We start from the raw sequence: 56838 nt of genomic DNA, 5'->3' as shown, positions 1-56838 counted from the left end.
GGGTGGAAGGCACGGCCAACTGGGCGATCAACGCGGACTGGTCGCTGGCTTCCAGCTATACCTACACCCAGTCCAAGCAGGAGAGCGGCCCCATGGCTGGCCAGGCGCTGAACCAGATGCCGCGTCACATGTTCAACGGCACGGTCGATTGGCAGACCACGGCTGACGTCAGCCTCTGGTCCAGGGTCAACTTTCGCAGCAAGACCTCTGACTATCTGAACCGGGCCAGGATGGCGGAGGGCACCCCGTCCTACGCCTTCTTCGACACCGGTCTGGTCTACCAGGCCAATGCAAATCTGAATGTCACCGCAGGCATCTACAACCTGCTCGACAAGACGGTGGATTACGACAGCTACGATACCGTGCTGGATGGTCGTCGTTACACCCTGGGGATGACCTACAACTTCTAGGAAAGGCCCTAACCCCAGGCGATTGCCGCTGGCCATCCCCCTCGCCAGTAGCCGATGGGGTTACCATGCAGAACGAAGAAGGGCGCCACAGGGCGCCCTTCTTCGTAACATGCACCTCACAGCGGCAGGCTGATCCTCGCCTCCAGCCCGCCTTCTGGCCGGTTATGGAGGCTCAGTTCCCCACCGTGCTGATGCACCAGGGTGCGGGCGATGGCGAGCCCCAACCCCACGCTGCCTGATTCGGTGTTACGGGCCTCGTCGAGTCGCACGAAAGGTTTGAACACATCCTCCAGCCGGCTCTCGTCGATCCCGGGCCCCTGATCGCAGACCCGGATCAGCAGTTCGGCCTCACGGCGCTCCAGTGACACCTCGGCGCTGCCGGCATACTTGATGGCATTGCCGATGAGGTTTTGCAGCACCCTGCGCAGGGTATTGGCACGGCAGGCATAGACCTGTTTGCCCTCGGCCAGACAGGTGACCGGCTGGCCGGTGTCGGCATAGTCGTCGCACAGGCTCTCCAGCAGGCTGACCAGATCCAGCTCCCTGGTCGCCTCCTGCTGTCCCTCTTCCCGGGCGAAACTCAGTGTCGCCGCCAGCATCTGCTCCATCTGTTGCAGGGTCTGCTGGATGCGATCCTTGTCCTCTCCCTCCGCCAGAAACTCGGTGCGCAGGCGCAGGCTGGTGATGGGCGTGCGCAGATCATGAGAGATAGCCGCCAGCATGCGGGTTCTGTCTTGCACGAAGCGAGCGAGCCGGGTGTGCATGCGGTTGAAGGCCTGAATGGACTCCCGGATCTCGGTCGGCCCCTCTTCCCGCAACGGCTCTATGTCCTCACCACGCCCCAACCGATCCGCGTTGGCGGCCAGCAGCTTGAGCGGCAGGGTGGCGCGGCGAAACAACCAGATCATCAGGCCTATTACCAGACTCGCCACCAGGATCAGGTTGAGGGTGGTCTGCCAGGACCAGCTGGCCGACTCCTTGTCTACCAGTGAGCTGAACTGCAGCCAGCCGCCATTGGGCAGTTGAATGGAGCCATAGAGTCGCATGTCCTGGGGCGGTGGCATGCCGCTGCGATCCTTCATCATGCGGTTATGGTGGCGCCAGGCCTGACTACGCTGGAACTCCTGCTTCAGCTCGGCGCTGATCTCCACCGCCAGTTGCGGCGGATAGTCGAGCTTGGCCCGCACCAGCTTCTCGAAGCGGGGGCTACGGTTATCCGGCTGCAGCGGCTCGTCGGAGAGGCGCAACAGCAGGGTCTCGCTGCGGCTCGCCTTGAGGATCTCGTGATATAGCGAAGGGGGCGACAGGGTGAGCAGCCGCACCACAGAGATGATGCGCTGCATGGCGTTGCGGCTGTTGACGTAGCCGAGCGCCTCCTCCCGGTCCGAGCGGTAGATCTGGATGCTGAGCAGCTGGATCAGCACCAGTCCCGCCAGGGCGACCAGCACTATCTGGCCGGTCAGTCCCTTGGGCAACAGGCTGCTGCACAATCGCTTGATCATGGCCACCGGCTCACTCCTGAGTCACGTCGGCGGCAAACAGATAACCGCCGCCCCAGATAGTCTTGATGAGTTCGGGGTTCTTGGGGTCACGCTCCAGCTTGCGGCGCAGTCGGCTCACCAAGGTATCGATGGCGCGATCGAAGGCTACCGCCTCCCGACCGCGGGCCAGATCCAGCAACTGATCCCGACTCAGCACCCGCTGCGGCCGTTCGAGGAAGACCCGCAGCAGATCAAATTCGGCGGTGGAGAGGCTCATCCCCACCCCTTCCTCATCCACCAACTCACGGCGATTGATGTCGAGCAACCAGCGATCGAAGCGCAGATCCCGGGTCAATGCCTCGGGCACCGGCTGGGGCTCGGCCTGGGTGCGGCGCATCACCGCCTTGATACGGGCAAGTAACTCACGGGGATTGAACGGCTTGGCAAGATAGTCATCGGCCCCCATCTCCAGCCCTATGATGCGATCCGTCTCCTCACCCATGGCGGTGAGCATGATGATGGGCAGGCGGGACTTGACCCTGAGCTCGCGGCACAGAGTCAGGCCATCCTCTCCCGGCATCATCAGATCCAGCACCAGCAGGTCAAATTCCCGCTCGTCCAATAGCCGCTTCATCTCCTTGCCATCACGGGCGCAGCTGACACGCATGCCGTGCTGTTCCAGAAAACGCTTCAACAGATCGCGGATCTCGCTGTGATCGTCGACCACCAGAATATGGGGACTGCCTTGGTTCATCACTGCCTCTCCTGATTAGAGCTGGCACGAGTATACGAAAATCGACCGGGTGGATTGTGTCAAAATGTGCCAGAGCGGCAGGATGCCACACTCTGCTACAAAATAGGCTCCAACTGGCAAATTTCAGACAATTCTTCGGCGTTTACTAGGGGTCAAGGCGAACAAGTCGACCCTGAACTCAATCCGAAAGGAGTTACACCATGAAACCACTGACCAAAACCTTCCTGACCGCCACCCTGATCCTCGGCCTGCCGCTGGGTGCCTACGCCGCCAGCGAAGCCGTGACCACGGCCCAGCCCGGTGCTCCGATGATGAGCGACTGCGCCATGAAGGATGGCAAGCACCACGGTGGCCGCCACGACAAGATGGCGCGCATGCAGAACATGACCCCGGAGCAGATGCAGGCTCACCTGCAACAGCGTTACGACAAGATTGAAGACCCGGCCAAGAAGGCCGAATTCGTCAAGAACCTGGAGCTGCGTGCCGATGGCATGACCAAACACGCCGAAGCGATGAAGCAGTTCGCCGAAGCCAACAAGTAAGCGGCGTCGGATCGGCAAGAGGGTGGCCAAGGCCACCCTCTCTCGTTGCGGGCACTAGCTTGCACGAACGCTGCAGTGCTGATCATCGACCACAAAAAAGGGGCCAAGAGGCCCCTTTTTCACGCATGTCGGTCAGACTCACGCCTTGGTGTTGTCAACCAGGTTCAGGGTCTTGACGGTCTCGCCTTCGAACTTGATGACGACGCTCTTCTGAGCGGCTTCGGCATCCTTGAACAGGGTCTTGGAAGTCTCCGCCAGCATGGGGGATACCTTGTTCAGGGCGCTCAAGTCATAGATCCAGACTTCCAGGCCGGCTTCGGTCTTGGTGCTGGCCGGGGCGCCCAGCTTGTCTTTGATGGCCTGCTTGTTGGAGCCGCCTTCCTTGATATCCAGCGCCTTCTTGATCGCTTCGTTGGAGGCGCTGTCCATGGCGGTACCGGCCATCTCCTTGGCGCTGCTGGTGAGGCTGCTGGACACGCTGTCGGTCAGGGAATCCATCAGACCGGCGTGGGCAACCAGCGGCAGTGCAGTCAGGGCAATCAGGAGGATCTTCTTCATTAAGATGTATCTCATGGGAATTAAAGAGCGCGCATCAGACCAGCGTGCCGGGTTGGAGTCAAGATGATCCCAAGGTCAAGCCGCATCCGGGGGGGAGGTAAACGTATCGACGTCAGAAAGGTCTCGGCAATGCGGACTGAGCCCTAGCCACAGAGCTGGTTTTTGCCCGCCAGCTTGGCCTGATAAAGAGCCCTGTCCACCCTCACCATCAGCTGGCTCAGCGCCTCGTCGGGGTGATATTCGATCAGGCCAAAACTCATGGTGATGCACTCTTGTTCCTGCACCCTGGCGTGACTCAGCCGCTGGCGCAGCTTCTCGGCCACCACCAGGGCATCCGACAACGAGGTATTGGGCAGGATCAGCATGAATTCATCCCCTCCCCAGCGGGCGATCAGATCGATCTCGCGGATGCTGTCCCGCGCCAGCCGCACTATCTCGATCAGGGTCTGATCGCCGACCCCATGGCCATGGCGATCGTTGATCCGCTTGAAGTCGTCCACATCCATGGCTATGACGGAGAAGGTCTCCTTGAAGCGCTTGGCACGCTCGGACTCCAGCCTGATGACCTGTTCCAGTCGATAGCGACTGGCCGCCCCGGTCAGAGAATCCGTTTCCGCCAAGCGGCGATTCTCTTCGACCTGGCGTTGCAGCTCCTGGTTGAGCCGCTCCAGTTCGGCGGTGCGCTCGGCGACTTGATGTTCCAGCGTACGATTCTGCAGCTCCAGCCGGACGTATAGCTGTTTCTGGGCGTGAATATCGCGATGCGCCCCTATCATGCGGGCCACGGAACCATCGGGATTGCGGGCGATGATCCGGCCACTGTCCTCAATCCAGACGAAGTCCCCCTCCTTGGTGCGGCAACGATACTCGACCTTGTAGTGAGCGGCCTCGCCACTGAGATAGGCATCGAAGCAGGCCATCACCCGCGCCAGATCGTCCGGATGGATCACGTTCTCCCAGGTAAATACCGTGTTCTCAAGAGAGTGAGGCTCATAACCCAGCATCCGGTACCAGCCGGAGTTGCGATAGACGAAGCCGGTGTTGGCGTTCCAGTCCCAGACCCCTTCACTGATCACCTCGAGGATGCCGTGCACCACCCCTTCGCTGACGTCCGTGATCCTGAGCATTTCCGCATCTTGCAGCATAAAAGACTGTCCTTGTCCTCTCTCCCCATCGCCATGGGGGTGCGATGATTGAGTGTAGAAGCCAGCGCCCGCCTAGGCACGCCCGAGAACGCATCTTATCGACCGACACACCTCGGATCCGCCCCTCCGGTTATCGGTCCAATAAAGATCAATATGAGCAAAACGCCATTCAGGGCAGCGGTCAGGTTGGTGTGGCTTTGAAGCCGGGATGATGCAGGCCGCGGTAGTGGCTGGGAGCCAGGCCGTGCTGGCGCTTGAAGGCGGTGGAGAAGTGGTACTCGTTCTTGAAGCCGCACAGCCTCGCCACCTCCTTGACCGATTCACTGCGGCTGGCCAACAACAACGCGGCCCGTTGCAGCCGCAGCCGTTGCAGCAGCGCCATGGGGGCCAGTGAAAAATGCTGCTGGCAGAGCCGATAGAGTTGACGCTCGGAGAGGTGCAGCGCCCCGGCCATGCGGCCGATGTCCCAACACTCGGCCAGCGTCTCTTTGAGCAGCAACTCGAGGCGCAGGGCCAGCCGCTCGCCGCGCTTCTGCCCTTCCCCTTTTTGCAGCAGGCGGCGCAGATAAAAACCGAGTTGCTCCACCAACAGGGCGCTGAGCAGCGGGTCCTGATGGCGCTCCTGCTCCGCATAGAGGTTCTCGAAGGTATGCAGCAGACCCGTCTGCTGGGAGGTGCAACCCAAGCGGGGGCTGCTGGCGAAGACATCCCAGGGGGAATCTTTGTGCAGCAACAGCCACAGCAGATCCCATTCCCCGCCCGTCTCGGGCAACGGCTCTTCTGCTAACCCCGTCTCTGGTAACCGCGTACCTGGCAACCCCTTCTCTGGTAATCGCGTCTCTGGCAACCACTTCTCTGATAAGCGATAGCAGAGCGGCTGACCCGCCGGGATCAGGGCCCACTCCCCGCGCGGGAGCCTTTCCATGCGATCGCCGACTAGCACCTCCCCCTCACCCCCCAGGGTGATCAGAAAGCAGTGCACATCGGTGAAGCGACGCTCGATACGGTAATGGGTGCGCAGTTGAGAATGGCCCGCCAGCCACACCTGCCCCTGCGCCAATGCAGGCAGCAAGCTGTCGCAGCAGATCTGCTCGCGGCAATCGGGAGAGACTTCAATGATCTCGTGATTGGCAGTTTCAGACATCATCAGGACGGGCTCAGCCATGTCAGACATTTCGGCCAGAGCATAGCATGGCGGGCATCAATTCAAGGAACCAGCCATCATGCACATTCATCACGTCGCCATCTGGGCTCAGGACCTGGACGCACTCAAGGCCTTCTACTGCAAGCTATTTGGCGGGGAGGCGAATGAGGGTTACTACAATCCAGCCAAGCAGTTCTCCTCCTACTTTATCCGCTTCGAAGGGGGCGCCAGTCTGGAGCTGATGCACACCCCCATCCTGTTCCCGGCGGATCTGAGCCTGCCGCACCCACTACAGGGGTTGGCCCATCTCGCCTTCGCCCTCGGCAGTGTGGAGGCGGTGGACAAGATGAGCGCCCGCCTCAAGCTGCTCAAGGGAGCTGACGTAAAACACTTGGACGGCCCGCGTTGGACCGGCGACGGCTATTACGAAAGCACCTTCCTGGACCCCGAAGGCAATCGGCTGGAATTGACCATCTAGCCCATGGAGATCGACACCAGTTGGCCAAAGAACAGACTAGCTGCCCAAGTTAACGCTTTCGGCTCATCCGCAGTGTGTGTGTTCATCCCCTCCTGCATTTGCAGACACAGGTTAGGCAAAGTACTCCCTGTATGCACAGCCGAAGTACAGGCAACGGCCTGGGTAGATGGATATAACGGGTTAGTGTTGAGTGGTAACGCCCCGCGAAATAGTGGGGTCTTTTATACTGCCGGGAAATAAGCAATCAATCAGCCCGGATAACGGTCAGCGGAACTGACTGCGCGACCCGCAGATGCCCTTCACGATTGAGATGAAGATGATCCCCGGAATCATATTGCGCGCTAAGCTGCGAAATGCATTCCGGATCCCGAACAAGCAGGTCGCTGTCAATAACCGCATCAAATTCCCCGCTGGTGCGCATCCAGTGATTCAATTCCTGCCGGACAGCTTCTTTTTCAGGCTGATAAAAGCCCTCAATTCCATACTCACCGGTTCCCCGCAACGGTACCAGGGTTACGCCTGTCATGCGGATATGGTAATCCCGAGCCATCGTCAGTAATTGCCGATAGCCGTTGATAAGCACTGTTGCCGACGGCAGCGGATGTTCCGGATCCAATGCCGTACCCGCCAACCCGATATCATTCAGTCCGACCTGCACGATACAGGCGGTGACACCGGGCTGCTCAAGCACATCACGCCCAAAACGTGACAATGCAGAGATACCGACGCCGTCTTTCAATAACCGGGAGCCCGACTGCCCGGCATTCACCACGGCAATATCTTCGGCAATAAAGCGCTCTGCCAAAAAGTCCGTCCAACGGCCATAGATGTCCATGTCCACGCCGTTACCATCAACCATAGAGTCACCAATAACGACCAGAGTGCTGCCCGCAGATTCCGGCTGAACCTGCACGCTTTCAACCAGAAAACGGGAACTGATTTTCTGGCCGTCGCCGGCCTCTTCCCTGATGGCCTGATTACCCGACTCAAGCAACGAAAAATGACGGGCATCCCAATGGAAGGTATTGACCGGTATTTGTTCCGGCAGATAGGTCCGCAGAGTGATCACCGATAGAGACGGAATAGGCAGTGCAATTTCATCACTGCACAGAATCCCCCCCGCAGGAATTGTCGCGCCTATTTGCCCGTTAAAGGTAATAGGCAGTGCGCGGCATAGATCAGACACGGAAATATAGCTCTCGCCCATGACCAGCGGCTGTTCACCATAACGGTTGGAAAAGATCAGCCGCAGCTTTTGACCGCCCCGGCTGATGCGCAATGTCTGCCGGAGTGTCTGATCCCCATGTATTACCGGTATATCCGACGGAAACGGGAACGCCTCCCCCGATGCCGGCTGAGAGGTCGACAACCAGCTGCATATCCACTCGTCGCGCATTGGCAGGATCGAAGGCACTGAATAGGACATCAGAAATTCTCCTGAAATTAATGCGCGGCCGGTGGGGTCGTCAGGGCATCGAACGTGTGCATGGCGATATCTGTCATTGCCATCAGACGCTCCCGGCTGACGCCATCCCGGGCCTGGATGGAAATCCCGTGAAACAGGGTTGCCACATAATCCCCGAGCGCCTGTATATCGGTGTTTTCTGACAGATCGCCAGACTGAACGCCCTGCCGGATACGTTGCATGATGCCGTCAATCCGCTCCCGGCGGTAACCGGCCAGCCATGCCATGATCTCTTCGTTGTCACGGCCATAGTTGGTCAGTGACAGCACCACCATACAGCCGTGCGGCCGATCGTCTCGGGTGTAGTTTTCAACCGCGTTAACCAGCAGTTGCCTGACAGCCTGGCGGGTGTCCGGTTGTGACAGGGCGGCGTCTGCAAAAGCGCCTTCTTCGGCCAGATAATGCGCTATCGCCTCACGGAAAAGATTTTCCTTTGAGCCGAAGGCGGCATAAATACGGGCAGAAGCAATCCCCAGTGCAGCAACCAGATCAGACAGGGATGTCCCTTCATAGCCCCGCTGCCAGAACACCTCTTTTGCTTTGCGCAATGCCTCTTCACGATCGAACTCTCTTGGTCTTCCGGCCATAACACAGTCTCCGTATCGGTCATTTCAGACAGAGGCTATCAGTTGGTTGTCGATTAACAAAGAATTATTTTTTGTTGATTGACAAAGATTGTACAGCCCTCTTAACCTATTCACTGTTGATCGACAAACAATAGGTGCTATCGCAGCTGACACAGGCTCTGTCTATGGTCTGCTGCGGGTATTTTTTATCAATAATTCAGACGGAAAAGGTATGAACACATCACTCATCAGGGTATTGCTGGCGCTGGTCATGCTGTTCCCATTACATGGCACTGCCATCGCGGCAAATGCACAAAACCCGACAGTGGCATCGGCAACAACGCCGGTTAATGAGGCAGATTTTCAGCATCAGTATGTCAATATTGCGGGACAGAAGATGCATTACGTGACGGCGGGAAAGGGGGAGCCTGTGCTACTGATCCCCGGCTGGCCGCAGACTTGGTATGCATGGCGATACGTGATGACCAGACTCGCAGCCGAAGGCTATATGGCGATAGCGGTTGATCCGCCAGGCACCGGTTATTCCGCACGGCCGAACACGGGTTATGATACCGGGGCGGTGGCAACCACATTGCACAGGATGATGAATCAGCTGGGCCATAAGAAATATTCTGTTGTCGGTCACGACATTGGCATGTGGGTTGGTTATGCGCTGGCGAGTGACTATCCCGCAGACATAAAAAAAATAGCATTAACCGAAGCCGTTATTCCAGGCTTGGCGCCGGCACCGTCCATCTTTGTCGATCCGCAGGAGAATATTTTCCTCTGGCACTTTATGTTTAATCAGGTGCAGGATTTGCCGGAAATGCTGACAGCCGGCAAAGAACGGGAATATCTGACTTTTATTTTTGACCACTGGTCTTATCGTCGTGAGCGCGTCGCCGTACAAACCTATATCGATGCTTATTCTTCACCAGGTGGACTACGTGCAGGATTTTCGTATTACCGGGCGATTCCGCAAACCATCGCGCAGAATAAAAAGCGGGCAGAGAAGAAATTGATGATGCCGGTTCTCGCAATCGGTGCAGATCATGCCACCCGTGATGCACCACAGCAGACGATGCAGGGAAGAGCGGTGAATCTGCAGGGCGCAATGCTCAGTGAATGTGGTCACTTTGTAACGGAAGAGTGCCCGGAGCAGCTAATGACAGTATTGCTGCCGTTTTTGAAAAAATAAATACACCGTTCATTTGCAGGTGATATCCAAACAAGCCTCCTGTTCGGGGGCTTTATTCTTTATGGTCAGAATAAGCAGACCTGTTATTTTTTCACACAGGCTCAGCTTGAGAATTATATTAGTAAAGAATAATCTTTCGACGGAAGCATAATCTCTCCCTTCTCCCCTTGCGGGAGAAGGGCTGTCAGTCGGGGTGGGATATATATTGGTAAGTGTTAAACTTCGTTACGCTCAGCCAAAACCTACAAACATAATACATTGTGACTTAGCCTGCGAGTGCTGATGTGTGGAATGTAAATAACTAGTAATCGATAGTCAGCGATGTAGGCTTATACGATACTCGTACAAAATCTCCATAAGCATATACATTATGTCCAAACCCACACTCTTTCATTTCTGGAGAAGTTTTTATCGATAAAGTTCCACTATTCGCATCACTAAACCTCATGGAAATTTCACAATTCCCCTCCTCACTCTTGAGTTTTATTATCCCTACATCATTTTTCACCGCAACTACTTGGGATATATCACCAATGTTAGGTCCATATGCCATTCCTCTTAGTCCGAAGTAAAGGAGGCTCAATGACACATCATAGTTATTACCTTGCTTCTCTACCGAAGCAACATTCCACCCCCCCAACCCAGCATATTGCCAATAGGTACCTACAATATTACCCCCATTAGTTACAGGTATATTTTCTAGAAGGCCATAGTTGAATTTTGATTTTTTATCATTTGGCGCTAATGACAACCATGCACGAGCCTTGAGGGAATCGCCTTCTTTTATATAAGAAAGGGCTACGTTGTTATATGCAGTGACGATCGCAGCTTTATCCGGTTTTTCAAAGGCATGATTGCACCCTTCGCTCAGTGAAACTTGCTCAATAAAATATTTTCTTGCTTTATCATATTCCTTAATTTGATATAGTTTATTGCCATTTTTGATCACCTCTGGCAACTTCGCACACATATCTTGTTCAATATCGGTGTCAGCCACAGCTGCATTAGGTAAACAATTCGCACCGACATAAACAGCTATCCCCATCCACCTAGCGTTCTTCTTCATGTAATTCCTCATTATCACTCCCCCAACCGCTCCGCCAATCCCGAATACCGCTCGGTCTTTTTCCGTACCGCCTGCGCCAGCAGGGCGCGATCGCCGTAGAGAGCGAGGCGGGCCTTGGCGCGGGTGATGCCGGTGTAGACCAGCTCGCGGGTGAGCAAGGGGCTGGGGCTGTCCGGCAGCACCAGCACTGTGTGGGCAAACTCCGAGCCCTGAGACTTGTGGATGGTCATGGCATAGACGGTCTCGTGAGGGGGCAGGCGGCTTGGCAACAGCGCACGCAGGCTGCCGTCCGGCTGCTCGAACCAGACCTTCAAGCGGCCACTCTGGCCAGATTCGTCACTGTGATCCGGCAGGCAGAGCCCCATGTCGCCGTTGTAGAGGCCAACCCCGTGATCGTTGCGCACCACCATCACCGGGCGGCCGGTGTACCAATCGCCGTCACGCTGGATAAGCCCGGCTCGGGACAGGGCGAGTTCGAGCCGCTGATTCAACCCTTCCACCCCGAAGGGGCCGTCGCGCAGGGCGCAGAGGATCTGGAAGCCGTTGAACGCCTTGAACACGGCGGCGGGATCCTGCCCCTCCCGGGCGGCCTTGAGATAGGCACCATAGCCGGCCACCCCCTGGGCTATCAGCCCCTCGTAGGCCTCGCCGGCCCAGGGATGCAGGCTGATGTCGCTAAAGCCTGCGCCCCAGACAGCCTCCACCGCCGCCGCGTCGCCCGCGTTGCAGGCGCGCGCCAGCTGACCGATACCGGAGTGCTTGTCAAAACGCCAACTCTTGCTGAGCAGGCAGAGGCTGTCGCGCACCGGGGCGCCTGTTGGCGTGCCCTGCAGCCGATAGCCGGTCTGGTGGAAGAGCCAACCCGCCTGATCCAGACTGATGCCCTGAGAGATAAAGCTGCAGATATCGCCGAGCACGGCCCCGGCTTCCACCGAGGCGAGCTGATCCTTGTCACCGAGCAGAATGAGACGTGCAGACTTGGGCAGGGCATCCAGCAGGCGCGCCATCATTGGCAAGTCGACCATGGAGGCCTCATCCACCACCAGCAGGTCCAGGTGCAGCGGGTTGCCTGCATGATGGCGGAACTGGCTACGGCCGGGGATCACCCCGAGCAACCGGTGCAGGGTACCCGCCTCGGTCGGGATCGCCTCCACCACCTCGGGGGCCAGATCCAGCGCCTGCAGGGCCGCGCCTATGCTCTCGGTGAGGCGCGCCGCGGCCTTGCCGGTGGGGGCCACCAGCCGGATGGCCGGGGCCTTGCCCTGTTGCAGACCGGTTTCCACCAGGATCGCCAGCAACTTGGCCACCGTGGTGGTCTTGCCGGTGCCGGGGCCGCCGGAGATCACCGCGAAGGGGCGCGCCGCCGCCGTGGCCGCCGCCAGCTTCTGGCCGTTGCAGCAGAGCGCCTCCGGCACCAGGGCATCCAGCGTACTCAGCTCGCTGGCCGCCTGGGCACTGGCTAGCAGGGCTTCGACCCGGGGCCAATCCACCTCATCCGGGCACACCAGATCCAGATACTTTTCGATGAAATGGCGGACCGAGAAGTCGGAGGCGAGTCGCACCTTGAGCAGAGCGGCAAAGATCTGGCCATAATCGCGGGCAAACAGCCGTGACAGGGCCGGGGCAATGTCCGGCCATTCGGCCCGCTCGCTCAAGGCACGCAGATGGCGGGCTACCCCTTGCTCATGATCGTGATAGCGGGTGAGGTAGAGACGCCCCTGCCACAGTCGCAGCGGCCAGCGCGGCGCTTCCCCCTCGCTCCCCTCCTGACCCACCAGAGGACTCTGGGCAAACAACGCGGGCCAGCGGGCAGGATCGTCAAGATCCTGCAGCAGATCCCGACTCTGATCGGGATCCAACCCGAACGGGCGCCAGGGGCCCTGCGCACTGCCTGAATGGGTCAACAAGTCCAGCGGCAGACAGACGTGACCACGACCCAACTCATAACAGGTGAGCGCGGCACCCAGCACCAGCTCGGGCGAGCCACCGAGATCCGCCACCAGCTTGGCAAATTGCAGATCCAGCTGGCGAATGCGGCCCGCCAGCGCCAATTTCTTCAGTCGTTCGATCATTGCTGCGCCCGTCATGCATCCGCCTTGTTCAATTTTTCTAAACGATCATCATCAGGTGTCATACCTTCACTAAACAATTTGTCCAGTCCCAGCACCAGTTCGCGGCTCGGGCTGGTATGAAACACGCCCCCTTGTGGCATGCCGCGCAGGAACAGATAGAAGACGCCGCCAAAGTGCTGCTCGAAGTCGTAGCCCGGCAGCCGCAAAGAGAGCAAGCGATGCAGCGCGAGGGAATAGAGCTGGTATTGCAGATCGTAGCGATGCTCCCGCATGGCCCGCTCCAGCGCTGGCCAGCCGTAATCCGCCGGGCTCATGCCGAGGTGATTGGATTTGTAGTCGAGCAGATACCAGCGTCCCTGCCACTCGAACACCAGATCGATAAAGCCCTTCAGCATCCCCTGCACGGTGGCAAAGCTTAACGGCTTGTTGTCGGCCGAGAGCGGGTCATGACGCTGGCACAGGGCGGTGAGCGCCGGGGCCGTCACTCGTCCCATGGGCAGGAAGAACTCCAGCTCCGCCTGCTTGCGCTCGGCGCTCAGGTCCCGCAATCGCACCGGCTCGCCAAAGCCGGTATCGAGCGGGGTATCCAGCACCGCCTCCACCTGCTGTTGCAATACCGGGGCCCAGCTCTCGTCGAAGCCGTCTTGGGCCAGCAGGGCGGCGATATGGGAACATAGCTCCTCGCCCTGTGCCCGCTGGAAGTCGATGGTCTCGAACAGGCTGTGCAGCAGGGTGCCGGGGCGGGCGCCCTTGGGGAAGCTGAAGATGGAGGGCTCTAACGCCGCGCTCTCGCTCACACTCTGCCCCGCCTCTGCCAGCACGCTGGCCGTGGCCTCCGGCGCCACTTCATCATCGAAGCCGGGGTTGGCCAGCACCCCCTTGCTGTGGCCGTTTCCTTGCGCCGCGAGCCCGGAGTAGGAGCTGATCCACCAGTCCCGCTCCAACCTGCCGCCAAAATGGCGCACCAGGGGCTCCCCCGGTTGCTCTTCTTCCGGTGGCAACGGGGCCGGCCGGGTGAGCGAGGGCTCACCGACTGCGACGCCAGGCAGCGCCTGGGCAAGCTCCTGCAGCGCCGTGGCGAGGGTACTGGCATCCCCCGCCTCCCCTTTTTGCAGCAGATAACCGATGGCGGTGTGGTGCAAGTCGGTCTGCTCCGATTTGCCATTGCCGGATCGCACCGGCGCCAGCCCGAGCCAGGTGGCATAGACACCCCGGGTCAGCGCCACATAGAGCAGCCGCAAGTCTTCGGCGAGCCGCTCCTTGTCGGCCTCAGCCAGCGACGCCTCGCTCTCGGTGAGATCCAGTACGCTGCGGTTGTGCTCGCCGTCCACCTCGTGGAACAGCGGCGTCTCGGCGGCGCGGTGGCTGCAGATGAAGGGCAGGAACACCAGCGGGTACTCCAGCCCCTTGGATTTATGGATGGTGACTATCTGCACCAGCTTGCGCTCGGACTCCAGCCGCAGTACCTGCTCCGCTACCTGGCCGTTGGGGCGGCTCACCGCCTCCCCCAGCCAGCGCAGCAGGGCATACTCGCCATCCAGCTCGCCGCTCGCCTGTTGCAGCAGCTCCGCCAGATGCAGGTAGTTGGTCAGCCGCCGTTCCCCATAGGGGCTCGCCAGCAGGGAGGAGGCGAGATTGCGCCGGTGCAACAGGGCGCGCAGCATGGCCAGCACGCCGCGGCGGTGCCAGGTCTTGCGGTACTCCATAAACTCTTGCACCGTGCTCTCCCAGGCGCGCTCGTCCGAGGCCAGGGTATCGAGCGCCCTGGCATCGAGATCGAACAGGCCGGTGGCCAGCGCCGCCCGCAGGCTGCGCTCCTCACTCGGGTTCTGACAGGCGTGCAGGATCAGCAGGATCTCCCGCGCCTCCACCTGGGCCAGCACGCTCTCGCGATTGGACAGGTAGACGGAGGCGATGGCGAGACGCGCCAGCTCTTGCTGCACCAGCCGCCCCTCGGCGCCGGTGCGCACCAGCACCGCAATATCCCCCGCCTTGACCGGCGGCTCGCCCAGGGTAGCCCGGCCATCCCGGGCCAGACTGAGCAGCCGATGGATCTCTGCCGCCGTAGCGCGGGCCAGCTTGCTCTGGTAGTCACCCTTGTTGAAGGTCGGCTGGCCACTGAGCTGCCAGCAATGCAGCACAGGGGCGGGCTGGCCATCGAGCTGCAATGCCTTGCTCTTGCCCTGCGCCTCGACCGGCAAGAAGGGAATGTCAGCCTCATAGATAAAGGGATCTTCCGCCCGCTCGAACAGGCCGTTGACCGCAGTCACCAGGGCGGCACTTGAGCGGTAGTTGCGGCCAAGGCTGTAGTGGGCGCTCACATTTCGCCGCGCCTGGATGTAGGTGAAGATATCGGCGCCGCGAAAACCGTAGATGGCCTGCTTGGGGTCACCGATCATCAGCAGCGCAGTATCCTGTTTTCCGCCATAGAGACGGTGGAAGATGCGGTATTGCTGGGGATCGGTGTCCTGGAACTCATCGATCATGGCGACCCGGTAGCTGGCGCGAATGCGCTCGCACAATCGATCGCCAAGCTGGGAGCCGAGCGCGCCGTCGAGATCCCGTAGCAGATCGTCAAACGACAGCTGATGAGCCTGGCGCTTGCCGAGCTGCATCCGCTCGCGCACCACTCGCGCAGCCCGCTGCAAGATGAGATCCCGGATGCCGGGGCGGCTCGCCAACAGATCGTCGATATGAGTGAACAGCGGCAGGGTCGGCGGCGTCTTGCCCTTGCTCAGCTTGGCCTCCAGCGTCTCCTGGCCGAAGCGCTCCAGTTCCTTGGGCAGTGCGTAGCCAGTGCTGGGGTCCTGGGCCCAATCGCTTATCTTGCCGAGCCAGCCTTCGTAGTTCTTGCCGGTGTAGAGCTTGATCTGGCCCTCGGTCTGGCGGCGGATCTCGTCCAGCTGGGCCAGCCACTGCCCCTTGATGGCTTCGATACGCGCCATCGCTTCCCGATGGCGCTCGATCAGCGTCTCGCCCCCCAGGGTGGGGCGGATCTCCAGCTCGCTGTTGTCCAGCCAGCCGCTCATATCCCGCAGCAGGGCGGCGGGGCTCGGCCACTGCTGGCGCACGGCGCGAGCCAGCGCCTCGTCCACTGGATAGAATTCGGCGCGCCAGTAGTCACTCACCGCCTGCAGTCGGAGCTGGCTGTCGTCGGTCAAAAATTCGGTTTCGAACAGGGCGCCCGACTCGAAGGCGTTCTGTTTGAGCATCCGCTGGCAGAAGCCGTGAATGGTGAACACCGCCGCCTCGTCCATCTGCCGCTCGGCGGCGAGCAACCGGCTGGCCGCCAGGGCATGATCCTCGACCTCCGCCAGCAGACCCGCGAGCAGGGGATCCTGGCTCTCGCCCCGCAGGAAGGCGAGCCGCGCCTCGTGAATGCGAGCTCGAATGCGGCCGCGCAGTTCGGCGGTGGCCGCCTCGGTGAAGGTCACCACCAGGATCTCGGTCACCGACAGCGGCCGCTCGTGGGCGCTGGGCTGACCGGCATCGACCCCCTCTTCAATCAGCGGGCCGTGGCCCAGCAGCAGGCGCAGATAGAGGCCGGCGATGGTGTAGGTCTTGCCGGTACCGGCGGAGGCCTCGATCAGGCGCTCACCGTGGAGGGGAAAACGCAGGGTATTGAGCGGGTTGGCCATTATGGGAGCGCCTCCAGGCTGTTGTGCAGCGGCGTCAGGTGTTCGCGGGCCAGGGCCCGCAGCTGGGTCAGCACCTCATCGTTGAGCTCGGGGAAGCAGCGGGCGACGTAGACGTCTTCCCCTTCCCCCGTCACCATGTAGCCGCCGTTGAAACGGGCAAGGGCCAGCTTGTCGGCGGCATCCGGCTTGTCGGGATCCTTCTCCATCGCCTTGAGCCATTCCCAGGCGGTGTTCGGGAAGAACGGCAGCGGCCGCTTCATCCCCTGCTGCCAGAGCGCCACCAGCGCCGCCAGTTTGGGGCGCGCCTCGTCGGCGGACAGCACCGGCAGCCGCCAGCTCTGCTTGGCGTCGAACAGCAGGGTGTCGCCGGGGGAATCGCTCAGGCAGAGGCAGAGGTGTTGCACCCAGCCCAGCAACAGATCCTTGCCGTTGAAGCTGCCGGGTTTGATCACCAAAGCCCGGCCCTTCTGGGTATCGATCCAGCCCTGCAGCTGACCCTGGGCCAGGGCGATGTCGATCTCCACCGCCCGTTTTTCATCCTCCCCCTCGCCGGCAATCCAGGGCCGCAGCCGCGCGGCCAGGCCGCCCATCTGCTCGTCCAGATCGTCCAGCAGCAGGTTGCCGAACCAGCCTTGTGGCAGCTGGCCGCTGAGCCGCAACCGCTCGCGCCGCACGTCACTGCTGCCCTCGTCGAGGTGGGCATCCAGCAGCAGGGCTTTGAGCTGATAATGTTGCAGGCCATCCAGTTCGAACGGCTCGCTGTCCTCTATGTTCGCCTCGTTGAGTTCGAACCACACCTTGAGGCGGCGATTGAGGAAGTACCTGGCGGGCTGACGATAGAAGCGCAGCAGCTCGGCCAGCTCCAGCCCCTGCTCCTTGCCCCATTCGGGCGGTAACGGGAGCTCGCCGCTCTGGAAGTTGCTCGCCCCCGGCACGGGATTGAGGGCCGGCAGCCAGTCGGCGGCATAGGTGAACAGCCGCGACCCCGGCTCGGGATAGAAGTAGCTGTGGCTGTAAGGGGTGAGCGGGTGTTCGATGATCAGGTGTTTGAGCAGCCGCTCCCCCGAGGTCTCGTCATCGAGCGCCTCGTCCCCCGCCAGCACGAAGCCCTGGCGCACATAGTCGATGAGCTCCGCCAGCAACACGGAGGGTACCTTCTCGCTGTTGTCTTCGGCGCTGAACCCCTGATAGCTGATATAGAGCCCCTGCTGGGCGCTGAGCAGCGCCTCGAGGAAGAGGTAGCGGTCATCGTCCCGCCGGGATCGATCGCCGCGCCGGGAGGCTACCGCCATCAGATCGAAGCCCATGGGGGCCAGAGTGCGCGGGTAGACGCCGTCGTTCATGCCGAGCAGGCAGACCTGGCGGAAGGGGATGGAGCGCATCGGCATAAGGGTGCAGAAGTTGACTTGACCGGCGAGGAAGCGCTGGCTGGAGCGCGACTCCCCCAGCACGCTGCCGAGGTAATCCCGTAGCAGCTCGGGGCTGATGGGCTGCTCGAAACGCGCCTCGGCCAGCCCCCCTTGCCAGTCCGCAAGGGCAGTGCGGATGAGCTGCAGCAGCCGCTCTTCGTCCTCATCGGCGAGGTAGAAGCGCTCGAGCAGCGCGTTGAGACAGGCGACCCAGTCCCCCAGGCGCTGTGGCTGTTGCAGCCGCGGCAGAAATTCGGCGAGGGAATCCACAAACCAGGCCAGCTTGCCGAGGGCCAGCCCTTGCTGACCCTCGATGTCAGCGTAAGGCAGTATGCCGTCCACCGGCTCCCCGTCTCCCATGGCGAAGCCGAGCAACATGCGACGCAGGCCGAACAGCCAGCTGTTGCCGGACAGCGGCGGCAGCGCGAAGCGGGTGGGATAGGCATCGTCCAGCCCCCAGCGGATGCCGGTCTCCTGCACCCAGCGCCGCAGCTGGTTGAACTCGTCGTCATCGAGCTCGAAGCGGCGTAGTACGGCGGGCACCTCCAGGATGGCGAGCAGCTCCCCCGCACCGAAGCGGGCGTTCGGCAGCCCGAGCAGAGCGAGAAAGCTTTGCAACAACGGGCTCTCCTGGCTGGCGGCCCTGTCCGACACGGCGAAGGGGATGTGCCCGCGCGCCCCCGGCTTCTCCTTGCCGAAGACCGCCTGGATATAGGGGCCGTAGCTGTTCACGTCCGGCATCATCACCACCACGTCTTTCGGGGTGAGGCTGGAGTCTTGCTCGAACAGCGCCAGCAGCCGATCGTGCAGCACCTCCAGCTCGCGCATGGGGCCGTGGCAGGCGTGGATCTGCAGGGATCCATCCGCCGGATTGATGGGGCTCTTGTGATGGCTGCTGTCCAGTTCGAACTGACCCTCCCCTCGGGATCCCAGCTCCAGCACGTCCTTCTGGATGCAATGCAGCAGGCTGGTTTCGTCGATATCGACGAAGGCCTCTATCTGCGGCACCTCCAGCTCCATCAGCTGGTGCAGATAGTCCCGCCCCAGCTTGCCCATGGAGGCGAGCAGCGGGTTGGCCGGGCCCTGCAACGCCTCGATATCGGTGCCGGGCTTGAGTTTGTTGGCCAATCTGGCGAGGGTCTTCCTGTCCAGCAGATCCCCCCAGTAGTAGCGGCAGGGGTTGGTGACGAACAGATGCACCTCCACCTCGTCCCGGCTGCCGAGGGCCAGCAGTGCCTCCACGTAGCGCGGCGGCAGCGCCGAGATGCCGAACACGAACACCCGCCGGGGCAGCTTGCCCGGCAGATCCCGGGTGCGCGCCAGCTCGTGGATAAATTCCTCGTAGAGGTTGGCTCTGTGATAGCCGCTGGGCGCGAGCACCAGGGTGCGGGCCACCAGCTCGCGCCACAGCTCTGGCTGCCAGTCCTGGCCGCTCACCTCCGCCAGCTCCTGGCGGCCGGTGCCGACCAGACCCTCCCCCTCTTCCCAGCGGGCGATCCAGTCCGGCCGGTAGACCAGATACTGGTCGAACAGATCCGCGACCTTCTGGCACAGCTGCCAGAGCCGCACCTGGTCCGGTTCGGACGGCTGATCTTCAGCTCGCCGATCGGCGCCCCCCAGATAGGCGGCCAGGGGTGCGAAGGCAGGTCTGTCCAGCAGGGCCGGCAATATGGTCATCAGCTGCCAGCTCATGGCCCCCTTGTTGTAGGGGCTTATGCAAGGCACATCCGCCAGCACCTGGGTAAACATCTCCCAGATGAAGCTGGCGGGCAGGGGAAAGTCGATGTTGGCGGCGATGCCGAATGCCTTGGCCAGCTCCAGCTTGAGCCACTGGGCCATGCCCGGGCTCTGCACCAGGATCTGCTCCCGCTCGAAGGGGTGGGCGAGCGGCGTCTGCCGGATGCGATCCACCAGCAACTCTTTGAGCAGATCCAGCTGATTGGAGTGGTAGAGAGTAAACATAATCAACTCCCGCAGATTCAAAAGATGGGGTGGCAGAGGGTAAACATGGGCAAGTCCCGCCAATTCAACGATGCAAGGGATGAGGTGAGGGGGCAAACAGCAATGACCGCCGTCACGTCGCACGAAATGGGATTGTCAGGGATCGGGGGGGAAGATGCAAAAGGCGCTTGTCGGCGGGGATCACAGCCTCATCAAGGACGGAGCCTGAGGGCGGCAAAAGGCAGCCAATAAAAAGGCCGGTGCAGTTGCACCGGCCAAAAGGCGTTGGAAAACTTAAACTTGCAGAGACTTACCAGTTCTTGCCGAGACGGGCGTCCAGGCTGAAGGCACCGGCACCGGCCGCCGCCAGGGCCAGGAAGCCACCGGCAATGGAGAGGTTCTTCATGAACATCAGCATCTGCATCTGCTCGGCAGGCTGATAGTGGAAAATAAAGGCGGCCATCAGGGTGAAACCACCCATCAACACGGCGATGCTACGGGTAAACAGGCCCAGCATGATGGCGAGGCCACCCCCCAGCTCCAGCAGGATCACCAGCGGCAGTATGGCGCCGGGCACCCCCATGGCTTCCATGTAACCCTGGGTACCGGCATAGCCGCTGATCTTGCCCCAGCCTGCAATCACGAACATCAGCGCCAGCAATACACGACCCACCAGCAGTGCCACGTCTTTCATCTTTTCCATTTTCAGATTCCTTTGATTACCAGTAACTCGTTAATAGTGTAAGACCGAATTGTTAACTCATTCATTTTGCCGAGATTTATTTATCAGGGCAGATCAAACAGCAGAGCCTCACTCCCTTGGGAGGCCCTGAGCGACCAGCGCTGCTCGTCACGACTGAGCAGGCCATCGCCGGGTCGGGCAGCCAGACCGTTGCCAGTCAGCTCCCCTGAAATCAATTGCAGGTATCCGTGTCGTCCTTGCAATGCCCATTCGAGGGTCTCCCCCTCGGCGAGCAGCAACCGCCATACCTTCGCCTGCTGGCGGATCCTGAAGGATCCCCCCTCACCATCCGGTGACGCCACCAGCGTCAGCCCGGGCTGGTTTTCAATCTTCTTCTGCTGATAGCCCGGTGTCGTGCCGACTTCGTTCGGCTCGATCCAGATCTGCAACAGGGAGAGCGGCTCGGTCTGCGAGGGGTTGTACTCGCTGTGCCGGATGCCGGACCCTGCGCTCATCAGCTGGAAATCCCCCGCCGGGATCTGCTCGGCATGGCCGAGGCTGTCCCTGTGCTCTATGGTGCCTTTCAGCACGCAGGTCAGGATCTCCATGTTGGCGTGAGGGTGGGTGGCAAAACCGCCACCCGGCGACACCAGATCCTGGTTGATGACCCGCAGGACAGAGTGTCCCATCCAGTCCGGGTCATAGTAATGACCGAACGAGAAGCTGTGACGTGCATCCAGCCAGCCAAAGTTGGCCTTGCCTCGCGCTTCTGCGGCTCTCAATTTCATCATGGTGTGCTCCTCAGGTACCAATAGGGTTGATTAACGCTGGCGACCATCACCCAGACCGAACGGGATGCGGTAGCTGCTGTTCTCGTTGCCCAGGCTGACCGTCAGGTTGCCCTGGGTGCGGCTCGGGATCTGTACCAGCTGGGTGCCCGTCAGGTTCGCATGGACGGATGCCAGCACATCACCGGACTCGTCACGCACCTCCAGCATGGGGTTGGCCTTGCCGTCGATGGCGGCGTCCGCCTGCCAGTTGACCACCAGCACGCCAGGGGCGGCGCTGAAGTTGGCGGGAACGGCAGCCTGAGCTACACCGGCGGTCATCAGGCCTGCAACGGCCAGCATCTTGATTACGTTTTTCATGTTTCACTCTCTTGTTTTATATGTCATTGCCAAGGCCGGGTCGGCCCGAATCAATGCATCCATGCAAGAGGTTATTCAAATATAGTGTTGTTCTTTTACTGACATCAGACATCTCATCTTGGGTGTCACAGTCCTGAACTATCGCTTATTTGGCCGCTCGGCCTTCCTGCCGAAGCGTTGGTTGAATATTAAGGTCACTTGCCCTAAGTTGTTAGCGAGATAATCTGGCAAACATGTTCAAAAAAATTGAAGGGTAGATATGGCCAAGGAGACCAACAAGGAACGGGCGCTGACCCTGGAAGCCATCCGGGTGCTGGATGCCATCGACCGTCGTGGCAGCTTCGCGGCGGCCGCCGATGAACTCGGCAAGGTGCCCTCGGCGCTGAGCTACACGGTGCAGAAGCTGGAGGACGAGCTGGACGCCATGCTGTTCGATCGCAGCGGCCATCGCACCAAGTTCACCCCGGCCGGGCGCATGCTGCTGGAGCAGGGCCGGGTGCTGCTGGAGGCCGCCGAGCATCTGGTGGGCGAGACCCGGGCGCTGGCCCGCGGTTGGGAGACCGACATCACGGTGGCCGTCGATGCCCTGGTGCCGGTGCAGGCGCTCTACCCGCTGGTGGAGCGGCTGGCCGAGCTCACCGACACCCGTCTGCGGTTTCGCGCCGAGGTGCTGGCGGGCAGCTGGGAGTGTCTGGAGGATGGCCGCGCCGACCTGCTCATCTCCTCCCTCAACCCCGATCTGACGCTGACCGGTATCAAGCATCAGCTGTTGCAGGAGGAGGTGATGCTCTACGTCGCCCACCCGGATCACCCGCTGCATCAGGAGGCCGAGCCCCTGGCGGACGATACCCTGCGCCGCTACCGCGCCATCGCCATCGCCGACACCGCCCTGCGCAAGCCGGTGCTCACCTACCGCCTGCTGGACAAACAGCCGCGCCTCACCGTCAGCACCATGAGCGAGAAGCGTGATGCCCTGCTGGCGGGCATAGGCGTCGGCACCATGCCCCAGAGCTGGATCGAGGAGGACATCAAGGCGGGACGGCTCAAGGTGATAGGGCCCGAATATCGGCACCAGATCCAGGTCGCGCTGGCCTGGCGACGGGATACTATGGGCAAGGCCAAGAGCTGGCTGGTGCGGGAGATCCCCAAGCTGTTCCCCTGCAAGGGGGAATGAGGCCTTCTACGGAGGGCCGACAGCGAGAAGTATCGAAAGATGCGCCTCTGCCTTGACGGCGGGCTCAGATTTGGAGAAAAGAAAAAGCGGATCTCTCGCGAGTTCCGCTCAATGCCAGGAAAGAAAAAAAACCTTGCGGTTTAAAAACCCTTAAATTGGAAGCAAACAATCGATTTCTCAACCAGTAAGGTCATGAATCCGATTCGAGATGGATTATGTGCGATGCGTTATGCATCACCAGCAAAATGTTACAAGGTTGAAGGATATGCACCACCGGGTATCATTATCTGCCACCTTGCTCCCTGGCTGGTCAGGCCATTTCAGCCATTCTCGGCGGGTTTATTTTCTCTGGTTTTTACAGGTGTCATTTTCTGAGCCCATAAAAGAAAAAGAATTCACGTTCTGACACGACTCAAAATGCAGATAAAGGAATAGTTGCATGACCTACAGCCAGACCCTGGCCAATCACATCCTCGATACCCTGAAGAAGACGCTCACCGACAAGGGGATCCGCTACCAGACCCTGGCCGATGCCATGGGTGTCTCCATCGCCACCATCAAGCGGATGATGAACAAGCCTTCCCTGCCGTTCGATACCCTGCTGGAGATCTGTCACCTGGTGGGACTGTCGTTCGAGGAGTTGCTGGACAAGACTCAGGACGCCCAGAGCCGGCGCGCCGTCTTCACCCAGGAGCAGGATGAGGCGTTTCACAAGGAGCCCGGCCTCTATTCCTTCCTAGCCAACATCTTCTGGCGCGACAAGGCGTTGATCGATCTGAAGCGGGAGTACGGCCTGACCGATGCTTCCTGCTATCTCTATCTGCGCAAGCTGGAGCGGCTCGGCATCTTGCAGCTCGGCATCGACAACAGCTACCACTTCCTCATCAGCGAGCGCATCAGCTTCGAGCAGCACAGCCGTTTCGCCCGCCAGCAGGCGCGCCAGGCCATAGCGGTGCTAGGGGACTATCTGGTGGAGAACATGCACAAGTCCAACAACTACATGGCGCTGTGCCAGCTCCATCTGGACGAGAGCGAGGCCATGGCGCTGATCGATCGCATGAAGGAGTACTGGCATCAGGAGCTCAAGTTGAATCGGCCCGCCATCGGCCAGCGGGAGCACACCAAGACCTACACCATGTCCCTGCAGTTGGCCGACTGCGGCTACCAGAGCTTTGACGATCTGATCCCCAATATCGACAACTGATCCCCTGGCCGGACGCGAGGATCGTCTCTCGCTGTACAGGATCCTTTCCCCCCATCAGGGCAGGATCCCATGCCTCACGCCCGGATCTTTCCCTGACTCTGTGCTGGCGTTCCCGCTCTCGTCCCCAACGGGGGCAAGAGCACCCGGGTGTCCAGGCAGATGCGGATGGCATCCGGCCGCCAATGCTCGACATCGCAATCCACCAGCGCGCCCGTCTCGTCATAGTTCACCCGCACCAGCCGCAGCACGGCACTTCCCTCTGTCAGGTTAAGGGCGCGGGCGATGGCCCCCCGCGCCGCCGAGGGGGTGATCTCGAGACTCGCTCCCCCCTGGCCTATGCCATAACGCTGCTGATAAAGCTCGGTGAGGGAGCTCGCCAGGGGAGCGCTGGCGATGTCGGGGAAGCGGCTCGCCAGCAGATGGTGGCTGACGTGCAACACGGGGCGGCCGTCGATCAGCCGCTGGCGGCGGATCTCGTAGAGGGGGGTGAAGGGAGCCAGCCCCATCCAGCGGCACAGCTCGCTGCTGGCTAGGGCGCCGCCGTGGGCCAGCACCCGGGTCTCGGCTACCCGTTGCTGTTCGCCGATCCACTGGTGGAAGTGGGTGTGGATGGCGGGATCATAGGTGAGCCTTGGCGGCGCCACGAACCAGCCACGGCGCTCGGCTCGGTAGATGATACCGTCCGCTTCGAGGCTCGAAAGCGCCTCCTTGATGGTGATGCGGGTGGTGGCGAAGCGCTCGCTCAGGGCCCGCTCGGCGGGCAGCTGTTGCCCCGCCTCCAGCTGGCCGCTGCCGATGTAGCGGCGCAGGGTTTGGCAAATCTGTTCGCACTTGGAAGGGCCGCGACCATCGGCCACAACCTGCTCGCTCAATCGCGGCTCTCTCACTGTCACATCCCTGTCGATCATTGGGCTGGAGTAGACCAGCCACGGTTGGCCCAGAGTTGTACCCTGGCAGGATGACAACCAAGTGACAGACTCATCAGCCTTCAAGCGGCTACCTCGATAGGCTCCCGCCACCGTCATATGCATGCCCAGAGCCAGCTCAGCCCTCAGAGAGGTAACGGGTCTCATCTGTCATCAAACTGCCATCAAAGCGCCCCGCCACCGTCATATTTCCCCGCTAGCATCCCTCTCGAACCTTAACTGACCTAGTCCAGAGGGATGGGATGATGAAAACCTTGATCGCAAGTGCACTGGCCATGGCGGCCATCAGTCAGCCACTGTTTGCCGCCGACAATATCGCGGATCTGGAAAAAGCCGCCCGTGGCGAAGGCCAGCTCAACAGCATCGGCATGCCCGACAGCTGGGCGAACTGGAAAGACACCTGGCAGCAGATCGGCAGCGTCTATGGCATCAAGCACCAGGACACCGACATGAGCTCGGCCCAGGAGATCGCCAAGTTTGCCGCCGAGAAGGCCAATGCCACCGCCGACATCGGTGACGTGGGCGGTGCCTTCGGCCCGGTCGCGGTCAAGCAGGGGGTCACCCAACCCTACAAACCCTCCACCTGGGCGGACATTCCGAACTGGGCCAAGGACGCGGACGGCCACTGGATGCTGGCCTACACCGGCACCATCGCCTTCCTGATCAACAAGGATTTGGTCAAGGCCGCTCCCACCAGCTGGCAGTCCCTGCTCGGCGGTGACTACAAGGTGACCCTAGGGGATGTGGGCGTCGCCTCCCAGGCCAACAACGGCGTGCTGGCGGCGGCCTATGCCACCGGCGGCAGCGAGAAGAACCTGCAACCGGCGCTGGAGCTGTTCGGCAAGCTGGCCAAGCAGGGCCGCCTGTCGCTCAACGACCCCACCATCGCCAACATCGAGAAGGGTGAGGTGGAAGTGGGGGTACTGTGGGACTTCAACGCCCTGAACTACCGCGATCAGATCGACCCCAACAAGTTCGCTGTGGTGATCCCGAGCGACGGCTCCGTCATCGCCGGTTACACCACCATCATCAACAAGTGGGCCAAGAACCCCAACGCTGCCAAGCTGGCGCGGGAATACATCCTCTCGGATGCGGGTCAAATCAACCTGGCCCGTGGCTACGCCCGCCCCATCCGCAGCAACGTCACCCTGCCCGATGACGTGAAAGCCAAGCTGCTGCCGGCGGAGCAATACGCCAACGCCAAGCCGGTGCAGGATCACGCCGCCTGGGAGCAAAGCTCCAAGGCCCTGCCGCGCCAGTGGCAAGAAACCGTCATGATCAACATGCAGTAAGGACAGCCTGTGCAACACAAGGTGATAGTGGTACTTGTGGATGGCTTGTCTGCCGAGGTAGCCCACACCATGGGCTACCTCGCTGGCATGGTGGAGGCAGAGCGCGGTCTGTTCACAACCCTGACCTGCGCCCTGCCCTCCCTCTCCCGGCCACTCTACGAATGCATACTGACCGGTGTGCCGCCCGTGGCGAGCGGCATCAGCCACAACGGCGTCAGCCGCCTCAGCCAGCACGACTCCATCTTCCACCTCGCCCGCGCCGCCGGTAAACGCACGGCAGCGGCGGCCTATCACTGGGTGAGCGAGCTCTACAACCAGAGCCCCTGGCAACCGCTTCGGGATCGCTTCACTCACGACGAACAACTGCCCATCCAGCATGGCTGCTTCTACTGGGACGATGGCTACCCCGACAGCCACCTGCTGCTGGACGGCGAATGGCTGCGCACCCAGTACGACCCCGACTTCCTGCTGATCCATCCCATGGGCGTAGACGACGCGGGTCACCAGTTTGGTCTCGATTCCCCCCAGTACCGCAACCAGGCGCGGCGCATGGACAGCCTGCTGGCCGACCTGCTGCCCCAGTGGCTCAGCGAAGGTTATCAGGTGCTGATCACCGCGGATCACGGCATGAACGCGGATCGCAGCCACGGCGGCACCCTGCCTGAAGAGCGCAACGTGCCACTCTGGCTGTTCGGCGAGGCCTTCGTGCCCCAATGGCCAACGGGGACGGATGGAGAGCACAAGTTACAACAGACCCAGCTCTGCGCCCTGATGGCGGACCTGCTCGGCGTGCCTCACGACAAGCCGAGCGGCCCTCAGCTGCTCAAGGCCAGCCACCAGCGGGAGGTGCACTGATGATGCCCGCCGCCACTGATACCCTGACAAAGCAAGGCACGTACCAGCGCCGAGCTCGTCGTCACTGGTTGCCCGCCCTGGTGCTGCTGCCTTTCGCCCTGCTGATGATCCTGTTCCAGCTCGCCCCCATGGTGTGGGTGCTGGTGGGCAGCCTGCAGACCCCGGACGGCTGGGGTCTCGGTTATTACCAGGAGATCCTGAGCTCCCCCTTCTACCTGCAATCCTTTGGCAACTCCCTGCGCATCGCCGGCATCGCAAGTCTGGCCGGGCTCGTCATCGGCACCCTGGGAGCGGCGGCCCTGCGCCACAGCGGTGAGGGGGTCAAGCGCGTGCTGCTGGCCTTTGTCACCATGACCAGCAACTTCAGCGGCGTGCCGCTGGCGTTCGCCTTCATCATCATTCTCGGCATCAACGGCGCCATCACTCTCTTGCTTAAATCCTGGGGCTGGATCGATGGCTTCAACCTCTACTCGGGCGCTGGCCTCATCCTCATCTACACCTACTTCCAGATCCCGCTCGCCCTCTTGCTGCTCTATCCAGCCTTCGATGCGCTGCAGGATGACTGGCCCCAGGCCGCCGCTCTGCTCGGCGCCAGCAAGCGGCAATACGTGTGGCATGTGGCGCTGCCGGTGCTCACCCCGGCGCTACTTGGCACCCTGATCATCCTGTTTGCCAATGCGGTGGGGGCCTATGCCTCCGCCTACGCCCTCACCACCGGCAACTTCAACCTGGTGACCATCAGAGTGGCCAGCCTGGTCTCCGGCGATATCTTCCTCGAGCCGAACCTGGCAGCGGCGCTGGCGGTGATCCTGATGGTGCTGCTGGGGGTGGTCACGGCCGCCAACCAGTGGCTGCTCAAGCGCAGTTATGTGAACAAGGGGAATCGGCATGTCTGATATCAAACCGGGCTGGCCAAAGTGGGTGCTTGGCGCCCTGGTGGCGACCCTGCTGCTGCCGCTGCTGGCCACCTTCCTCTACTCCATCTCCACCCGCTGGGGCGCCACCCTGTTGCCGGACGGCTTCACCCTCGACTGGTATCTCAAGCTGTGGGGGGATCCCCGTTTCCTTGCCGCCTTCGGCCGCAGTTTGCTGGTCTGCTTCGCCACCCTGCTATTGGGGACAGTCGTGCTGGTACCGACCGTACTGGTAGTGGCTTATTACTTCCCCAAGCTGGATCCCTGGATGAATCTTCTGATCTTGCTGCCCTTTGCCGTGCCCCCCGTGGTCTCCTCGGTAGGCTTGCTGCAGATCTACGCGGACGGCCCATTGCCGCTCATCGGCACACCCTGGATACTGATCGGTACCTGGTTCACCATAGTGCTGCCCTTCATGTACCGGGCGCTCGCCAACAACCTGCAGGGCATACCGCTGAAAGATCTGATGGACGCCGCTCACCTGCTCGGCGCCAGCAGCTCCCGCGCCTTCGCACTGGTGGTGTTGCCCTGCCTGCGCAAGGGCCTGCTGGCGGCGCTGTTTCTGTCACTCTCCTTCCTGCTCGGGGAGTTCGTGTTCGCCAACATGCTGGTGGGCACCCGCTACGAGACCCTGCAGGTCTATCTCTACAACATGAGATCCACCTCCGGCCACTTCACCAGCGCGCTGGTGATGAGCTACTTCCTGCTGACCCTGCTGCTCACCTGGGCAGCCAATCGCTTTCATCGGTGACCAGCCATGTTTCATTTAGAAGTCAATCAGTTGCACAAATCCTATGGCGAGACCCGGGTGTTCGAGGGGATCGAGTTTGGCATCCGCAAGGGGGAGCTGGTGACCCTGCTCGGCCCCTCCGGCTGTGGCAAGTCCACCCTGCTGCGGGCCCTGGCCGGGCTGACCCCGGTCGACGGCGGTCAGGTGCGAGTGGCCGGTGAAGACATCACCTGGCAGGCCCCCCAGAAGCGCGGCATCGGCATGGTGTTCCAGAGCTACGCCCTGTTCCCTAACATGACGGTGTGGGACAACGTCGCCTTCGGCCTGAAAATGAAACCCCAGCCGGGGCGGGAGCTAACCGGCAGCGTGCAGGAAGCACTGGAACTGGTGGAGCTCGCCGGGCTGGCGAAGCGCTATCCGAGCGAGCTCTCCGGCGGCCAGCGCCAGCGGGTCGCCCTGGCCCGCGCGCTGGTGGTTCGCCCCAGGATCCTGCTGCTGGACGAGCCGCTGTCGGCGCTCGATGCCCGCATCCGCCGCAGCCTCCGCCAGCAGATCCGTGAAATTCAGCAGCGGCTCGAGCTGACCACATTGTTCGTCACCCACGATCAGGAGGAGGCGCTGACCATGTCGGATCGGGTGTTCCTGATGGACAAGGGCCAGATAGTGCAAAGCGGCAGCCCCGAGCAGATCTACACCCAGCCCGCCAGCGCCTTCGTGGCGAGCTTCATCGGCCACTACAACCTGCTGACCCCCGAGCAGGCCCAGTCACTGCTCGGCCCGCACACCCACACCCGGCTGGCGCTGCGCCCCGAAGCCATCAGCCTGCTGCCGGCAAATACCCAGAGCCAGGATCCCAGCCTGTCCGGCATAATTCGCCAGCAGCAGTTGCTCGGCAACGTCATTCGTTATCAGGTGGAGTGCGCCGCCGGGTTGCTGACGGTGGATGTGCTCAACCGCTCGGCCAGGGACTTGCTGGCGGTGGGCACCACAGTCACCCTGGCGGTAGCCCAGGATCAGCTGTGTGAGGTAGCATAAGTCGATGCTTTGCATACCCTTTTCATCTATTTCTCGGCAGGGCGCCGCCTCTCATTGACCCCGTTTTCATAACAAGGAGCCGACATGGCACTGGCACTGTTTGATTTGGACGAGACCCTGATTGCCGGGGATTGTGCCAGCCTCTGGCTGGAATATATGGTGGCCCAGGAGCTGGCGCCGGCGACCATGGTGGCCGAGGAGCAGGCCCTGATGTCGCTCTACCATCAGGGCAAGATGGACATGCACCAGTACATGGCCTTCACCCTGCAGCCCCTGGCGGGCAAGAGCCGATCCTGGCTCGATGGCCAGTGCCAGCACTTCGCCGAGCAGGTGCTGCGGGAGCTTATCTATCCGGAGGGGCTGGCGCGCATCGAGTGGCATCGCAAGCAGGGTGATACGCTAGTGCTGATCTCCGCCTCCGGCGAGCATCTGGTCGCCCCCATGGCCCGCATGCTGGGGATGGATCACTGCGTCGCCATCCTGCTCGATGAGGAGCAAGGCATGCTGACCGGCCAGACCCGGGGTACTTTAAGCTTTCGGGAGGGCAAGGTGGCCCGCATCAACCAGCTGTTTGGCAGTGAGCCTCATGTCTGGCGGGAGAGCCACGGCTACAGCGACTCCCACAACGATCTGCCGCTGCTGCGGGCGGTGGCCCATCCCCATGCGGTCAACCCGGCCCCCGGTCTGCGCCAGGTGGCCGAGGAGCTGCACTGGCCGATACTGCACTGGCAGCTCGCCGTCTGATAACAGAAGAGACCCTCAGGTCTCTTCTGTTTTTAGCGGGATCTCCTGCGTGGAGCCAGTCTCCGACCCGGGATGCCCGAGGTAGAGGCGGTTCTTGCCATCACGCTTGGCGCGATACACTTCGGCATCGACGATCTGCAGCAGGCCCTTGGCATCCAGACCCGGCGCACTCGCCACCAGCCCGCCACTGAAGGTCAGGCTGAGGCCGGGTTCGCGCCAGTCAAGCAGGGTCACCCCGATCCGGAACTGCTCGAGCAGCATCAGGCAGAAAGGGATGTCGGACTTGACCAGCAGCACCGTCAGCTCCTCGCCGCCGTAGCGGCAGACCCAGCCGTGATCCCCCAGCAGCTGGTTGCCGAGCGCCGACACCCGCTTGAGCACAACATCACCGGTGTGGTGGCCGTAGGTATCGTTGACCCGCTTGAAGTTGTCGAGATCCAGCATCGCCAGGCAGAACGGCTGCTGTTCCAGCAGCAGATGCTGCAGCCGCTCATCGAAGAAGCGCCGATTATAGAGGCCGGTCAGCTTGTCCATGTTGGCCTGCTGGCGCACCTCATGATAATCCTTGCTCACCTCGGCCAGCTCGGCGTAGACCCGCCTGAGCTCGCGCATGCCGCCCCGTGGCACATCGTCTGGCTGCAGCCGGCTGGCGCGGATCACGGCGGAGATCTCGTCGAGCATGCGCCTGAAGTTGCGGGCCCAGACCAGTGCCAGCAGCACATAGAGCACACTGGCCAGCACCACCACCCCCAGCACGTTGAGAGAGGCGCTCGCCACCACGGCCTGCACGCTGGCCGCCGGCTGCACGCTGATCAGCACCCAGTTCCAGTGGGGCAACCGGCGATAGGCCACAAATTGCTGGGTCTCGGGATCGAGGAAGATGCCCTCGGCCTTGCCAAAACGTGAGAGCCAGTGGGGGCTGGGCATGGCTTTGAGCAGCCAGGCGGGATCGGGATAGGCCAGCACCTTGCCGGACTGGTTGATGATCATCTGGTAGCCCGCATCCGGCTGCTTGTTCAGCTGGGCCGAAAAGGGCGCCAGCACCACGTCGATGGCCAGCACGGCCTGCACCTTGCCCTGCTGATCGGTCAGAGCCCGTGCCAGGGAGATCATCAGCTGGTCGTGCAGCTCGCCGTAGCCCTGATAGGGATCCGTCCACACCAGCTTGCCCGCCTGCTGGCTGGCCAGCTGATACCAGGGCCGCGTTCTGGGATCGTAATCGGCGGGCACCTCGGGCCTGGGGTAGATGAGGAAGTCGCCCCTGGCGGTGCCGACATAGGCGGAGTCGAGATCGGCCATGACCCCCTTGTAGAGCGCCCACTCCTGCAGATAACGTTCCTTGTGCCGCAGGCCGGCGGCGCTGAAATCCTCGACCAGAGCTTGGTCGTAGATCAGGTTGAACTGCCGCTCCAACTCGGTGAGATAGGGTTCGATGAAGGTGTGTTGCAACTGCTGGTTGGTGGCGAGCAGCCGCTGCTGCAACTCGTGTTGCAGGCTGCGTTCCATGTGCAGATAGTAGATACTGCCCAGCATCAACACCGGCAGAAACAGCAATACCAATCCCAACCGCATCCGGGCAACCAGGGACCAGTTTTGCGTGGTAACAGCCTGTTTGTCGCGCTTGGCCAATCCAAGCCCCCAGCTACCGTCAGAAGTGATGTAGTGTCAGAATATCAGCCCCGCCTGATGGCGTCCAAAGGGAAGCTTGTGATGAGATCGACGAAAAGGAACTGGCGCAGATGTTGAACCCGGATCTGCTGATGGCGCTGCACTATTGCGCCGTGATCACCCTGACCGGCTGCGTGACCTCGGAATATTTTCTGTTCCGGCGCGGCATGTCCATCGAACAGGTACGCAAGCTGCTGCTGGCAGACAGCCTGGCGGCCGTGGCGCTGCTGCTCATCTTCATCACCGGCGTGTTGCTGCTGCTCACCCACCCGGTCGCGCCACTCGCCCTGCTCGCCAATCCCGGCTATCGCACCAAGCTGCTGCTGTTCTTCGCCATGGCCGTCAGCTTCGGCTACCCCAGCCGGCTGTTCCATCACTGGCGCCGCTCCCTGCGCCAGGGCCGTGCGCCCCTGGTTTCCATCCAGCAGCAGTTCTGGGTGATCTGGATCCTGCGCGGCAACCTGCTGCTGCTCGCCTTGCTGCCCCTGCTGGCGATGATCGCCAACGGCTGATGCCGGGCCTCCGCCTGCGATAGAGACCTGCGTCCCCCCGCTCTGGGGCCGGGATCTCATCGCGCTGCCCGTCGGCGCTGCAAATGGCTGGCGACAAGCCCCCCCGCACACGGGTATCGTGGTGACAGGAGCCGAGGAGTGCTCCCGTTATTGCTGCTTCAGGGATGAATTCGTATGCGTTCGAACATGATGTTATTGATGGCCGCCGCCATCTGGGGACTGGGCTTCGTCGCCCAGCGCCTGGGGATGGATCACATGGGGCCTTTTACCTTCAACGGCCTGCGCTTCCTGCTCGGTGCCCTCTCTCTGCTGCCCCTGCTGTGGTGGCTCAAATCACGCCAGCCCAAGCCGCAATCCGCGCCACCGGCCGCTGAGCGCAGGCTGCTGCTGATTGGCGGCGTGCTCGCCGGCACAGTGCTGTTCAGCGCCGCCTCCCTGCAACAGGTAGGGCTGCTCTACACCACGGCCGCCAAGGCGGGCTTCATCACCGGCCTCTACATCATACTGGTGCCGGTCATCGGCCTGTTGCTGCGCCACAAGACCGGCGCCAACACCTGGATAGGGGCGCTCATCGCCATGGGCGGGCTCTATTACCTCAGCGTGACCGACGACTTCACCATCGGCTACGGGGATCTGCTGCAGGTGATCGGCGCCCTGTTCTGGGCCATTCACCTGCTGGTGCTTGATCACTACTCCAGCCGGGTCGCCCCCATTCGCCTCGCCGGGGTGCAATTCGTGGTGTGCGGCCTGCTCAGCCTCATCACCGCCTTCGTCATCGAGACCCCGACCCTGAGTGGCGCCGTGGCGGGCTGGCAGGCCCTGCTCTACGCCGGGCTGGTGTCGGTCGGCATCGGCTACACCCTGCAGGTGGTCGGCCAGCGCGGCGCCCATCCGGCCCACGCCGCCATCATCCTCAGCCTGGAGACGGTGTTTGCCGCCATCGGCGGGGTGCTGCTGCTCGGTGAGTCGCTGGACGAGCGGGCCGTGGTCGGCTGCAGCCTGATGCTGGCGGGGATGCTGATCTCCCAAATTCGTCTGAGATGGTGGTGGAAGTCGCGCCGGGACAAGCTGCCCAGCCAGTCCTGACTGCCCCATGGGCCACGCCCTGATACAGCGGTCAGCGTTGCACACGCTTGATGGACCACCCGCCGAGATCTCTTGCGGATGTGAAAAACCGCCGCGAGCCCAGATACAAAGAGGAGCCATCACTGGCTCATCTTTGTTTTATCTCGCATATCCACTGCTTTTCAGTCTGGAAGCAGTCGCTCTGGCTATCAGGCTTTGACGCTGGAGCAGAAGCTCACGTCGTCGCGCACCGGTGCGTTGCTGGAGCTGTGATAGAGCTCGAAGCAGGGGCCGTCGCCGAAGGCCAGCCCGGCTGCCACTATCTCGCCGACATGCTCCTGCCACAGGGGCCCGTACTGGCTTCGGTCCGTGATCACATAACGGGACTGGGCATAGCGGCCGGCGGGGATAAGCTGGGATTCCACCTCCCCCGAGACCGCCGTGCCTGCCGGCACCGTCACCCCGATGTCGGTGCGGCACTGGGCCGGCGCCGTCACCTCCGGGTTGTCGTGGTAGATGAAGATCCACTCCCCCTCCGCCAGCCCGCGCGCCGCCGTCCACTGATAGAGCCGCTGGCAGACGGACTCATAGCCTTGCCCATAGGGGCCGGTGACGCGGATATAGGCCAGGGTACGGCCACTCATCTGTTCGGTTTTCATCCTGAAACTCCTCTCGTTTGACACCCTATCATCATGGCCCTCACTCGCGGTGAAGGCGTGTCCATCCTTGCGATCCTGGTGTCCTGTCTTGCTGTTTGGCAGCCGCTCCGGGTGACGACGCACCTCCCCCGGGGTCATGGCAAACTGCTTGCGAAACGCCTTGGCAAAGGCCTGGGAGCTGGCAAAGCCAGCTGCCAGCGCCACACTGGTGACCGGTGCCTTGCCGTAACGCAGCGCCCCGGCAGCCCGCTCCAGCCGCAGCCGGCGCTGCATCTCGCCGGGGGATTCGCCGGTCACCGCGGTGAACACCCGGTGAAAGTGGTAGCAGGAGAGGCAGGCCAGCGCCGCCACCTCGGTCAGGCTCAGCTCGGGATCCAGCTCCAAGGCCCGGATGGCGGGCCGCAGGCGAGCGTGATAATCGATCATGGCAGGCTCACTCTTATGGCAATCAGATCAGTCCCACTCTCTAGCGCATCGACGCTGTAGAACGGGCGATATGACCCTTGATGGCGGGCGCATCTCTGACAGGCACGACAGTCAGTCATGGCAGGCTTACTCTTATGACAATCTCACTCTCACTCGCGCTCACGGCAGGCGGACCCGCCCCATATGCAGGGCATCGACGAAGCGTCCCTCGCGAAACGCATAGGCGGGGGAGCAGCCCTCCTGCTCGAAGCCATGCTTGCGATAGAGTGCGATGGCGGCCGCGTTGTCGCTATAGACGGTCAGCTCGAGCCGTTGCAGGTTGAGCCAGTTGTCCGCCAGATCCACCGCCGCCCCCAGCAGGGCCGAGCCCACGCCGCGGCCGGCCCAGTCATCGCGCACCCCCATGCCAAAAGAAGCCACATGGCGACGCCGCGGGTTGGCCTCCAGCCAGAGCCTGAGATCCCCCACCAGCAGCTCATCCACTATGGCCACCAGGCCGTAGCCGCTGTGCTCCGCCAGCCGTTGCTGCCACATGGCCAGGGTCGGATGGGGCATCTGCAGGGTACCCGCCTGGGCTTTTGGCATGGCATAGAGATCCCGCAGCCCCTGGGCATCGCCGGCCTCCGTCTGACGGATCCTGATATCGACCATTTCCTCTCCTCCCTGCTGCGTGAACCTTTGTCCAACATAGCGCCCTTTGCACCCGTCGCCAACTCCATTAGCGCCAGCTATCAAACACTTAGACATGACCGATTGGCCCCGCTCGTGCCCCCTGCCGTATCGTGCCTCCATCATCACAAGGAGCAGCACCATGACCGACAAGACCCTGCACAGCGCCAACGGCGCCCCCGTCGTCGATAACAACAACAGCCTGACCGCCGGCCCCCGTGGCCCTGTACTGATGCAAGACATCTGGTTGATGGAAAAACTGGCCCACTTCGACCGCGAGCGCATCCCGGAGCGGGTGGTGCACGCCAAGGGCTCGGGCGCCTACGGCACCTTCACCGTGACCCACGACATCAGCCAGTTCAGCAAGGCGGACTTGTTCAACACCGTCGGCAAGCAGACCCCGGTGTTCCTGCGCTTCTCCACCGTCGCCGGCGAGAAGGGGGCCGCCGATGCGGAGCGCGACGTGCGCGGCTTCGCCCTGAAGTTCTACACCGAACAGGGCAACTGGGATCTGGTGGGCAACAACACCCCGGTGTTCTTCATTCGCGATCCGCTCAAATTCCCGGACTTTATCCACACCCAGAAGCGGGATCCCCGCACCAACCTGCGCAGCGCCACCGCCGCCTGGGACTTCTGGTCCCGCCACCCGGAATCCCTGCACCAGATCACCACCTTGTTCAGCGACCGCGGCATCCCGAAGAGCCTGCGGGAGATGAACGGCTACGGCAGCCACACCTTCAGCTTCATCAACGACGCCAACGAGCGCTTCTGGGTCAAGTTCCACTTCAAGACCGAGCAGGGCCACAGCTTCTACACCGATGAAGAGGCCGCCGCCGCCGTCGGTCAGGACAGGGAGACCAGCCAGGCCGACCTGTTCAACGCCATCGAGCGGGGCGACTTCCCGCGCTGGAAGGTCCATGTGCAGATCATGCCGGAGGCCGAGGCCCATACCTACGAGATCCACCCCTTCGATCTCACCAAGGTGTGGCCCCACAAGGATTACCCGCTGATCCCGGTCGGGGTGCTGGAGCTCAACAAGAACCCGGACAACTACTTCGCCCACGTGGAGCAAGCAGCCTTCACCCCGGCCAACGTGGTGCCCGGCATCGGCTTCTCGCCGGATCGCATGCTGCAAGGGCGGCTGTTCTCCTACGGTGACACCCAGCGCTACCGCCTCGGGGTCAACCACGGTCTGCTGCCGGTCAACGCCCCGCGCTGCCCGTTCAGCGGTGCCCATCGTGACGGTGCCATGCGAGCGGACAGCAACGGCGGCGCCAGCCCGAACTATCAGCCGAACCGCTTCGGCACCCAGACCCCGAGCGAGCAGCACGAGCCGGCGCTGAGCCTGGAAGGCGCCGCCCTGCACTACAACTTCCGCGACTACGATGACGACTACTACAGCCAGCCTGGCAACCTGTTCCGCATCATGGACGAGGGTCAGCGTTCGCGGCTCGCCGCCAACTTGGCGCGATCCCTGGTCAACGTGGAGGACCACGCCATCGTCCAGGCTCAGCTCAAGCACTTCGAGCAGGCCGACCCGGAATACGCCAAACGCATCGAACTGGCACTGGCCGCCCTGCAGCGCTAAGCCGCTGACAGGCAATAAAAAAGGAGGCCAATCGGCCTCCTTTTCGCGTGATAACGCGACACAAAAACGGGGCCCTGAGGCCCCACTTTCCAATTAATCATCAATCCCGAACCCGGCGCCCTCGCGCCCTGCCCGCTCCCGACCTAATAGGCGTTGATACCACCAGCGACCAGGACGACGTTGGATATCAACAAGGAGTGGAAGAGCGACGCGTTCTCCATAAACAAGAAATAAAAACGGGGCCCTGAGGCCCCGTTTTCCAATTAATCATTAATCCCTCGCGCTCTGCCCGCTCCCGTACCTATAGGCGTTTGTACCACCAGCGACCAGGACGACGTTGGATATCAGCAAGGAGTGGAAGAGCGACGCGTTACCAGCCCTGATGCATCCTGCATGACAAATAAAAACGGAGCCTTGGGGGCTCCGTTTATCAATTCTATCAATTCAATATCAATCCCGAACGGAACGCGCTTCGCGCTCTGCCCGCTCCCGTACCAATAGGCGTTTATACCACCAGCTACTACGACGACGTTGCGTATTGGAAGAGCGACGAGCCATTGCTTAGATCCCACCCAAGAGAAGAAAGAGCCGCATTATGCGATAGAGATCACTCTCATGTCTGTAGCTGGATCAACAAAAGGCTCACTGACCCACGCTGATCGTCTCCCGATTTCGGCTCCCTTGGGCGGCAGGCTGATACACCTGAGGCTCACGCCAGGCCAGGGGGCCATTGCTCTCCTGCACATTTTGCGGGCCACACTCCAGCCAGACATCGCCCTGCTGGATGCGGGCACCGAGGGAATACTTCTGATCCTGATACCAGCAGACCCGCTCCGGCAGGGATCCGAGCGGCAGCACCAGATCCGTGCCCACCGAGTGACTGAGCGGGGTCTGGGCCATCACGCTGGCGAGCCCGCTAACGGCAAACAGACAAAGACCAAATTTAATCATGACAAGAGACCTGTGATGCGAGGGGCATGAGAGAAGTAAGCGACCATCAGTGTCGCCAACTTGACCAATAACTGTCGGCTCATCTGGCATTCCGGGGGCAATATGGTAGCCTGCCTGCGCCCGCCGCTTCCAGCTGTGAAAAGGCGGCCCAGTTCAGGTGACGTTGCCGGGGAATGGTAACAGATACCCTTATTAATCAAATAATTACTTGGATATGTTGTCGATGCGTATCATGCCGTTGCTCAAGGCTGCCTGCCTGAGTCTGATGTTGTCCGCCTGCGTTGCCCCCCTGCTGCTGATGAGCCCCACCAGCCAGTTGATGTGGGCCCTGCTCAAGCCTCTGGTCGGTTTCGATCCGAACGAGGCGAACCTGTTCGAGCAGCCGCTCATCAAGGACAGAATGACCGCCATGCTGGGCCCCAATTACGACAGCACCATGCAGCTGCTCAAGACTGCCAACGAGCTGCAGCAGGAGGGGCCGCTGTTCTACGTGGTCTCTCGCTACGCGCCGGTGCCGGACATCGCCAAGCAGGCGGGCATGGTGTGGAACGCCGACACCAACCAGCTCTCCGTCATGCTGCAAAAGAGCGATGGTGCCACTCAGGTGTTCGGTGAGAACCTGACCGCGGCTACTCCGAGCTGGCCGAGCGCCATGGAGAATTGGCAAGCAGGCAATCCGACCGCGACCGCCCTCAGCGGGGTCGGCAAGGCCATGACGGGATCCGGCGGTTCCCTGCTCGGCAACATGATGGGTGCCATGCAGCAGAGCGCAACCCAGGCGATCACGGGCTCCGCCAAGCAAGCGGTCGGCAGTGCCACCGGCGCGGCGCAGCAACAAGTGAGCAAAAGTGCCACCGCCACCCTGCAACAGGCCAACCAGGCCGTGACGGATTCCGCCAAGCGGGCGGTCAGTGACGCCGCTGCCAGCACTCAGCAACAGGCGACCAAGGCCGTGACCGACTCTGCCAAACAGGCCGCGAGCAGCGTCGCCACCAGCACTCAACAGCAGGCAAGCAAGGCCGTTACCGACAGCGCCAAACAGGCCGTAAGCAGCGCCGCCGTCAGCACCCAGCAACAGGCCAGCAAGGCCGTCGCCGACACCGCCAAACAGGCGGTGAGCGGGGCGGCAACCACCCTACAGCAGCAAGCGACCCAGGCAGTGGCCAAGCAGGCCGCAAGCAGCGCCGCCGCCAGCACCCAGCAGCAAGCCAGCAAGGCCGTCGCCGATACCGCCAAGCAGGCGGTGAGCACTGCGGAAGCAACTGTGAAGGCAGAAGCCAGCAAACTGGAGAGCCAGGCCGCTGGACAAGGCGACCAGGCCAGGGCAGATGCCGAGGCTGAGTTGGAGAAACTGCTTAACTAACGTCTGGCGGCATATTTCACCATGCAAACAGGCCACCCTAGGGTGGCCTGTTGTTTATCTGCGTTTAGGCAGTGGAACCTTAAAGGTGGCGATCCTGCTCGGACGGCTTGGCCACCTTGTCTTCGCTGTGCTCGATGGCGGTGCGGATAAGGTCGACCCCAGCCCGGATGATCAGCACCCCCATGTTGACCAGCTTGACGCAGACCCACATGAAGGTAATGAGCAGTATCAGCTTGAGGACGGTCTGGAAGGCTTCCAGGAAGTTCTGCTCCAGTTGGTTGGTGAGGCCGCTGGCACTGGTCATCAGCCAGGTGTAAACCTCACGCACGAACGGGATGCGGCTCGGCATCTCCAGCACATCCAGCGCGGCGGGCAAGGCCTGGAAGATGACGATGCTGCCAAAGAGTATCAGGATGACGCCAATGCCTATCCCCAAGAAAAAACCAATCTGTCTCATGGAAAGCCCCAAGATGAGTTGCATGAAAGGAACAATAGCCGCCAATACTAGGGACTGCCTCGGCCGACGGCAATGCTTGCGACCCAGATTGGGCTCAGCCCCTGGCTCAGATGGGCGTGGTACACCGGGAAAACATTGCCCAAGTCGCTGATTTCTGTGACCCTTGCCCCACTCATCAGCCCCATGGACCCGTCATGATCCGCGCCTTCTTTTTCCTGCTTCTGTTGCTGTCACCGCAACTCGTCGTTCAGGCCGCCCAAACCGCCCCCAGCGCGGCCGCCTGCGTGATCCGCCACCAGCAACAACTGCTGCTGGTGCAAGACAGGATCTCCGGGCGCTACAGCCTGAGCGGCGGTTACATCGACGGGAGCGAAACCGCCGAGCAGGCGGCGCTGCGGGAACTGTTCGAGGAGACAGGGCTGCGCGGGCGCATTACCGCCGAGCTGGGGCGCTGGCAACGGGCCCAGCTGTTCGCCTGCCAGACCCTCACTCCCATCCAGGCCCAGCAAGGCTCGGGCTTTGTCTCTCTGCTGCTGGCCCCCAATCTCGGCGGCGAAATCCTCAATGCCCGGCTGATCGAACCAACCCTGCTGCCCGATGCGCAGCGTCGCTTCCCGGCGCAGCTCGACTGGCTCGGCCCCAGGATCGCAGAGGTGACTGAGAGTCCGGTGCAGTGGCAGGCCGATTTCAGCGAGGGCGGCAGCCCACTGCACAGGGCCGAGCTGCCGCTTATCCAGCGCCTGCAACAGTGGATAGGGCCAGACGCCCTCTGGCCCCTGGCCGGCAACCTGCTCGGTACCGCCCCCGTCCAGCTCGGGGTGGCCCTGCTGCTCTTGCCGCTACTCGGTTGGCGAAAACTATATCGGCTGCTGTTTGCCATGGTGCTGCTCACCCTGCTGGTACAACTCGCCAAGGAGGGACTGGGCTGGCCAAGGCCCTTCCACCTCGATCCCCGGCTCGCCGAGCGAAGCGCCCAGGGCTTTGGCATGCCGAGCGGCCACACCGCCTCCGCCATGCTGGGCTGGGGCCTGCTGCTCTGCTCGCTGCCGGGGATCAGGGCCTGGCAAGGCATCGCCCTGGCCCTGCTGCTGGCGAGTCTGGCGGGGCTGGCCCGGGTCTGGCTCGGAGTGCATTTCATCTCGGATGTGGTGGTGGGCCTTGGGCTCGGCGCCCTGTTGCTGAGCCTGCGCAAACCTCTCTTCGCCCTGGCCGACCGACGGGCTCCCTGGTGGGGGCTGATCCTGCTTAGCCTGCTGGGTGCCTGGCTCACCCAATCCAGCGCCCTGGGGGCATTGGCCATGTTCACCCTTGGGCTGGTATCGGGTACTCTGTTCCCACTCGAACGACACCCTGCGCCCGCCATCGGCGCCGCCCTGCAGGCCCTGTCGGTCAGCCTGGGCATCGGCGGTCTGTTGCTCGCTTTGCCGCAGCTCACCAGCAGCTCCCTGCTGATCCTTGCGGGACAAGGATTGCTCCTCGGTGGCCTGGGGCTCTGGCTGAGCGCCGGTTTCTGGTGGTCACTGCGTTTCATCAACCCCGGCTCCACGCCCCGGGGCCCAACCCCTCATTAAAGGGAATGCTATAGCTATGAAAAAAGTGGATTTGGCCAAGGTAACTCTTGGGGTGCTGTTCCTCAGCCTGCTCATCGTCTCGTGCTTCATGGTGCTGCGCCCCTTCCTGCCTGCCCTGGTGTGGGCCACCATGATCACCATCGCCACCTGGCCCTTGATGCAGATGGTCCAGCGCCTGCTGTGGGGCAAGCGGGCCCTGGCGGCCCTGCTGATGAGCAGCATCTTGTTGCTGATGTTTGTCATTCCCCTGTTCATGGCGCTGGCCAACGTGGCGGAGAAGGCGCCCATGCTGATCGAGCTCGGCACCCAGATCAGCCACTCGCCGCCCCCCGAGCTGCTCTGGTTGCAACAGGTCCCGCTGGTCGGTGACAAGCTGTTCGAGTTCTGGCAGCAGATCCTGGCGAGTGGCGGTCAGGTGCTGTTCGCCAAGCTGGCACCCTATTTCGGTCAAACCGCTCGCTGGCTGGCGGCCCAAGCGGGCAACCTCGGCCTGCTGTTCGTCCACTTCCTGCTGACCGTGGCCATCTGTGGCCTGCTCTACCACTCGGGGGAGAAGGCCGCCGACGGCATTCGCCGCTTCGCCCACCGACTGGCGGGACAGCGTGGTGACAACGCCACCGTGCTGGCCTCCCAGGCCATCCGCGCCGTCGCCATGGGGGTCGTGGTCACCGCCCTGGTGCAATCGTCGGTGGCCGGGCTCGGCCTGATGATCGCGGGCATTCCCTACACCATGATTCTGGTAGTGCTGATGTTCCTGCTGATCGTGGCCCAGATTGGCCCCTTCCCGGTGCTGATCGCCAGCGTCGGTTACCTCTACTGGACCGGTGATACCACCTGGGGCACCTTCCTGCTGGTGTGGTCCCTGCTGGCAGGCACCATGGACAACTTCCTGCGCCCCTTCCTCATCAAGCGCGGCGCCGACTTGCCGCTGATCCTGATCCTGGTCGGGGTCATCGGCGGCCTGCTGGCCATGGGCATCATCGGCCTCTTCATCGGCCCCGTGGTGCTGGCGGTGGGCTACACCCTGCTCGATGCCTGGATCAAGGAAGATGATCACCCCGCCAGCGACAAGCTGGTGGCGCCGCCTCAGGACAAGGCGCTGCCATGATGCAAAACGCCGCCCCTTGGGCGGCGTTTTTCTTTCAAGATCAACGGCTGTGCTCCGGCAGTTTGAAAAACTGCCGGCATCAGCCTAGAACCAAAGTTCGAACTGTCTACCCCAAATCCGAACCAGAGTTCGAGCCAACGCCGCCTCCCCTCTACCCTCCCGAGTCGCCCCCCGCCACAATGCCTCCACCATTTCGGAGGAACACAAGATGAACGAACTGAGAGCAACACGAGCCCTGGTAAGCGGCGGCGCGAGCGGGATCGGACTGGCCATCGCCGAGGCACTGGCCAGTCAGGGAGTGGAGCTGATTTTGGCGTCCCGTCGCCAGTCCCTGCTGGAGCAAGAGGCCGCTCGCCTTAGCGCGAAGTACGGGGTGAGAGTACTGCCCCTGGTACTGGATGTGTGCGATGGCCCTCAGGTCCGCGCCCAGCACGCTCAGGCCAGCGCCCTGCTCGGCCCCATCGATCTGCTGATCAACAACAGCGGGGTCGGCAGCGACTATCTGGTGCAGGATCTGCCGGAATCCGAGTGGGACAGGGTGATGAACACCTGCGCCAAGGGCAGCTTCCTGCTGACCCAGGCCTGCCTACCGGACATGCTGGCCCGGCGCCACGGCACCATCATCAACATCGCCTCCCAGGCCGCCAAAAACGGCTATGCCAGGGCCAACGTCTACTGCGCCGCCAAGTTTGCCGTGCTGGGATTTGCCAAGGCGCTGCGCGAAGAGGTGCAGCATCAGGGCATACGGGTACACACCCTCTGCCCCGGTCTGGTGCAGGTGCCGCCCCCGGCCTGCCCTAGTGAGCGCAAGCCCGGCTGGTTGCAGGTCGAGGATCTGGCCGAGGCCGTACTCTACACCCTGCGCCAACCCGCCCACGTTCAGCTCGACGAGATCGGTATGACGGGGATCTGACCCAGTCGCGCCATCGGACGACAGCAATGACATGGGGCGCCGAGGCGCCCCATTTAGTATTTCAGTCTGGCATAGCCAGCCATTGCAGAATATCAGGCAGGTTGATGCAGGGTAATGCAGTGAATGCCACCACCACCTGCTGCAACCGGATCGATGTCGATCTGCACTATCTTGCGACCCGGATAGAGGCGGGCCAGCAGATCCCGGCAGTAACGGTCGGCCTTGGCATCACCGAACTGGGGGGTGATGACGGCGCCGTTGATCGGCAGGTAGTTGATGTAACCAGCGGCAAAGTCCGGGCTGCGGCTGAATTTATTGTCTCGCCCACCCAGGGGGGGCGGCAGCTGATGCAGCTCCAGCTTGTTGCCATCGGCGTCCGTCGCCTGCTGCAAGATGGCCAGGTGCTGGCGGGTCACCTTGTAGTCGTAGGAGGCGGGATCGTTGTCCATGTTGATCACCACCACCCCGGGGCGCACGAAGCGGGCGTAGAAGTCCACGTGAGCGTCGGTGATGTCCTTGCCCTTGATCCCCGGCAGCCAGATGATCTTGCGCAGCCCCAGGTTGAGCTTGAGCTCCGCCTCCACTTGCGCCTTGCTGAGGCCCGGATTGCGGTTGCTGTTGATCCAGCTGCTCTCGGTCATGATGGCGGTGCCGTTGCCGTCCACTTCGATGCCACCTCCCTCGCCGATGAGCTCGCTCTGCAGACGGTGGGCATCGGTCTGTGTGCCCACCAGGGTGGCGACCCTGGCGTCATAGCTGTGCTCCTGCTTGTCGCCCCAACCGTTGAAGTTGAAGTCCACCAACCCGAGCGCCCCCTGCTCATCCTGTACGAAGACGCCGCCGGTATCGCGCAGCCAGATGTCGTCCAGCTCGGCGTTGATGAAGCGGGTGTTGTGCTCGCCGCACAGCTGGCGCGCCAGATCCTCCTCCTCCTCGTGACAGAGCACGCACACCTGGGTGTAGGGGGTCATGGCCTTGACCAGCCTGCCTATGGTGGCCTGCACATCCTTGTAGTTACGACCCCAGATATCGCTGTTAGCACCGAAGGCTACCCAGACCTGAGCCTGGGGCGAGGACTCTTCCGGCATGTGGTAGCGGCCGGCGACACTGGTCTCGCCGGCGGCAAAGGCCGAGCGGGCACCGGGCAGGCTGCCAAACCCGGCAATGGCGCCAAGGGCGACTAGCTGTTTCAATACATGGCGTCGGGAAAACATCTTTCTACTCCTGAGGTTCAGAGGCTGCTCTTGAAGCGAGTCCAGGCTCGCATGCGGGCACGCATCTGGGATTGTGCAATGTCTTTGCCCGGAATGAGCCGCTGGTAGCTGGCCTCATCCAGGTAAATATCCGGGTTGCTCGTCATGGTGGTATCCACCATGGGTTTGGCCTTGGCACTGGCGGTCGGATAGCCGGTGCTGTTGGTGATGGCTGCCATGTTGGCAGGACGCATCACGAAGTTGATGAAAGCATAGGCATACTCAGGATGGGGGGCATCCGTCGGGATCGCCATGGTGTCCATCCAGATGGTGCTCCCCTCCTTGGGCAGCCGGTACTCAAAGTCGATGGCTTTGCCCGCCTCGGTGGCGGCCCGCCTCGCCTGGGTCATGTCACCGCTGTAACCAAGGGAGAGGCAGAGATCGCCGTTCACCAGCTGGGTTACCGGCTGGGACTGGAACTTGCGGATATAGGGCTTGAACCCTTTGAGCAGGGCCAGCGCCGCCTCCAGATCGTCGGCCTTGCCGCTGCGCGGATCCCGCCCCAGATAGTGCAGCACCACCGCCAGCACCTCGTCGGGAGAGTCGACGACCGAGATGCCGCAATCCGCAAATTTCGCCGCCAGCTCGGGCTTGAACAGCATGTCCAGGCTGTTGACCGGGGCATCCGGCATCCTCTGCTTGATCGCGTCCGCATTGTAGGTGAGCCCTATGGTGCCCCAGGTGTAGGGCACCACCGCCTCCTTCGCATGGGGATAGGCCTGCTGCAACCGCACCAGCTCGGGGTCTATGTCGCCGAGGTGCTGCAACTTGCTCTTGTCGAGCGGCCGCAGACTGCCCGCCCGCATCAGGCGCTCCGCCACCGTATCGCCGGGGAAGATCAGGTCATACCCGCTGCGACCCGCCATCAGCTTGGCCTCCAGGGTCTCGCTGCTGTCCATCACGTCGTAGATGACCCGGATCCCGGTCTCCTTGGTAAAGGCGCTCAGGGTATCGGGGGCAAAATAATCGGACCAGTTGTAGAGGCGCAGCACCTTCTCCTCCTGCGCCTCCTCGGCCTGGGCCCCGACGCTCAGCAGCAGGGTCAGCCCCATGGCTATCTTGGTGAGGGGGCTCATGATGGACGCCCTCCCTGGTGGCTGCGTCCGTCCAGGCTCAGCAGGGCGCCATACATCTCGGGACGGCGATCCCGATAGATGCCCCAGCTCAGCCGCTCCTCGGCCATGGCGGCCAGGTCCAGCGCCTGCACCAGCACCCCCTGACTGTCTCTGTCCGCCTCGGCCAGCAGAGCCCCCTTGTGATCCGTGATGAAGGAGGAGCCATAGAAGCGCATCTGCAGCTCGGGATCCTGGGTCGCCACCTCGCGGCCGATGCGGTTGGCGGCGATCACCGGCATGATGTTGGCGGCGGCATGGCCGCGCTGGGTCAGCTGCCAGTGATCCCGCGAATCGAGCGCGGCCGCCCCCGGCTCGGAGCCGATGGCGGTGGGATAGAGCAGCAGCTCGGCCCCCTGCAGCGCCATGGCACGGGCCGCCTCCGGGAACCACTGATCCCAGCAGATGCCGACCCCGATGCGGCCAGCGGCGGTGTCCCAGACCCGAAAACCGGTGTCGCCCGGACTGAAATACTCCTTCTCCTGATAGCCGATGGCGTTGGGAATATGGGTCTTGCGATAGACCCCGAGCAGTCGCCCATCCGCATCCGCCATCGCCAGCGAGTTGAAGTAGGCGTTGCCCGCGCGCTCGAACCAGCTGATGGGCAGCACCACTCCCAGCTCACGCGCCAGGGCCGAGAAGCGGCGCAGTATGCCGCTCTGTTCGAACCGCTCCGCCAGCGCCAGATGGCCGTGGTATTGCTCGATGCAGAAATAGGGCGTGGCGAACAGCTCCTGTAACAGCACCAGGTTGGCCCCCTTGGCGGCGGCTTCCCGTACCAGGCTCTCCGCCATATCCAGATTGCGCTCCAGCTCCCAGCTGCACGCAAACTGTGTGGTTGCGACGACTATCTTACTCATGATCCCATCCTCCCTGATTGCCTTATGGCGCCTCGCCAGGCTCACCCGGCGAGGCAGTCCAAATCCTTAATCCTGCAGTGGCCAGGCCGGCTGCTGCTGGGTGATGCAGTGAATGCCACCGCCGCCGTGGGCCAGCTGGTTGATGCGCACCGGCACCAGCTGCCTGTCCGGGAAGGCGTGCCTCAGCACCTCGCCCGCCGCCTCGTCAGCTGCTACACCGTAGGCGGGCATGATGATGGCGCCGTTGGCGAGATAGAAGTTGGTGTAGGAGGCACAGAACACCTCGGCCTCGGCGTCCACCGCCTCGCTCGCCTCGAACAGCTCGCGGCACTCGAAGCTGCGACCTCTGGCATCGGTCGCCAGGGCCAGGGCGCGGCGATTCTCCGCCACCACCCGGCCATAGGTGGAGCCTGCATCCAGAGTCGCGTCCACCAGCAGCTGGCCGGGACGGCTGAAGGCACAGACGCCGTCCACGTGACCGTCCGTCATGTCGCCGGTGACGTGATCCGGATCCCCCGGCAGCCAGATGGTCTTCTCGATGCCGAGCAGGCGACTGAAGATCTGCTCGATCTCCCGCTTGTTCATGCCGGGGTTGCGGTTGCTGTTGAGCAGCACGGATTCGGTGGTGATCAGGGTGCCCTCACCGTCCACATGGATGGCGCCCCCCTCGTTGGCGAGGAAGCAACCGATGCACTCCAGCTCCAGGCTGTTGAGGATGCGCCGCGCCAGCCCTTCGTCCAGGCCGTGGACCGACTTGCCGCCCCAGGCGTTGAAGCGCCAGCTGATACCGGCGGTGCCGAGTTCAGGGTGGCAGATGAAGGTCGGGCCCGAATCCCGGCACCAGCTGTCATCCACCGGCAATGGGATCAGGGTGACCCGCTCGCCACAGAGGGCGCGCGCCTCTGCCATGGCACTGGGATCCACCACCAGCATGACAGGTTCGAAGCGGGCGATGGCATTGACTACCCGGGCGAAGTCCTGCTGCACCTCGGCCAGGGTGACGCCCCAACCGGACTCCCACAGCGCCTTGTTGTGCGGCCAGACCATCCAGGTCGCCGCATGTCGGCACCACTCGGCAGGCATAAACCAGCCTGCTGCTACCATTCCCTGCTCGCGCATCTCACCCTCTCTGATTAGGTACTATTAAGTTCATTGACGATGGGAATAGACTATTCCCCCTGACGATGGCGAACAAACGATCGATTTTCGGTAAAAGTGATAAGCGGAGCTAATCAATGATGTTCAAACACTGGCCTCCCCTCAATGTGCTGCGCGGCTTCGAGGCCGCCGCCAGGCTCGGCAGTTTTCATCAGGCGGCCCAGGAGCTGCACCTCACCCAGTCCGCCATCAGCCAGCAGATCCGCTCCCTTGAGGAGATGCTCGGCCAGCCGCTGTTCTACCGGCAGGGGCGATCTGTGGCCCTCACCGATGCGGGCCGGGATCTGCTGTCCACCACCCAGGATGTGTTGCTGCAACTGGCGGTGGGGATCCAGCGACTGGAGCAGTACCGCAAGCCGAACCAGCTGGTGCTCAACACCACCACCACCCTGGCCCGTCACTGGTTGCTGCCCCGGCTAGGGGAGTTTCATCGCCAGCATCCCGGCATCGATCTCTGGCTGTTCACCAGCGACGAGGTCCCCAACATGGTCGAGCAGACTATCGACATCGCCCTGCGCAGCGATCTGGATGCTCAGGCCGAGTGCCGCCACCAGTTGTTGCTGGAGGATAAGTTGCTGCCGGTGGCGGCGCCGGCAGTGCTGGCACAACCGGCGGCGGAGCGCACCACCTTGCACGGGGAGCGGGAGCTGGACTGGCACCACTGGACCCTCAAAGGCGGCGAGGATCTGCAACTGCGCACCCAGGGGCTCAACTTCTCCGACCCCGGCCTGCTGCAAGATGCCGCCAGCGCCGGGCTAGGGGTGGCACTGGTGAGCGAGCTGCTCTCCCTGCCGGCCAGACAACAGGGGCTGCTGCTGCCGCTCTCGTCCCATCGCGTAAAAGGGCCCCAATGGAGCATGCTGGTACATCAGGAGAGCGAACATAGCCCCCAATGCCGCACCCTCTGCCACTGGCTGAGCCAGCAATTTAGCGACGCCGCCGCCCTCATGGGGAACGGTGATGTTGCCAGGCTCTGAAGCAAATCACTGAATCCGTTGAGCAGGGATGGTTAAATGAAGGCCTTGTCTCCAGCCGGGATCCGCCGTGACCATCTCCACCTCCACCAGTCCCTCCCAGCCCTGGCCTGACTATCTGCAGGCCTCCTGGCTGCGCTGCGCCCATCAGACCAGCACCAGTCTCTGGCACCCGCCCCACAGCGCCAAGGGGCAGACCCTGCACAGCCTGCGGCAACGCAAACGGGATCTGCTCACCACCGGCGAGATGGCACTCGAGGATCTCTACGAATTCATGGAAGGGCGCCCCTGCGCCCTGCTGCTGACCGACGAGAGTGGCTGCCTGCTGGCCCGCACCGGTCATGGCGAGACCCTGGCCGAGCTGGAGGCTCTCGGCTTCGGTCTCGGTGCCTTCTTCAGCGAGGGGCGCATCGGCACCAATGCCATCAACCTAGCGGCGCTGGAGGGCATGCCGCTGTGCGTCAGCGGCGCCCAGCACTTCAACCAGACGCTGCATCCCTGGCACTGCTGCGCCAGCCCGGTCTACAACAGCAATGGCCGTCAGGTCGCCATAGTCGCGCTGGTGTGCAAGGTGGCCACGGCGACCGTGGGGGATCTCGCCCTCACCGTCAGCGCCGGCCGCGAGCTGGCTCACCTGCTGCAGATGGAGACCCTGATGCAGGAGTCCCAGCATCACCTGAGCGAGCTCTACGCTCTGCTCGATGGCATGGACGACGGCGTGCTGGCCTGGGATCCCCAGGGCAAGTTGCGCTACCTCAACGCGCTGGCAGCGAGACGCCTGCGACTCGACCCGGATCTCTGCCTCGGCCAACCGCTGGAGCAGCATCTGCTGCTGCCACAACGGCTGCGGCTCGCCATAGAGGGGCAGACCCCACTCAGCCACGTGGAGGTGACCCTGGAGCGGGCGGGCGAGTTCATCAATGCGCTGATCAGCCTCAAGCCGCTGCCGGGGCCGGACGGCGTCAGCTTCATCGCCCTGCTGCACCCGCTGGACCGACTGCGCGCCATCAACCAGCTGCGCCAGACGGTGCCTGAACTCACCGCCCTGGTGGGGGAGTCGAGCGCCATGCGCAAGCTGCTGCGCCACGCCCGCCAGGCGGCCCAGAGTCAGGGCCCCATACTGCTGCGCGGGGAAGAAGAAGTGGGCAAGGTGCAACTGGCCGAAGCCATCCACTTTGGCAGCGAGCGGGCCGCCGGCCCCCTCATCATTCTCAACTGTCAGGCGTTGCCGAGCGATCGGATGGCACTGGAGCTGATGGGATCCGACGAGGCGGGTCAGGAGCGCGCCGGCAAGTTCGAACTGGCCCACGGCGGCACCCTGGTGCTGGAACAAATAGAGTACCTGCCCGCCCCCATGCAGGCGGCGCTGTTGCAACTGCTCAAGACCGGCCGCATCCAGCGCTTCGACTCGGCCCGTATCCTGCCGCTCAAGCTGAGGATCATCGCCACCAGTAGCGCCGCGCTGGAGCAGAGAGTGCAAGAGGGCCAGTTTGGCCGCCAGCTGCTCTACGCCCTGCAAGCCTGCGAGCTGTGGGTGCCCAGCCTGCGTGAGCGCGGGGCCGACTTGCCCGCCCTGATCGGCCAGCAGCTGGCGGCGCAGGGGCGCGATCCCGCCCGCCAGTTCAGCCCGGCAGCCCTCGATTGTCTGCTGGCTTACTCCTGGCCCGGCAACCTGGGGGAGCTGCGCAGCGCCATCGAGCATGCCCTGCTGCATGGCAGCGGCACACCTATCTCGCCGGAGGCGCTGCCGGCCGCCATCCATCACGGCTATCAACGGCTGGCTGACGAGGTGGTGGGGCAACCGCTGCTGACGCTGGCACAGCTGGAACAGCAGGCCATACTGCGCTGCGCCCACGCCTGCAAGGGCCAGGTCAGCCTGATGGCGCGCCAGCTGGGGATCAGTCGTACCACCCTCTGGCGCCGGCTGAAGATCATCGGCATCGATCCCGCCGACTACCACGGCTAACCGACACTCGTCTTGTGTGCCGAGCCGACAAAGACCAAAAAAGAGGCCCCGCACTGGCGGGGCCTCTTTCTAGGGCGACATCATCGCTATTTTGGTTATAGACCCAACTGGTGAGCCGTCACGATAGCAGCCAATACATCCTCTGCAGTGACCTTGAACGGCATGTTATGTATGGTTTCCCCCTCCGCAGCAGAGGATTTGGCTACTGCCAGCAGCCGCGTCATATCCAGCTCCTTGACCCCCATCATGTGCAGGTTGGTCGGCAGGCCGATCGAACGGCAGAAGGCCAGCACCGTCTCGATCTCCGCCATGGGGGCATTCTCCAGCACCAGCTGCACCAGAGTACCGAACGCCACCTTTTCACCGTGGTAGAGGTGATGGCACTCCGCCAGCTGGGTCAGGCCGTTATGGATGGCGTGGGCGGCGGCCAGGCCGCTGCTCTCAAAGCCAATGCCACTGAGATAGGTATTGGCCTCGATGATGTTCTCCACCGCCTTGGTGCAGAGCCCCTGCTCTACCGCCAGCTTGGCCTTGTAGCCATCGGCCAGCAGGGTCTGATAGCAGAGCTCGGCGATGGCCAGCGCCGCCAGGGTGGGAGCGCCGCCAGCCATGGTCTTACAACCCGACAGCTTGTTGGCGCGCGCCTCGAAGTAGGTGGAGAGCGCATCCCCCATGCCGGACACCAGCAGCCGCACCGGCGCGCGGGAGACGACGCCGGTATCCATGATGACCAGGTTGGGGTTGGTCGGGATCATCAGGTATTCGCTGAACTGACCCTCTGGCGTGTAGATCACCGCCAGCGCGCTGGTCGGCGCATCGGTGGAGGCGATGGTCGGCACTATGACCACCGGCACCTTCTGGTAGAAGGCCACGGACTTGGCGGTGTCCAGGGTCTTGCCACCGCCGATGCCGATGATGACGTCAAACGGGGTCTTGTCGCAGCGCGCCAGCAGGCGGTCGATCTCGGGGCGGGAGCACTCGCCGTTGAAGCAGTCGAACTCGGGGTTAATGCCGGCGGCGTGGAAGCTGGTCGCTACGGTGTCGCCAACCAACCCGGTGACGAAGGCGTCGGCCAGGATCAGCGGCTTGGCGCCGAGTGCCTTGACGTAGTGACCAATGTTGGCGAGGGCCCCGTTACCTTGTACATATTTGCTGGGGCTGATGATGATACGGTCCATTTTCTTTCCCTCTCTCTTTAAAAATCGGGGCGAAGGCTCAACACCATGAGTCCTTCGTCTTGAAAGGCGCCGACAAGATGGAAGATCTGTGGGTTCGGCGCCCTTGAAATACACACTGCTGGATGAAAGTCAGTCGCCGAAACGCTCCTCTGCCAGCTGCCTGAAGCAGGCCAGGGCGGCCTCGGCATCCTCCCCCCGAGCCAGCAGGGTGAGTCGCTCTCCCTGGCGCACGTTGAGCATGGCCAGCCGGGTCAGACTGCGAGGGTTGGCCTCTTTGTCTCCCTTCTGCAGCTTCATCTCGGCGGCAAAGGGCTTGAGTGCCGCCACCAGGCGGGCGGCGGGGCGCACATGTAGGCCGTGCGGGCTCTCGACCACCACCTCGCAGTGCAGCCAGCCCTCGTCGACCTCAGGGGTCGCTTCCCTAGCCACTGACGCCGTTTGGGCGGGTAGCATGGCCTGCTTGGGACCAAGGGCCCCCAGTGCCTCGGCGGCGACCTCATCGAGACTGAGGCCCGAACCAGCAGCCACCACGGCGGCCAGGGTGCCCTCCACCAGGGGCGCCGGACAGAGTCGCACCCTGGCACTCAGTTCCACGGGCAACAGCTCGAGGGCGGTCTCGGCGCTCAGCAGGGCGCTGCCGAGATCCATCAACACCAGCACGCCGCTGCCATCGTCCGCCGCCTCTATCGCACTCATCACGGCGATGGCATCCGTGCCGATGGGGTGCTCGGGATCATCGACCCCGGCCGCCAGCAGCAGACGGGCCGGGCTGCCCAGCTGGGCCGCCAGCGCTTGCAAACCCGCCGCCAGAATAGCGCTGTGAGAGACCACTACGATGCCGATCATGTCATAACCTCGCTCTGTCACGCAGGGCCGTCAGCAGCAGCAGGGTCGAGGTGGCCCCGGCATCCTGATGGCCGATGCTGCGCTCGCCAAGGTAGCTGGCGCGCCCCTTGCGGGCCTGCATCTGAATGGTGGCCTCGGTGCCGGTAGTGGCGGCGGCGACCGCCTTGTCCAGCGCCTCGGTCAGCGGCAGATCTTGTTGCTGCGCCAGCTGCAGGGCCGCCAGCGCCGGCCACCAGGCATCGCACATGGTCTTGTCGCCGGGCTCGGCGCGGCCGCGAGAGACGATCCCCTCCACCCCGTCACTCAGCATCTTGCCAAGCTGCGCCAGGGTCAGGCTCTGGCAGGCATCGGTGCTGGCCGCGGCACGAATGAAGAAGGTGCCATAGAGCGGACCACTGGCGCCGCCCACCGAGGAGAGCAGGGTCATGCCGGTGGTCTTGAGCACCTGGCCGATGTCCTTGTCCGCCACCGCGGGCAGCTTCTCGGCGACCTTGGCGAAGCCGCGTTGCATGTTGAGGCCATGATCACCGTCACCGATGTCGGTATCCAGGGCGGTGAGGTAGTCACGCTGTTCGGTGAAGATGTGCTCGCAGTCGAGCAGCCAGTTGACGATTTGATGCTTGCTTAACATGGTTTCTCCTTAGCAGCCGCGACGCAGGGCGGGGGTATTGACGGGGGCATCCCACAATTGCATCAGCTCATCATCCACCTTGAGCAGGGTGATGGAGATGCCGGTCATGTCGAGGGCGGTGCAGTAGGGGCCGATCAGGTTGCGCACCAGATGGATGCCCGCCTCTTCACAGCGGCTGGCGAGTCGGCCATAGACGCCGTACAGCTCGGAGAGGGTCGTTCCCCCCAGACTGTTGACCAGCGCGATGACGCGATCCCCCCTGTTGAGCGACTCGATGAAGCTGTGCTCCTCCTGCCAGCAGCCTGCGGCTCTGTCCCAGTGGCGCAGGGTGCGGCCATAGGGGCTGTTGTCGGTCAGCTCGGCGAACATGTCGTCCACCAGGGTATCGAGATCGGTGAAGGGACGCCGCGCGATGCCCGGTTCGCCGTGGATGCCGACCCCGAATTCCATCTCGTTGTCCGCCAGGGTGAAGGAGGGTTTGCCCGCGGCGGGAACGGTGCAGGCATGCAGCGCGACGCCTATGGTGCGGCTCTGGTTGTTGATGCGGCGAGCCAGCGCCTCACAGCGGGCCAGGTCATAGCCCGCCTCGGCGGCGGCACCCACTAGCTTCTCGCACAGCACAGTGGTGGCGACCCCGCGGCGACCGGCAGTATAGAGGCTGTCTTTCACCGCCACGTCGTCATCGATCAGGGAGAAACCCACCTTGACGCCATCGCCGTGCAGCAGCTCGACCGCCGTTTCGAAGTTGAGCACGTCGCCGGTATAGTTCTTCACCAGAAACAGCACGCCGGCGCCACCGTCGACCGCCTGACCACATTCGTACATCTGATCCGGGGTCGGGGAAGTAAAGATCTCGCCGGGGCAGGCGCCATCCAGCATCCCCTTGCCCACCAGACCGCCGTGCATCGGCTCATGGCCGCTGCCACCACCAGACACCAGCGCCACCTTGCCCATCACGGGAGCGTCGGCACGGGTGATGTAATGGGGTTCGATACGGACCTTGAGCTCCGGATGGGCGGCAGCCATCCCCATCAGCTGTTCACGGACCACGGCATCGACGGCGTTGATCAGTTTCTTCATGGCTCACTCCTTGGCTTGCCACCGCACGGGTGGGCAAATGGTTGATGGAGCCAGTCTAACGGGATAAAGCGGGATAAAAATGACGGTCGATCCGGTTCGGATCTGAAACAGCAAAAGCGGGATCAGGGTTTCAATCTGAAACAAGCTGAAGGCATCTGGAGGGAAACTGCTAGCTGGCTCACAGCCATGAAAAAGGGCCCCCGCAGGAGCCCTTCTCGATAAATGTGTTCGTCAGATGGCCCAGCCACCGGCGTAGAACACCACCAGGGCCAGCGCGATGATGACGGTACCGAGGTTGAGTTTTTTCCACTCGGCCGCAAACAGGCGACCCACAACCAGCGCCACGAAGCCCAGCATGATGCCGGTGACGATGTTGCAGGTGAGCACGATGAAGACGGCGCACAACATGCCTGACAGCGCATCGACCGAGTCGCTGAAATCCAGCTTGGTGACGTTGCCCAGCATCAGCAGGCCGACATACATCAGCGCCGGTGCGGTGGCGTAGGCCGGCACCAGATAGCTCAGCGGGGAGAGGAAGATCATCAGCAGGAAGAGGGCGCCGACCAGAGTTGCGGTCAGACCGGTCTTGCCACCCGCGGCAGTACCGGCGGCCGATTCGATATAGACGGCAGCAGGAGCACCGCCCACCACGCCGGCCACCATGCTGCTGACGGAGTCGGCGGTCAACGCCTTGCCGCCACTGATGATGTGGCCACGCTCGTTGACCAGACCCGCCTGGCCCGCCACGGCGCGGATGGTGCCGGTGGCGTCGAACACGGCGGTCATCACCAGCGCCAACACGGTCGGGATCACCACAGGGTTGAGGGCACCCATCAGATCCAGGCTACCCACCAGAGAGCCCTTCTCGCCGGTCAGGCTCGGCATGGCGAAGAAGCCCTGCCAGGTCACCTTGGGATCGAAAGCCAGGCCCAGGGCGGAGATGGCGACGATCACCATCAGGATGCCGCCAGGCACCTTGCGGCGCTCCAGCCCGAAGATGGCGGCCAGCCCCAGCACCGTCATGATGACCGGGAAGGAGGTGACTTCGCCCAGCTGGACCGGCAACCCGGCCCCTTCATTCTTGATCACCATGCCGACACCATTGGTGGCGATCAGCAGCAGGAACAGGCCGATACCGATACCGGTGCCGTGAGCGATGCCGGACGGCAGATTGGCCAGGATCCATTGGCGCACGCCGGTGACGCTGATGAGGGTGAACAAGACCCCCATCCAGAAGATGGCACCCAGTGCGACCGGGATGCTCAGTCCCTGACCCAGCACCAGACTGAAAGCAGTAAAGGCGGTGAGGGAGATGGCGCAACCGATGGCCATCGGCAGCTTGGCCCAGAGCCCCATCAACAAGGAACCGAAGGCGGCGATAAGACAGGTGGCGACAAACACCGGGCCCTGCTCGAAGCCGGCGACACCCAGCATGTTCGGCACCACTATGATGCTGTATACCATGGCCAGGAAGGTGGTCAGCCCGGCCAACAGTTCCTGGCGCACACTGCTACCGCGTTCGGAAATGGAAAAATAGGAGTCCAAAAAGCCGCTTTTCCCAGCTTGGGCGGCCATATCTTGCGTTGCCATAACTCATCCTGAAGTGTGAAGGAAATCGTTTGCTTTTATGGCTGCGCAAAATAGCAAGAATTCACCGAGATTGCAGCGACTTCTCCGCTTTTTTCCATAAAGTCGCATCAAAGGGTGCCAGTTGCCACTTATCAACCACCGACCGAATGAGCCAGCCTGCCAGAAACAGCGCTCCTATACTGCAAGGACGCCCCTCCCACCAGACCGGAGATGATCCATGCACACCCGCAATCTGCTCAACGACATTCCCTCTCCTCTGCCTACCGAACTCTTCCAGGATCTGGTGAGTACCAACCATCTGCGCATCGAGCGCATCGTCTCTCTGGGCCATCAGACGGCGCCCGGCGAATGGTACGATCAGGATGAGCACGAGTGGGTATTGATAGTGCAAGGCGAGGCCAGTCTGCTGTTCTCCGATCCGCAAACCCAGGAACAGCAGCTGGTGCTGCTGGGACCGGGCGATCACATCAACATTCCCGCCCGCCAGAAACACCGGGTGGAATGGACCCACCCGGATGTCCCGACCATCTGGCTCTGCGTGTTCTATTAGTGATGCTACTGAAACAAGATAGTTATCGTTAAAACTGATGGGAATACGCGGTACAAAGAGAGAATTTTGGGAATTTCAAACACAAAAAAGCCCAGTCGCTAGACTGGGCTTTCTAATCA

51 protein-coding genes (1 of these 51 only partly in view) are annotated in these 56838 nt (G+C 62.3%); 22 read left to right on the top strand and 29 right to left on the bottom strand.

Annotated elements, in window-relative coordinates:
• On the top strand, window positions 1-410 hold the end of the coding sequence (locus tag BN1137_RS01210; protein ID WP_050716854.1) for a ligand-gated channel protein. Its footprint begins 1546 nt before the window's first position; only the last 410 of its 1956 coding nucleotides appear in the window; its start codon lies off the left edge, out of view; its stop codon occupies window positions 408-410.
• 116 nt (window positions 411-526) lie between these two features.
• Here the strand turns inward: BN1137_RS01210 and BN1137_RS01205 are convergent, their stop codons facing one another.
• Complete coding sequence (locus BN1137_RS01205) at window positions 527-1912, bottom strand: ATP-binding protein (RefSeq protein ID WP_050716877.1); 1386 nt, start codon at window positions 1910-1912, stop codon at window positions 527-529.
• A 10-nt stretch (window positions 1913-1922) separates the two neighbouring features.
• A complete protein-coding gene (locus tag BN1137_RS01200) occupies window positions 1923-2645 on the bottom strand; it encodes a response regulator (RefSeq protein WP_050716853.1) in 723 nt (240 codons plus the stop codon).
• Window positions 2646-2845: 200 nt separating this feature from the next.
• Here BN1137_RS01200 and BN1137_RS01195 point away from each other — a divergent pair, with 200 nt between their 5' ends.
• Window positions 2846-3187, top strand: coding sequence for a hypothetical protein (locus tag BN1137_RS01195; RefSeq protein WP_050716852.1), 342 nt, complete (start codon window positions 2846-2848; stop codon window positions 3185-3187).
• Window positions 3188-3325: 138 nt separating this feature from the next.
• On the opposite strand, the gene BN1137_RS01190 is transcribed toward BN1137_RS01195, so the two are convergent.
• The 3 genes from BN1137_RS01190 to BN1137_RS01180 form a co-directional block, all read right to left on the bottom strand.
• Window positions 3326-3745 (bottom strand): hypothetical protein, encoded by a 420-nt coding sequence (locus BN1137_RS01190; protein ID WP_050716851.1) that lies wholly within the window; start codon window positions 3743-3745, stop codon window positions 3326-3328.
• Between the two features lie 143 nt (window positions 3746-3888).
• Complete coding sequence (locus BN1137_RS01185) at window positions 3889-4890, bottom strand: sensor domain-containing diguanylate cyclase (protein WP_050716850.1); 1002 nt, start codon at window positions 4888-4890, stop codon at window positions 3889-3891.
• Between the two features lie 181 nt (window positions 4891-5071).
• Window positions 5072-6037 (bottom strand): helix-turn-helix transcriptional regulator, encoded by a 966-nt coding sequence (locus BN1137_RS01180; protein WP_198150573.1) that lies wholly within the window; start codon window positions 6035-6037, stop codon window positions 5072-5074.
• Window positions 6038-6113: 76 nt separating this feature from the next.
• Here BN1137_RS01180 and BN1137_RS01175 point away from each other — a divergent pair, with 76 nt between their 5' ends.
• A complete protein-coding gene (locus tag BN1137_RS01175; protein ID WP_050716848.1) occupies window positions 6114-6512 on the top strand; it encodes a VOC family protein in 399 nt (132 codons plus the stop codon).
• A gap of 244 nt (window positions 6513-6756) precedes the next feature.
• Here BN1137_RS01175 and BN1137_RS01170 read toward each other — a convergent pair whose 3' ends face one another.
• Both BN1137_RS01170 and BN1137_RS01165 read right to left on the bottom strand, forming a co-directional pair.
• The gene (locus BN1137_RS01170; RefSeq protein WP_198150572.1) at window positions 6757-7938 is read right to left on the bottom strand and encodes an SGNH/GDSL hydrolase family protein; all 1182 of its coding nucleotides are present in this window, start codon (window positions 7936-7938) and stop codon (window positions 6757-6759) included.
• 17 nt (window positions 7939-7955) lie between these two features.
• Window positions 7956-8564, bottom strand: coding sequence for a TetR/AcrR family transcriptional regulator (locus BN1137_RS01165; RefSeq protein ID WP_050716847.1), 609 nt, complete (start codon window positions 8562-8564; stop codon window positions 7956-7958).
• 211 nt (window positions 8565-8775) lie between these two features.
• Here BN1137_RS01165 and BN1137_RS01160 point away from each other — a divergent pair, with 211 nt between their 5' ends.
• On the top strand, window positions 8776-9741 hold the full coding sequence (locus BN1137_RS01160; protein WP_050716846.1) for an alpha/beta fold hydrolase: 966 nt from the start codon (window positions 8776-8778) through the stop codon (window positions 9739-9741).
• A gap of 301 nt (window positions 9742-10042) precedes the next feature.
• On the opposite strand, the gene BN1137_RS22200 is transcribed toward BN1137_RS01160, so the two are convergent.
• From BN1137_RS22200 to BN1137_RS01130, 7 genes are all read right to left on the bottom strand, one after another.
• Window positions 10043-10807, bottom strand: coding sequence for a tetratricopeptide repeat protein (locus tag BN1137_RS22200; RefSeq protein ID WP_157433570.1), 765 nt, complete (start codon window positions 10805-10807; stop codon window positions 10043-10045).
• 14 nt (window positions 10808-10821) lie between these two features.
• Complete coding sequence (gene recD, locus BN1137_RS01155; RefSeq protein ID WP_050716845.1) at window positions 10822-12894, bottom strand: exodeoxyribonuclease V subunit alpha; 2073 nt, start codon at window positions 12892-12894, stop codon at window positions 10822-10824.
• Complete coding sequence (recB, locus tag BN1137_RS01150) at window positions 12891-16517, bottom strand: exodeoxyribonuclease V subunit beta (RefSeq protein ID WP_050716844.1); 3627 nt, start codon at window positions 16515-16517, stop codon at window positions 12891-12893. The genes recD and recB overlap by 4 nt, the downstream gene beginning before the upstream one ends.
• Complete coding sequence (gene recC, locus BN1137_RS01145; protein WP_050716843.1) at window positions 16517-19888, bottom strand: exodeoxyribonuclease V subunit gamma; 3372 nt, start codon at window positions 19886-19888, stop codon at window positions 16517-16519. Before recC ends, recB begins: the two co-directional genes overlap by 1 nt.
• Before the next feature lie 289 nt (window positions 19889-20177).
• Window positions 20178-20570, bottom strand: a complete 393-nt coding sequence (locus BN1137_RS01140) for a DoxX family protein (RefSeq protein WP_033129764.1) — start codon at window positions 20568-20570, stop codon at window positions 20178-20180.
• An 83-nt stretch (window positions 20571-20653) separates the two neighbouring features.
• Window positions 20654-21340 carry a pirin family protein gene (locus BN1137_RS01135; protein WP_033129763.1) on the bottom strand — a complete coding sequence of 229 codons (687 nt, stop codon included), beginning with the start codon at window positions 21338-21340 and terminating at the stop codon, window positions 20654-20656.
• A 30-nt stretch (window positions 21341-21370) separates the two neighbouring features.
• Entirely contained in the window at window positions 21371-21697 is a 327-nt protein-coding gene (locus BN1137_RS01130; protein ID WP_033129762.1) for a hypothetical protein, read from the bottom strand.
• A 259-nt stretch (window positions 21698-21956) separates the two neighbouring features.
• On the opposite strand from BN1137_RS01130, the gene BN1137_RS01125 reads away from it, so the two are divergent.
• Together BN1137_RS01125 and BN1137_RS01120 are read left to right on the top strand one after the other, a co-directional pair.
• Window positions 21957-22871 carry a LysR family transcriptional regulator gene (locus BN1137_RS01125; protein ID WP_033129761.1) on the top strand — a complete coding sequence of 305 codons (915 nt, stop codon included), beginning with the start codon at window positions 21957-21959 and terminating at the stop codon, window positions 22869-22871.
• Window positions 22872-23310: 439 nt separating this feature from the next.
• Window positions 23311-24075 (top strand): helix-turn-helix domain-containing protein, encoded by a 765-nt coding sequence (locus tag BN1137_RS01120; RefSeq protein WP_050716842.1) that lies wholly within the window; start codon window positions 23311-23313, stop codon window positions 24073-24075.
• Window positions 24076-24149: 74 nt separating this feature from the next.
• Here BN1137_RS01120 and BN1137_RS01115 read toward each other — a convergent pair whose 3' ends face one another.
• Window positions 24150-24983: a UTRA domain-containing protein gene (locus tag BN1137_RS01115; RefSeq protein ID WP_050716841.1), complete on the bottom strand. Its 834-nt coding sequence runs from the start codon at window positions 24981-24983 to the stop codon at window positions 24150-24152.
• A gap of 263 nt (window positions 24984-25246) precedes the next feature.
• Here BN1137_RS01115 and BN1137_RS01110 point away from each other — a divergent pair, with 263 nt between their 5' ends.
• The 6 genes from BN1137_RS01110 to BN1137_RS01085 all read left to right on the top strand — a co-directional run bounded on the left by BN1137_RS01110 (window position 25247) and on the right by BN1137_RS01085 (window position 30571).
• Complete coding sequence (locus BN1137_RS01110) at window positions 25247-26293, top strand: ABC transporter substrate-binding protein (RefSeq protein WP_050716840.1); 1047 nt, start codon at window positions 25247-25249, stop codon at window positions 26291-26293.
• A 9-nt stretch (window positions 26294-26302) separates the two neighbouring features.
• Window positions 26303-27148, top strand: coding sequence for an alkaline phosphatase family protein (locus tag BN1137_RS01105; protein WP_050716839.1), 846 nt, complete (start codon window positions 26303-26305; stop codon window positions 27146-27148).
• A complete protein-coding gene (locus tag BN1137_RS01100) occupies window positions 27148-28044 on the top strand; it encodes an ABC transporter permease (protein ID WP_050716838.1) in 897 nt (298 codons plus the stop codon). The genes BN1137_RS01105 and BN1137_RS01100 overlap by 1 nt, the downstream gene beginning before the upstream one ends.
• Window positions 28037-28813 (top strand): ABC transporter permease, encoded by a 777-nt coding sequence (locus BN1137_RS01095; protein ID WP_050716837.1) that lies wholly within the window; start codon window positions 28037-28039, stop codon window positions 28811-28813. The genes BN1137_RS01100 and BN1137_RS01095 overlap by 8 nt, the downstream gene beginning before the upstream one ends.
• A 6-nt stretch (window positions 28814-28819) precedes the next feature.
• Entirely contained in the window at window positions 28820-29827 is a 1008-nt protein-coding gene (locus tag BN1137_RS01090; protein ID WP_050716836.1) for an ABC transporter ATP-binding protein, read from the top strand.
• Between the two features lie 84 nt (window positions 29828-29911).
• The gene (locus BN1137_RS01085) at window positions 29912-30571 is read left to right on the top strand and encodes an HAD family hydrolase (protein WP_050716835.1); all 660 of its coding nucleotides are present in this window, start codon (window positions 29912-29914) and stop codon (window positions 30569-30571) included.
• Window positions 30572-30586: 15 nt separating this feature from the next.
• Here the strand turns inward: BN1137_RS01085 and BN1137_RS01080 are convergent, their stop codons facing one another.
• Window positions 30587-32143, bottom strand: a complete 1557-nt coding sequence (locus BN1137_RS01080; protein WP_050716834.1) for a sensor domain-containing diguanylate cyclase — start codon at window positions 32141-32143, stop codon at window positions 30587-30589.
• Between the two features lie 167 nt (window positions 32144-32310).
• Here BN1137_RS01080 and BN1137_RS01075 point away from each other — a divergent pair, with 167 nt between their 5' ends.
• Both BN1137_RS01075 and BN1137_RS01070 read left to right on the top strand, forming a co-directional pair.
• Window positions 32311-32751: a DUF2214 family protein gene (locus tag BN1137_RS01075; protein WP_050716833.1), complete on the top strand. Its 441-nt coding sequence runs from the start codon at window positions 32311-32313 to the stop codon at window positions 32749-32751.
• A 174-nt stretch (window positions 32752-32925) separates the two neighbouring features.
• The gene (locus tag BN1137_RS01070; protein ID WP_050716832.1) at window positions 32926-33837 is read left to right on the top strand and encodes a DMT family transporter; all 912 of its coding nucleotides are present in this window, start codon (window positions 32926-32928) and stop codon (window positions 33835-33837) included.
• Window positions 33838-34025: 188 nt separating this feature from the next.
• On the opposite strand, the gene BN1137_RS01065 is transcribed toward BN1137_RS01070, so the two are convergent.
• Both BN1137_RS01065 and BN1137_RS01060 read right to left on the bottom strand, forming a co-directional pair.
• Window positions 34026-34901, bottom strand: a complete 876-nt coding sequence (locus BN1137_RS01065) for an AraC family transcriptional regulator (protein WP_050716831.1) — start codon at window positions 34899-34901, stop codon at window positions 34026-34028.
• A gap of 159 nt (window positions 34902-35060) precedes the next feature.
• Entirely contained in the window at window positions 35061-35552 is a 492-nt protein-coding gene (locus tag BN1137_RS01060; protein WP_050716830.1) for a GNAT family N-acetyltransferase, read from the bottom strand.
• A 160-nt stretch (window positions 35553-35712) separates the two neighbouring features.
• On the opposite strand from BN1137_RS01060, the gene BN1137_RS01055 reads away from it, so the two are divergent.
• Window positions 35713-37158, top strand: coding sequence for a catalase (locus BN1137_RS01055; RefSeq protein ID WP_050716829.1), 1446 nt, complete (start codon window positions 35713-35715; stop codon window positions 37156-37158).
• 642 nt (window positions 37159-37800) lie between these two features.
• On the opposite strand, the gene BN1137_RS01050 is transcribed toward BN1137_RS01055, so the two are convergent.
• Window positions 37801-38109: a YnjH family protein gene (locus tag BN1137_RS01050; protein ID WP_050716828.1), complete on the bottom strand. Its 309-nt coding sequence runs from the start codon at window positions 38107-38109 to the stop codon at window positions 37801-37803.
• A 223-nt stretch (window positions 38110-38332) separates the two neighbouring features.
• On the opposite strand from BN1137_RS01050, the gene BN1137_RS01045 reads away from it, so the two are divergent.
• Complete coding sequence (locus BN1137_RS01045) at window positions 38333-39472, top strand: hypothetical protein (protein ID WP_050716827.1); 1140 nt, start codon at window positions 38333-38335, stop codon at window positions 39470-39472.
• A 79-nt stretch (window positions 39473-39551) separates the two neighbouring features.
• Here the strand turns inward: BN1137_RS01045 and BN1137_RS01040 are convergent, their stop codons facing one another.
• Window positions 39552-39929: a hypothetical protein gene (locus BN1137_RS01040; RefSeq protein WP_050716875.1), complete on the bottom strand. Its 378-nt coding sequence runs from the start codon at window positions 39927-39929 to the stop codon at window positions 39552-39554.
• Between the two features lie 194 nt (window positions 39930-40123).
• Here BN1137_RS01040 and BN1137_RS01035 point away from each other — a divergent pair, with 194 nt between their 5' ends.
• From BN1137_RS01035 to BN1137_RS01025, 3 genes are all read left to right on the top strand, one after another.
• Complete coding sequence (locus BN1137_RS01035) at window positions 40124-41500, top strand: bifunctional NUDIX hydrolase/phosphatase PAP2 family protein (protein ID WP_050716826.1); 1377 nt, start codon at window positions 40124-40126, stop codon at window positions 41498-41500.
• Between the two features lie 10 nt (window positions 41501-41510).
• Window positions 41511-42608, top strand: coding sequence for an AI-2E family transporter YdiK (ydiK, locus tag BN1137_RS01030; RefSeq protein ID WP_050716825.1), 1098 nt, complete (start codon window positions 41511-41513; stop codon window positions 42606-42608).
• A gap of 208 nt (window positions 42609-42816) precedes the next feature.
• Window positions 42817-43521 (top strand): SDR family oxidoreductase, encoded by a 705-nt coding sequence (locus BN1137_RS01025; RefSeq protein WP_050716824.1) that lies wholly within the window; start codon window positions 42817-42819, stop codon window positions 43519-43521.
• A gap of 92 nt (window positions 43522-43613) precedes the next feature.
• On the opposite strand, the gene BN1137_RS01020 is transcribed toward BN1137_RS01025, so the two are convergent.
• From BN1137_RS01020 to BN1137_RS01005, 4 genes are all read right to left on the bottom strand, one after another.
• Window positions 43614-44735, bottom strand: a complete 1122-nt coding sequence (locus BN1137_RS01020) for an agmatine deiminase family protein (RefSeq protein ID WP_050716823.1) — start codon at window positions 44733-44735, stop codon at window positions 43614-43616.
• A 17-nt stretch (window positions 44736-44752) separates the two neighbouring features.
• Window positions 44753-45850, bottom strand: coding sequence for an extracellular solute-binding protein (locus BN1137_RS01015; RefSeq protein ID WP_050716822.1), 1098 nt, complete (start codon window positions 45848-45850; stop codon window positions 44753-44755).
• The gene (aguB, locus tag BN1137_RS01010; RefSeq protein ID WP_050716821.1) at window positions 45847-46746 is read right to left on the bottom strand and encodes an N-carbamoylputrescine amidase; all 900 of its coding nucleotides are present in this window, start codon (window positions 46744-46746) and stop codon (window positions 45847-45849) included. Before aguB ends, BN1137_RS01015 begins: the two co-directional genes overlap by 4 nt.
• A gap of 66 nt (window positions 46747-46812) precedes the next feature.
• Complete coding sequence (locus BN1137_RS01005; RefSeq protein ID WP_050716820.1) at window positions 46813-47865, bottom strand: agmatine deiminase family protein; 1053 nt, start codon at window positions 47863-47865, stop codon at window positions 46813-46815.
• 116 nt (window positions 47866-47981) lie between these two features.
• On the opposite strand from BN1137_RS01005, the gene BN1137_RS01000 reads away from it, so the two are divergent.
• Window positions 47982-48881, top strand: a complete 900-nt coding sequence (locus BN1137_RS01000; protein WP_050716819.1) for a LysR substrate-binding domain-containing protein — start codon at window positions 47982-47984, stop codon at window positions 48879-48881.
• A 67-nt stretch (window positions 48882-48948) separates the two neighbouring features.
• Window positions 48949-50844 (top strand): dihydroxyacetone kinase operon transcriptional regulator DhaR, encoded by a 1896-nt coding sequence (dhaR, locus tag BN1137_RS00995; RefSeq protein WP_050716818.1) that lies wholly within the window; start codon window positions 48949-48951, stop codon window positions 50842-50844.
• A gap of 95 nt (window positions 50845-50939) precedes the next feature.
• Here the strand turns inward: dhaR and BN1137_RS00990 are convergent, their stop codons facing one another.
• From BN1137_RS00990 to BN1137_RS00970, 5 genes are all read right to left on the bottom strand, one after another.
• Window positions 50940-52022, bottom strand: a complete 1083-nt coding sequence (locus BN1137_RS00990; protein WP_050716817.1) for a glycerol dehydrogenase — start codon at window positions 52020-52022, stop codon at window positions 50940-50942.
• Between the two features lie 129 nt (window positions 52023-52151).
• A complete protein-coding gene (gene dhaM / locus BN1137_RS00985) occupies window positions 52152-52868 on the bottom strand; it encodes a dihydroxyacetone kinase phosphoryl donor subunit DhaM (RefSeq protein WP_050716816.1) in 717 nt (238 codons plus the stop codon).
• 1 nt (window position 52869) lies between these two features.
• Window positions 52870-53499, bottom strand: coding sequence for a dihydroxyacetone kinase subunit DhaL (dhaL, locus tag BN1137_RS00980; protein ID WP_050716815.1), 630 nt, complete (start codon window positions 53497-53499; stop codon window positions 52870-52872).
• Window positions 53500-53508: 9 nt separating this feature from the next.
• A complete protein-coding gene (gene dhaK / locus BN1137_RS00975; protein WP_050716814.1) occupies window positions 53509-54579 on the bottom strand; it encodes a dihydroxyacetone kinase subunit DhaK in 1071 nt (356 codons plus the stop codon).
• A 231-nt stretch (window positions 54580-54810) separates the two neighbouring features.
• The gene (locus BN1137_RS00970) at window positions 54811-56169 is read right to left on the bottom strand and encodes an NCS2 family permease (protein WP_050716813.1); all 1359 of its coding nucleotides are present in this window, start codon (window positions 56167-56169) and stop codon (window positions 54811-54813) included.
• A gap of 217 nt (window positions 56170-56386) precedes the next feature.
• Between BN1137_RS00970 and BN1137_RS00965 the strand changes: the two genes are divergently transcribed.
• On the top strand, window positions 56387-56719 hold the full coding sequence (locus BN1137_RS00965) for a cupin domain-containing protein (protein ID WP_050716812.1): 333 nt from the start codon (window positions 56387-56389) through the stop codon (window positions 56717-56719).
• The last annotated feature ends 119 nt before the right edge of the window (window positions 56720-56838 follow it).

It is taken from the genome of Aeromonas tecta (genome assembly GCF_000820185.1).
Classification (GTDB): Bacteria; Pseudomonadota; Gammaproteobacteria; order Enterobacterales; family Aeromonadaceae; genus Aeromonas; species Aeromonas tecta.
This window is presented reverse-complemented; position numbering and strand designations above follow the sequence as displayed.

Excerpts from the sequence above, each read along its gene's own strand:
- BN1137_RS01205 (WP_050716877.1), bottom strand. The coding sequence starts at position 1,912 with ATGATCAAGCGATTGTGCAGCAGCCTGTTGCCCAAGGGACTGACCGGC.
- BN1137_RS01200 (WP_050716853.1), bottom strand. The coding sequence starts at position 2,645 with ATGAACCAAGGCAGTCCCCATATTCTGGTGGTCGACGATCACAGCGAG.
- BN1137_RS01195 (WP_050716852.1), top strand. The coding sequence starts at position 2,846 with ATGAAACCACTGACCAAAACCTTCCTGACCGCCACCCTGATCCTCGGC.
- BN1137_RS01190 (WP_050716851.1), bottom strand. The coding sequence starts at position 3,745 with ATGAAGAAGATCCTCCTGATTGCCCTGACTGCACTGCCGCTGGTTGCC.
- BN1137_RS01185 (WP_050716850.1), bottom strand. The coding sequence starts at position 4,890 with ATGCTGCAAGATGCGGAAATGCTCAGGATCACGGACGTCAGCGAAGGG.
- BN1137_RS01180 (WP_198150573.1), bottom strand. The coding sequence starts at position 6,037 with ATGATGTCTGAAACTGCCAATCACGAGATCATTGAAGTCTCTCCCGAT.
- BN1137_RS01175 (WP_050716848.1), top strand. The coding sequence starts at position 6,114 with ATGCACATTCATCACGTCGCCATCTGGGCTCAGGACCTGGACGCACTC.
- BN1137_RS01170 (WP_198150572.1), bottom strand. The coding sequence starts at position 7,938 with ATGTCCTATTCAGTGCCTTCGATCCTGCCAATGCGCGACGAGTGGATA.
- BN1137_RS01165 (WP_050716847.1), bottom strand. The coding sequence starts at position 8,564 with ATGGCCGGAAGACCAAGAGAGTTCGATCGTGAAGAGGCATTGCGCAAA.
- BN1137_RS01160 (WP_050716846.1), top strand. The coding sequence starts at position 8,776 with ATGAACACATCACTCATCAGGGTATTGCTGGCGCTGGTCATGCTGTTC.
- BN1137_RS22200 (WP_157433570.1), bottom strand. The coding sequence starts at position 10,807 with ATGAAGAAGAACGCTAGGTGGATGGGGATAGCTGTTTATGTCGGTGCG.
- recD (WP_050716845.1), bottom strand. The coding sequence starts at position 12,894 with ATGACGGGCGCAGCAATGATCGAACGACTGAAGAAATTGGCGCTGGCG.
- recB (WP_050716844.1), bottom strand. The coding sequence starts at position 16,517 with ATGGCCAACCCGCTCAATACCCTGCGTTTTCCCCTCCACGGTGAGCGC.
- recC (WP_050716843.1), bottom strand. The coding sequence starts at position 19,888 with ATGTTTACTCTCTACCACTCCAATCAGCTGGATCTGCTCAAAGAGTTG.
- BN1137_RS01140 (WP_033129764.1), bottom strand. The coding sequence starts at position 20,570 with ATGGAAAAGATGAAAGACGTGGCACTGCTGGTGGGTCGTGTATTGCTG.
- BN1137_RS01135 (WP_033129763.1), bottom strand. The coding sequence starts at position 21,340 with ATGATGAAATTGAGAGCCGCAGAAGCGCGAGGCAAGGCCAACTTTGGC.
- BN1137_RS01130 (WP_033129762.1), bottom strand. The coding sequence starts at position 21,697 with ATGAAAAACGTAATCAAGATGCTGGCCGTTGCAGGCCTGATGACCGCC.
- BN1137_RS01125 (WP_033129761.1), top strand. The coding sequence starts at position 21,957 with ATGGCCAAGGAGACCAACAAGGAACGGGCGCTGACCCTGGAAGCCATC.
- BN1137_RS01120 (WP_050716842.1), top strand. The coding sequence starts at position 23,311 with ATGACCTACAGCCAGACCCTGGCCAATCACATCCTCGATACCCTGAAG.
- BN1137_RS01115 (WP_050716841.1), bottom strand. The coding sequence starts at position 24,983 with ATGATCGACAGGGATGTGACAGTGAGAGAGCCGCGATTGAGCGAGCAG.
- BN1137_RS01110 (WP_050716840.1), top strand. The coding sequence starts at position 25,247 with ATGAAAACCTTGATCGCAAGTGCACTGGCCATGGCGGCCATCAGTCAG.
- BN1137_RS01100 (WP_050716838.1), top strand. The coding sequence starts at position 27,148 with ATGATGCCCGCCGCCACTGATACCCTGACAAAGCAAGGCACGTACCAG.
- BN1137_RS01095 (WP_050716837.1), top strand. The coding sequence starts at position 28,037 with ATGTCTGATATCAAACCGGGCTGGCCAAAGTGGGTGCTTGGCGCCCTG.
- BN1137_RS01090 (WP_050716836.1), top strand. The coding sequence starts at position 28,820 with ATGTTTCATTTAGAAGTCAATCAGTTGCACAAATCCTATGGCGAGACC.
- BN1137_RS01085 (WP_050716835.1), top strand. The coding sequence starts at position 29,912 with ATGGCACTGGCACTGTTTGATTTGGACGAGACCCTGATTGCCGGGGAT.
- BN1137_RS01080 (WP_050716834.1), bottom strand. The coding sequence starts at position 32,143 with ATGCGGTTGGGATTGGTATTGCTGTTTCTGCCGGTGTTGATGCTGGGC.
- BN1137_RS01075 (WP_050716833.1), top strand. The coding sequence starts at position 32,311 with ATGTTGAACCCGGATCTGCTGATGGCGCTGCACTATTGCGCCGTGATC.
- BN1137_RS01070 (WP_050716832.1), top strand. The coding sequence starts at position 32,926 with ATGCGTTCGAACATGATGTTATTGATGGCCGCCGCCATCTGGGGACTG.
- BN1137_RS01065 (WP_050716831.1), bottom strand. The coding sequence starts at position 34,901 with ATGATCGATTATCACGCTCGCCTGCGGCCCGCCATCCGGGCCTTGGAG.
- BN1137_RS01060 (WP_050716830.1), bottom strand. The coding sequence starts at position 35,552 with ATGGTCGATATCAGGATCCGTCAGACGGAGGCCGGCGATGCCCAGGGG.
- BN1137_RS01055 (WP_050716829.1), top strand. The coding sequence starts at position 35,713 with ATGACCGACAAGACCCTGCACAGCGCCAACGGCGCCCCCGTCGTCGAT.
- BN1137_RS01050 (WP_050716828.1), bottom strand. The coding sequence starts at position 38,109 with ATGATTAAATTTGGTCTTTGTCTGTTTGCCGTTAGCGGGCTCGCCAGC.
- BN1137_RS01045 (WP_050716827.1), top strand. The coding sequence starts at position 38,333 with ATGCGTATCATGCCGTTGCTCAAGGCTGCCTGCCTGAGTCTGATGTTG.
- BN1137_RS01040 (WP_050716875.1), bottom strand. The coding sequence starts at position 39,929 with ATGAGACAGATTGGTTTTTTCTTGGGGATAGGCATTGGCGTCATCCTG.
- BN1137_RS01035 (WP_050716826.1), top strand. The coding sequence starts at position 40,124 with ATGATCCGCGCCTTCTTTTTCCTGCTTCTGTTGCTGTCACCGCAACTC.
- BN1137_RS01025 (WP_050716824.1), top strand. The coding sequence starts at position 42,817 with ATGAACGAACTGAGAGCAACACGAGCCCTGGTAAGCGGCGGCGCGAGC.
- BN1137_RS01020 (WP_050716823.1), bottom strand. The coding sequence starts at position 44,735 with ATGTTTTCCCGACGCCATGTATTGAAACAGCTAGTCGCCCTTGGCGCC.
- BN1137_RS01015 (WP_050716822.1), bottom strand. The coding sequence starts at position 45,850 with ATGAGCCCCCTCACCAAGATAGCCATGGGGCTGACCCTGCTGCTGAGC.
- aguB (WP_050716821.1), bottom strand. The coding sequence starts at position 46,746 with ATGAGTAAGATAGTCGTCGCAACCACACAGTTTGCGTGCAGCTGGGAG.
- BN1137_RS01005 (WP_050716820.1), bottom strand. The coding sequence starts at position 47,865 with ATGCGCGAGCAGGGAATGGTAGCAGCAGGCTGGTTTATGCCTGCCGAG.
- BN1137_RS01000 (WP_050716819.1), top strand. The coding sequence starts at position 47,982 with ATGATGTTCAAACACTGGCCTCCCCTCAATGTGCTGCGCGGCTTCGAG.
- BN1137_RS00990 (WP_050716817.1), bottom strand. The coding sequence starts at position 52,022 with ATGGACCGTATCATCATCAGCCCCAGCAAATATGTACAAGGTAACGGG.
- dhaM (WP_050716816.1), bottom strand. The coding sequence starts at position 52,868 with ATGATCGGCATCGTAGTGGTCTCTCACAGCGCTATTCTGGCGGCGGGT.
- dhaL (WP_050716815.1), bottom strand. The coding sequence starts at position 53,499 with ATGTTAAGCAAGCATCAAATCGTCAACTGGCTGCTCGACTGCGAGCAC.
- dhaK (WP_050716814.1), bottom strand. The coding sequence starts at position 54,579 with ATGAAGAAACTGATCAACGCCGTCGATGCCGTGGTCCGTGAACAGCTG.
- BN1137_RS00970 (WP_050716813.1), bottom strand. The coding sequence starts at position 56,169 with ATGGCAACGCAAGATATGGCCGCCCAAGCTGGGAAAAGCGGCTTTTTG.
- BN1137_RS00965 (WP_050716812.1), top strand. The coding sequence starts at position 56,387 with ATGCACACCCGCAATCTGCTCAACGACATTCCCTCTCCTCTGCCTACC.